Here is a 51,082-nt window from a genome sequence, read left to right as displayed (position 1 = left end):
CCCGCCCCGGTGGCCGCGGCGCGCCCCGCGCCCGTGGCCGCCGCGCCCGCTGCCCGTCCTTCCGCTCCGCCCGTGCTGGCGCCCGCGCCGGCCCCGAAGCTGGAGGCGCCGCCGCCTCCTCCCCGTGGGGGAGGCCGGGCCCCGTCCGAGGACCGCTCCGCCGCCAACGGCCTGGACAACGACCCGGTGCGCCGCGAGGTCGCCGAGCGCGTCCTGGAGACCGCCGCCGAACTCGAGCGCCTCATCAAGGGCAAGAACGAGCCGCCTCCCCCCAACGACGAGATGGTCGAGGAGGAGGAGGAGCCGCTGCCCGAGCCCGAGGACCCGCCCATGGAGGACGAGCAGGCCGAGCCCGAGGACGAGCCCGCCGACGACCTCGCGGAGGAGGGCAACGCGCTCTACCTGGTCACCGAATCGGGGGAGCAGGAGCGCATCGTCAAGGAGCGCTTCGTCATCGGTCGCGGCAAGCACTGCGACTTCGTCATCAACTCCGGCAAGGTCTCCCGTGAGCACGCGGTCATCGCCTTGGAGGGCAATGACTGGATCATCGAGGACCTCGGCTCGTCCAACGGGACCTGGTTCAACAAGGCCCGCATCAAGCGCCGGAAGATCGAGGACGGGGACGAATACTTCATCTGCAGCGAGAAGATCCGCCTTCTCGTCCGGTGAGTGCGACCGCTTCCTGGGTCAATCCGGCTGTTCGCCAATTGACGGGCTCGGGGCGTCCCTGGTTTGATACCGGACGCCTGGACGCAGACGGGACAGGCGACGGATGACGCCTGGACACATCGCGCTGTGGACGGTCCTTGGAGTGGCCCTGGTGATCTCGCTGGTGACGGACGTGTTGCGCCGGCAGATCCTCGACGTGGTCACGTACCCGCTGATGGCGGTGGGGCTGGGAGTGCGCCTCGCCACCGAGGGGGTGGGTGACTTGAGGACGGGGCTGGTCAGCGGGCTGGTGTCGGGCGTGGGCCTGGCGCTGCTGCTGGTGCCGGCGGCGGCGAGGGGGCGGATGGGGTGGGGCGACGTGAAGTTGATGGGAGGGGTGGGCGCCGTGCTGGGCTTCCCGGCGTCGATGGCGGCGGCCGCCTTCATCTCCCTGGTAGGCGCCATGCAGGCGGTCATCACGCTGCTGTGGCAGGGGGCGGCGTGGGACACGGTGGCGGCGGTCTTCCGGCGATGGGCGGTGCGGTTGCACCTGGCGCGCGAGGACGCGCAGCCCGCCGCGCAGCGTCACATCCCGTATGGGGTGGCCATCGCGCTCGGAACCTTCTGGGCGCTGTGGTGGCAGCACGAGAGCTTGGGTTAGTTCGGAGACTTGTTGGAAGAGGGGACACGCACGATGTTCACACGCTTCACGCATGCGGCCATGCTCGGCACGCTCGTTGCCCTGGTGGCCAGCGGCTCCGCCCTGGCGCAGGACAGCAGCATCGTCAGCCTCGGAGTGGGCGCCCAGAAGGTGCTCACCATCCCGGGGCTCAGCAAGGTGGCGCTCGGTGATCCATCCATCGCCGAGGTGAAGACGCTCGGCTCCGGACAGCTGCTCATCACCGGCCAGGCCGAAGGCAAGACGACGCTCCTCGTGTGGAAGTCCACGGGGCAGCGCGTCAGCTATACGGTCGCGGTCCGGAAGCAGGACCCCAATGAGGTCATCTCCGAAATCAAGCGCCTGTTGGGAGAGATCGAAGGTGTCTCCGTCCGGATGGTGGGTGACCGCATCTACCTGGACGGTCAGGCCTACACGACCCAGGACGCGGACCGCATCGAGCAGGTGGTGAGCCTCTATCCGAACGTGAAGTCGTTCGTGAAGATCGCCCCCAACGCCAAGAAGCTGGTGGCGCAGAACCTCAACGCGGCGTTCCAGAAGGCGGGCCTGAAGAACGTGCAGGCCAACGTGGTGGGCGCGACCATCTTCCTGGAGGGCTCCGTGGAGAGCCAGCAGGACCTCCAGAAGGCGGAGCTCATCACCAAGGCCATCGGCGAGAAGGTGGAGAACCTGCTCGTCGTCGGCATCAAGCGGATGATCCTCTCCGAGGTGCAGTTCGTCGAAATCCGCCGCAACAGCCGCGACCGCTACGGCATCCGCTACCCGTTCGACATCACGGGTTCGGCCTCCGCGGCGGCCACCATCACCCAGGAGCTCTTCCCGGGCACCTTCGGGCAGGGCGGCTCCAACATCGGCCTGACGGCGGGCGCGGACTTCTCCATCGGCTTCCAGGGCAACGACGGTTACGGCCGCCTGCTCGCCCAGCCCAAGCTGGTGTGCGCCAGCGGTGAGAAGGCGGAGTTCCTCGCCGGCGGCGAGGTCCCCATCCCGCTCATCACCAACAACCAGTTCTCCATCGAGTACAAGAAGTACGGCGTCATCCTGAACCTGCGCCCCACCGCGGACCGCAACGGCAACATCCAGACGGAGATCGAGGCCGAGGCCTCCGAAATCGACACCTCGGTGGCGGTGTCCATCGGTGGTTCGTCCACGGTGCCCGGCTTCCGCACCCGCAAGGTCAAGACGAACGTGACGGTCCGCCACGGCGAGACCATCGTCCTGTCCGGCGTGTTCAGCCACGACGAGCAGAAGTCCGTGTCCAAGATTCCGGGCCTGGGTCACATCCCCATCGTCGGCGAGCTCTTCAAGAGCCGCGGCTTCGACTCGACCAAGCGCGAGCTGGTCATCTTCGTCACGCCGCGCATCGTCAACCCGGACTCGGACAAGGTCCGCACCATCATCGAGGACGTGAAGAGCCGCTACAAGCAGGCCCGGTCCGAGGTGAACTTCAACATCTTCGACTGACGCGTCGGGCGCTCACGGCGCCTTCCGCGGGCCTCATGGCGGGCCGGTCTCATCCCCTCGACGGGGGCGGAGGCCGGCCCGTCGGCGTTGCGGGCGTGTGTCTTGGTGCGGCTGGCGCTTTGAGGTGGAAGTGGGGCTTGCTAGCATCGGGTCCCATGTTTCTGATTACCCTCGCGGAAAAGGGCGGCGGAACCGAGCAGCGTGAGTACCACAAGCCGGAGATCACCATTGGTCGGCTGCCCGGCAACGACATCATGCTCGCGAAGGGCAATGTCTCGAAGTATCACTCCCGCATCGTCGCCAAGGACGGCAAGTGCATCATCGTGGATATGAAGTCCACGAACGGCACCTTCGTGAACGGCAAGAAGATCGCCGCTCCGCAGGTGCTCAAGCCGACCGACCAGATCTACATCGGCGACTACATCATCAACGTGGAGCCGCTCGCGGACGACGGCCCGGCGATGACGCGCGCTGGCCAGGAGGAGGAGGCCTACGACGACGGGGGCGAGGAGTACCCGCCGGAGGAGGAGCAGTACGAGGAGGAGGAGCAGTACGAGGAGGAGGAGCCGCCTCCTCCGCCGCCGCAGGCCCCCGCCGCGGGCCGCATGCCGGCCTCCATGGCCTCCGCGCTGGCCAAGAACAAGAAGAAGGTGGACCCCCGGCTGGAGCGCTACACGCGCCTGCAGAAGGAGATCCACGACCGGCTCATCGAGTACCTGGACCTGCGCCGCATGGACATGGACCGGCTCGGTGACGACGAGCTGTGGCGGCGCACCGAGAAGGCCATCCGCGACATCATCGACCAGATGGAGGCGGACGGAGAGCTTCCGGAGGACGTGGACCGCGAGGAGCTGCTCACCGACGTCATCAACGAGGCGCTGGGCCTGGGGCCCCTCGAGGCGTTCCTCGCGTCGGACGAGATCAGCGAGATCATGGTGAACCACGCCAACCAGATCTACATCGAGCGCAAGGGCAAGCTGACCCTGTCGGAGAAGACCTTCTCCTCGAACCAGGCGGTGCTCGGCGTCATCGAGCGCATCGTGGCGCCCATCGGGCGACGCATCGACGAGTCGAGCCCGTTGGTGGACGCGCGCCTCAAGGACGGCAGCCGCGTCAACGCCATCATCCCGCCCCTGGCGCTCAAGGGCCCCTGCATCACCATCCGCAAGTTCAAGAAGGACTCGCTGAAGATCCAGGACCTCATCAAGTACAAGACGCTCACCGCGCAGATGGCGGAGTTCCTGGAGATGTGCGTCAAGGCGCGGCGCAACATCGTCATCTCCGGCGGCACGGGCTCCGGGAAGACGACGACGCTGAACATCATCAGCTCCTTCATCCCGGACAGCGAGCGCATCGTCACGGTGGAGGACGCCGCGGAGCTGCAGCTCCCCCAGGACCACTGGGTCCAGTTGGAGAGCCGTCCGCCCAACCTGGAAGGCAAGGGCGCCATCACCATCCGCGACCTGGTGAAGAACTGCCTGCGCATGCGCCCCGACCGCATCGTCGTGGGGGAGTGCCGCTCCGGTGAGACGCTGGACATGCTCCAGGCGATGAACACGGGCCACGACGGCTCGCTCACCACGCTCCACGCCAACACGCCGCGCGACGCCATCGCCCGGTTGGAGACGATGGTGCTCATGTCCGGCATGGACCTCCCGGTGAAGGCCATCCGCGAGCAGATCGCCAGCGCCGTCCACATGATCGTCCAGCAGACGCGCTTCTCGGACGGCACGCGGAAGATCTGCTACGTCACCGAGGTGTCCGGCATGGAGGTCGACATCGTGACCCTCCAGGACATCTTCTATTACAAGCAGGACGGCTTCACGGAGGACCACAAGGTGCGGGGTCGGTTCGTGGCGTCGGGCTTCGTGCCGAAGTTCTACGACGAGCTTCAGCGCAAGGGCATCCCCGTCAACATGAGCATCTTCCGCGAGGACTGACGCGCAATGGCCACCCTGGTCGTCCGGTTGCCTGACGGCACGGAGAACGAACACGAGGTCTCGGGAGAGCTGAAGCTGGGACGCCAGCAGGGCTCGGACATCCTCCTCACCGAAGGCGGCGTGTCGCGCACGCACGCGCGGGTCTACTCGGAAGGCGGCACCGTCTACATCGAGGACCTGGGCAGCGCGAACGGGACGTTCGTCAACGGGGAGCGCATCGCCGAGCCCACCGCCCTCACGCCCCAGTCCGAGGTGGTGCTGGGTGACTACACCCTGAGCCTCAAGGCGGCGTCGGGAGCGGCGCGCTCCTCGGGTGCGCGCAAGGCCGCCAAGCCCCCGGGGGCGGACGCGGTGCCCGTGGGCGGTGAGGCCGGTGGCGCGCGGGCCACGCGGGCCATCCCGAGCATCAAGGCCAAGCCCGCGGGCGGCGCGCCTCCGGCGGGGGCGGCGCTCGCCAAGCGCCCCGCGCGTCCGGTGGGCGCCCTGCCGGCGGGAGGCGCCGCGGCGGGGCCCATCCTGCGCGGCATGGTGGGCCCGTGGGCGGGCAAGACGTATCCGCTCAAGGGCAAGGTGCTCGTGGGGCGGGTGCCTCCGGCGGGCATCGTGCTCGAGGACGACTCGGTCAGCCGCAAGCACGCGGAGCTCGAGGTGAGCGGCGGCGCGGTGCTCGCGAGGGACCTGGGGAGCGCGAACGGCACGCTGCTCAACGGCGACCCGCTGGGGCCCGATCCGATCGACCTCCAGCCCGGCGACGTCCTCCAGTTCGGCGTGGTGGAGATGACGTTCGAGGGCCCCCAGGACGCCGTGCCCAGGCGCGGGGCTTCCGCGGCGAGCGGGCGCGGACGGCCCGCGGCGGGCGGGGACGAGGGCGGGGACGGGCGCCGCAAGAAGCTGTTCGTCGTGGGGGGGGCGGTGGTGGGCCTGCTGGTGGTCGCGGGCATCGCCAAGTCGGTGATGGGCGGCCCCGGCGCCGTCGCGCCGACCGGCCCCATGGGCGGGGGCGCGGTGCAGGACCCTGCCTCCCTGGTGCAGGACCTCTTGAGCGAGTGCCGCTCGTTCGCGTCCAGCGAGCTGGGCGCGCCCAACTGGGAGAAGGCGGACCAGTCCTGCTCCAAGGCGTTGGACCTGGACCCCATCAACGCGGAGGGCAACTCCCTCATCCGCCGTATCCGCGTGGAGAAGGCCGCCTTCGAGAACTACAGCCAGGGCGAGAAGCTGATGGCGCGCCTCAAGCCGGAGGAGGCGCTCTCGTTCTTCCGCAAGATTCCGAAGGAGAGCGAGTACTACCGCCGCAGCCGGTCGAAGAGCACCGAGGCCGAGGAGGCGGTGACGAAGCGCTCGCTGGACGACTGCAAGCGGTACCTGCGCGACTCGCAGTGGAGCGCCGCCGTGCCTCGCTGCCAGACGTACATGGAGGTGTGGTGCAGGGGGCAGTCGCGCGACGACCTCCAGCCGCCGCTGGGCTTCACGCTGAGCCTGGAGGGCCGGCTGCGCAAGAACGAGTGGCGGCCCAAGGACCCGCTCTTCGTGAAGTTCCTCATCGCGCGCCACAAGCTGGAGCCCAACCCCGCGCCGTGGGTCTGCCCGCAGCGCGACGAGGACCTGGGCCCCACCGCCGTGGACCCGAAGGCGGTGGTCGCGGAGGCGGCGAAGCGGCGCTTCCCCAACAAGCTCATGCAGGCGGCCATGATGGACTACTGGGCCGGCCGAGGCAGCGAGGCGCTCGCGACGCTGCAGAAGCTGCGCGCCAACTACGAGAACGCCCAGTTCCACGCGGCCGCGGACGAGATGATGAAGACGATGTCCACGGTGGACCAGCTCTTCAAGGCGGGTCAGAGCTACCTGGCCGGGGATGATCCGGAGAAGGCGGCGGATCCGCTGCGCGAGGCGCTGGAAGTCGACAAGTCGCTGATGATGGAGCTGGCCGAGTCCAAGCCGTCGTTCTACCGCCGCAACATCCTGGCGGACATGGCGGACAAGTCCTACCAGCGCGGCAAGCACTGGGCGGACCGCGACGACAAGCGGCGCGCGTGCAAGATGTGGAAGCTGGGCTTCGGCTTCTACGCGGGCAATCCGGACCTGAACAAGGCGGCGGGCTTCTGCTCCACCATGGCCCTCAACACGTTCCGGGGCGCGGGTGGCTGCCCGGACCTGGCCGCGGCGCTGGACTTCGCCGTCAAGGGCGACGGCGTCGAGGAGATGGTCGTGGACAAGAAGAAGGAGCTGGGCTGCCCGTAGCGGCCGGCGTGGACAGGGCGGGGCGGGCGCGCTAGGCAGCGGGGCATGGCCGACACCAGCCCCCCGCGCCCCGCGCCCACCCTGGTCCTCATCGACGCCTCCGGCTTCATCTTCCGCGCCTACCACGCCATCCCCCCGCTCACGACGAGCAAGGGCGTGCCCACCAATGCCGTGCTCGGCTTCACGCGCATGGTGCTCAAGGCGCTGAGGGACCTGAAGCCCACGCACGTCGCGCTCGCCTTCGACAAGGAGAGCCGCGTCGAGCGTCAGAAGATCGACCCCACCTACAAGGCGCACCGCGAGGGCCCCCCCGAGGACTTGGTGCCGCAGTTCGCGCTCATCCGGCGCGTGGGCGAGGTGCTCAACCTGCCCATGCTGGAGATGCCGGGCTGGGAGGCGGACGACGTCATCGGCACCATGGCCCAGAGGGCCAAGGCGAGCGGCTTCCGCGTCCAGGTCGTCACCGGGGACAAGGACTTCATCCAGATCGTCGACGGGGAGGTGAGCCTGTTCGACCCGATGAAGGACGTGCACACCACGCCGGACGACGTGAAGGCCCGCCTGGGCATCGAGCCGCGGCAGATGCGCGACTACCAGGCCCTCATCGGTGACTCGGTGGACAACGTCGCCAAGGTGCCGGGCATCGGCCCCAAGACGGCCACGGAGCTCATCCAGCAATTCGGCGACGTGGACACGTTGCTGTCGCGGCTGGACGAGGTGAAGAAGCCGAAGATTCGCGAGGCCATCGCCTCGCACAAGGAGAGCCTGCTGCGCGCCCGGCAGCTCGTCAGCTTCAAGCTGGACCTGCCCCTGGACGCGCGCGTGGAGGACCTGGCGCGCAGGGAGCTGGACGCGGCGCGGGCCCGGGAGCTGTTCACCGAGCTGGAGTTCTACGCGCTCCTGAAGGAGCTGCCGCAGACGGGGCCCGGTGGTGCCCCAGCGGACACCGAGTCGTCGAAGGAGAAGCCCGCCCCGCTGCCCGCGGCCACCACCCTGGTGACGACGGACGCGGAGCTGCAGGCGCTGGCGGAGGCGGCGCGCGCCGCGGGCGCCGTGTCGTTGATTCCCGCGTACGAGGGCATGCCCTTCGCCGCGAAGCTGGTGGGGCTGGGCGTGGCGCTGCCGGAGGGTGGCACGCGCTACGTGCCGCTGCGCCACTCGGTGCTCGGCGCCGCGCAGGTGCGGCCCGAAGCCTTCACCGCCGCCTTCCGCGCCGTTCTGGAGGACGGCGCGGTGAAGAAGGGCGGGCACGACCTGAAGGCGCTCACCCTCGTGCTGGCCAACGACGGCCTCACGCTGGCCGGGGCGCACGACGACGTGGAGCTGCTCAGCTACCTGCTCAACCCGTCGCGGCGCGAGCACGCGCTGGCGGACCTGTCCCGCGAGCGGCTCCAGCAGGAGCTGCCGCCGCTGCCGCCCGCGGCGGAGGGGCGGAGGGGGAAGAAGGACCGGGCGCTCGCGGACCATTCACCGGAGGAGCTCGCCCTGGGCTTCGCGGTGCGCGCGGAGGCGGCGCGGCGGTTGGCGCCGGAGCTGTGGCGCGAGCTGGAGGAGGCGAAGCTGGCGGGGCTGGCGCGCACGCTGGAGCTGCCGCTGCTGCCCATCCTCGCGCGCATGGAGCAGCAGGGCATCGTGCTGGACACGGCCGAACTCGCTCGCATCTCCGTGAAGGTCGACGCCGCCGTCGACGCGCAGGTGAAGGAGGTCTACAAGCACGCCGGCCGCGAGTTCAACATCGGCTCCAACCCGCAACTGGTGCAGGTGCTCTTCACGGACCTGAAGCTGCCCATCATCAAGCGCGGCAAGACGGGGCCGTCCGCGGACCAGGAGGTGCTGGAGAAGCTGGCGGAGGAGCACCCGCTGCCCAACGCCATCATCGAGTACCGGAGCCTGTCCAAGCTCAAGAGCACCTACCTGGACACGCTGCCCACGCTGGTGGCGGGCGACAAGCGCATCCACACCACCTACCACCAGGCGGCCACCGCCACCGGGCGCCTGTCCTCCACGGACCCGAACCTGCAGAACATCCCGGTGCGCACGGAGCTGGGGCGGGAGATTCGCCGCGCCTTCGTGGCCTCGCCGGGCCACCAGCTGGTCAGCGCGGACTACAGCCAGATCGAGCTGCGGCTGCTCGCGCACATCGCGGACGACGCGGTGCTCATCGAGGCCTTCCGCAACGACGAGGACGTGCACAGCCGCACCGCCGCGGAGGTGTTCGGCGTGGCGCCGGACCAGGTGGACCGGGAGCAGCGCCGGGTGGCGAAGATGGTGAACTTCGGCATCGCCTACGGCCTGTCCCCGCATGGCCTGTCCACGCGCCTGGGCATCCCCCAGGAGACGGCGCGCGACATCATCGAGCGCTACTTCACGCGCTACGCCGGCATCCGGCGCTACCTGGAGGAGACCGTCAACACGGCCCGCAAGACGGGCTACGTGGAGACGCTCTACGGCCGGCGCCGGTACATGGCGGACCTGAACTCGAAGAACCGGGGCGTGGCGCAGGCCGCCGAGCGGGCCGCCATCAACATGCCCATCCAGGGCACGGCCGCGGACCTCATCAAGAAGGCCATGCTGGTGGTGGACGCGGCGCTGCGCGAGGCGAAGCTCTCCACGGTGATGTTGTTGCAGGTGCACGACGAATTGCTCTTCGAGGCGCCGGACGCGGAGGTCGAGCAGGTGAAGGCCCTGGCCGCGAGTGGCATGGCCGGGGTCGCCTCCCTCAAGGTGCCGCTCAAGGTGGACGTGGGCGCGGGCCGCAGCTGGGCGGACGCCCACTGAAAAACAACGCGGGAGGAGCGCCCACCCCCGTAGACGCTCCCCCCGCGGCCCCGCTCGCTCACACCTTCAGTCCCGCACGTCGTCCCCGACCCACAAACACGCCGACCCGTCCGACCGGCGAGTCGCGCGGACCCCCATCCACGCGTCTTGCCAGCGGCTCGCGATGCGCGCTCACCACTCCCCAGCGGGAGCACGCGTCCCCACAGTGCGCGTCACGGGGCCCCCACCCCGGACACACTCCCTCCCGCCGGCCTCGGACCCTCCCAGAGTGGAGCGTCAAGCCGGACGGGTCGGCAATTCCGACCACCCGCCCTCAATGCATCGCGGTGCGTCCATCTCTCGCGCCGGGCGGCACGTGCCGCACGCGCGACGGACGCTCGAAGTACTCCACCACCAATCCGCCGAAGGGCACCCGAGGCCCCTCCACGCGGGAATCCCTCAGCTTCTGGAGCAGCGCCACCGCCGAGTCCACGGCCTCGTCGACCGAGCGGTTGATGCGCTCCTTCTCCCATTCCCCCCCGCCCAACACCTCCGAGGCATCCACCAGGCAGCGCCTGAGCGCCGCGAACTCCTCGTGCAGGGCCCTTGCCCCGCGCTCCGGCGACAGCCGCAGCACCGCCTTCGTCCGGCTCCAGGGGCTCGTGTCGTCCCCCTCGAGCGTCACGCCAATCTCCCGGATGAACGCCTCCACCAACCCGTCGAGCTGGCTGAGCATCATCTGTGCGGGATCCGCGTCGTGCACCGTCAGCCGCATCCGGCGCCACAGCGCCGCGATGCGATCCGGCTGCTGGCGGAAGAACCGCGCCAGTCCTGTTGCCTTTCTTCCGCGTTCGCTCATGTCCGGTGCCTTCCGCATCGCGGACTGAGTCCATAGCAAGGCGGCTGCCAGCGCCCGGAGGAAGCGGCTTCCAGGAATATCAGCGCCTTGGAGCGCCGTCCCCCGACGTGCCTGGAGGCGGCAGGTAAAAACTCCCGTCCGGCGCTTGTAGTCCTGTCCAGCGGACCGGAGGGGCCGCCCGGTGGCCTGGCCGTCCTAGTGGAGCGTGGGCTTGGCGGGCGCGCGCTCCGCGTGCTCGTCGCCCGGGCCGGATCCGGTGGGCTCCGGGCCGGTGGCGAACTCACCCGAGGGGCTGTCCGTCGGAGCGGGGCCCTCCGCGTGCTCGGGGGGACTGGGCGCGGGGGAGATCGTCCAGTCCGACCAGTCGTTCTCCGGCGCGCTGCGGGCCAGCCCCGGCGGGGTGGACGCGTCGGCGGCCTGCGAGGCCAGCATCAGCCGCAGCGCGGCCTCGTCCGCGGCCTCCTGCGCGGTCATCTCCGCCAGCCGGTGGGCCTTCTGGCTGCGGCGGCGCACGAAGGCGATGACACAGAGGACGGAGGCGGTCAGCCACAGCATCGCGGAGCTGGTGGTGAGCGGCAGCCAGCCGTAGCGCGCGGCCAGCCCGTCACGCCAGCCGGCCTCCTCCACGGACAACGAGGTGTGGAACGCCTTGCCGAACGCCGTCTCGAAGGGCTCGCCGGCGCGGACCCCGTCCACCAACTGTCCCATGGCCACGGGGCCGTACCGGGCGGACAGGTGCGCGACGAACGCGGCGCTCTGCGCGTAGGCGATCTCCACGTCGGCCGGCACGTCCGGCCAGCTCGAGGAGAGGTCCTCGAAGTGGAAGACGCGCTCCTGCGTCACCGCCCGGAAGAGCGCGGAGTAGTGGGTGATGGAGAAGCGCTCCCCGGTGACGTTCTGCGCGACGCCCTCCTGGAACCAGCGGGGCCACCCCTTCGCCAACTGGCCCAGCGCCACGTGGGCCAGCTCGTGGCGCAGCGTCTGCTGGCCGTCCGGGGCGTGCAGGCTGAGCGCGTCCAGCAGGATGATTTGATGCGTGGGGTAGGCGAGCGCCACCGCCCAGCCCGGGGGCTTGCCGCCGGGGAGCGCGAGCGCCTCGAACTCCTCGCGGCCCACGCCCAGGCGCACCTCCGTCACCCCCGGCCAGTCCCTCCCGAGGATGGTCCCGAAGCTGTCGCGCACCGGTTCGATCTGCTCCGCCAGGTCCTTCGCCGCCACCGCGGCCGCGGCGGTGTGGAGGATGCGGAAGCGCCGCGTCGTCACCTCGCCCGTGACGAGGGCGGGGGGCGCGTGGGGCACCAGCACCACGTCGTCCACCAGCGCCTCGGTCGCGTGGGAGTGCGGCGTGGCGCCATCCGCCAGGGTCTGGGCCCACGCCCGGGGCATGGCCATCAGCAACAGCAGCAGGACGAGCAGGTGGCGCATGGGGGAATAGCCCTCGCTATCCCCCAGACATAACAGCCTCGACTCGCGCCGCATCAATCCCCGCAAGGCGGACCCGTTTCCGGCGCGACGCGTCACCGGCCACGAGGGTGACGTCGCGGCGGGACAGGCCGAGCTGTCTGGCGAGGAACTCGACGAGCGCGGCGTTGGCCTCGCCATCCACGGGAGGGGCGGCGAGCTGGATTTTCAACAGACCGTCGTGCTCGCCCACGACGCGGGTGCGCGAGGCGCGCGGCTGGACGAGGACGGCCAGCTCCACGCCATCCGGCAGGGGCTTGAGCCAGGCGGCGGCCATGGGGCGGGACTACTCGCTGGCGTTGGCCTTCTTCTGGGACAGGTAGGCCACGTTGTCCTCGACGCGGGCGTAGTCGCGGTCCGCGAAGGTCGGGCTCTTGAAGGTCTCCAGGAGCTTCTGGTGGGCGTCCAGCACCGAGCGCACCTGCGACTCGAACTGGGTCCGCTGGCGCTTGAGCTCGTTGATGTCCTCGACGACCTGGACCAGGCGCTGGTGGGCGCCGTGGACGATCTTCTCCGCCTGGTGCTCCGCGTCCGCGATGATGATCTCCGCCTCCTTCTTGGCGGCGGCCTGGAGGTCCTCGCTGATGCGCTGGGCGGTGACCATCGTCTCCTGGAGGGTCCGCTCACGCTCCTGATGCTGCTCGAGCTTGAGCTGGGTGCGCTTGAGCTCCTCCTTGAGCGCGATGTTCTCCTTCACCACCTCCTCGAACTCGCCGGCGATCAGCTCGAGGTAGGCCTCCACCTCGCGGCGGGAGAAGCCTCGCAGCGCCGTGTCGAACCGCTTCTGCCGGATGTCGAGCGGGGTGATCTTCATGCGCCGGGAGTCTAGCGCAGGGCGGCGACATCTCCAGGAATCGGCCCGTGGGCCCGGGGCCGCCTACCCGGGGAGGCGGGCCCTGTCCGCCCGCCTGCCCACCAGGGTGCCTGCCGGACCGCTCAGCGAGGCGCTGCGGGGGGCGCGTTCCACTGCGTGGCGACGGCGCGCGCCGCGGTCTGCACGGAGGAGGACAGGCGCGTGTCCATGGCGGCGTCCTGCACGGTGCGCCGGGCGGTGGCGGTGCGCTGGAACACCAGGCCGTTGAGGGCCTGGATCTTCAACGAGTCCGGCAGCCGGGGGTGGCGCACCACGTTGCCGAGGATCTCCTCCGCGCGCGGGTGCTGGAACAGCGCCACGGCCCGCAGCACGGCCTGCTGGGTGCGCGGGTTCGGGTCCCACAGCAGCGTGGCCAGCGAATCCAGCGCCCGGGCATCCCCCAGCAGCGCCAGGTCCTCGATGGCGATGGCGCGGATCTCCTCCGGGGCCGGGCGGGCCGCCCACAGGAGCCCTCGCAGCAGGGCGGTGTCGTCGCTGGCGGGGGTGGCCACCTCCGCTGGCGGAGCCTTGGTGGGGGCCTGGACGGGGGCGGGGACCTGCTGCGCGGGGGGCGCGGGGCGGCCCTTGGGGGGCGCCGGGGCCGCGGCCTGGGCGGTGGCGGCGAGCAGGAGGCCGGTGAGGAGCAGGCGTCGCATGGGCCCGTTCTACCCCGAAACCCCGTCCGCGAGCGGGGGGCGCAACGGGGATGTGGAGTTTTTCTTGACGGGATCTCCGATCGTGGGAGTTTGGCGGTGCTACAGGCGTGTTGCTGACGGGAGCAAGGGCTGATGAACGCGGCGGTCGCGAGCTGGCAGACTCTGGAGAACGTCGAGGTGGAGTGCACCCACTGCGGCATCCGGATGACCCTCCAGATGGGGAACCGGGTCCGTTACTTCCGGTGTTCCGGCTGCCACCGGTGGGTCTCCAGCACGTACACGGAGGTCTTCCGTGGGGACTCCAAGGTCCGGACCCATCCGGTGAAGGACACCGGGGCCCAGGACGAGCGCTTCATCGAGGTCAAGGATCGGCTGGAGCGTTGGCTGTCGGCCATCGAGGACCAGGACCCGTACCACCTGCTGGGCGTGTCGCCGCTGGACTCCGCGGACACGGTGCGCGCGCGCTACCACGCGCTGGCGCTGGAGCGGCACCCGGACCGCGGTGGCTCGGCGGAGAAGATGCGTGAGCTGAACGTGGCCTACGAGCGCATCCTCCGCCACCGTCAGCGCAAGCGTCAGGAGGCGCTGTCGGCCGGCACGACCGTCTCGTCCGCGTCCGTCCTGCCCGCCCGCAGCAGGTAGGCCCAGAAGACGCCCCCCAGCGACAGGCCCAGCCCGGCCTTCGCCCAGGTGGGGAACAGGTCCCCCGGCGACACGTAGCCCTCCACCGCGCCGATGAAGGCGAGGAAGGGCGCGCAGCCGAGCACCAGCTTCACCGCCTCGCGCCCGCGCAGCGACAGCGCCTGTCCCCGGGGAAGCTCCCCCGGGTCGATGAGCGCCTGGCCCACCATCAGCCCCGCGCCCCCCGCGATGACGATGATGGACAGCTCCACCGGCCCGTGCGCGGCGATGAAGTCGAGGAAGCCCCGGCCCATGCCCTCGCGGATGCACAGCGCGCCGATGGCGCCGATGTGCACGCCGTTGTTCACCAGGATGAACAGCGTCCCCAGGCCGAACAGCATGCCCGTGGCGAACGTGAGGATGGTGACGGTGAGGTTGTTGGTGGCGATGTCCGAGGACACCGAGTTGGGTGGCGCCACCGACAGGATGTCGTCCGTCCACATCCGGCCCTGGGCGATGTACTGACGCACCGGCGCGGGCACGAGCAGCTCCGCGCCCCGCGGCTCCCACAACACCACCAGCGCGCCCAGCAGGGCCCCCAGGCACAGCAGCGCGGCGCTGGCGCCCACGAAGCGCAGCTCGCGGCGCAGCACGCGCGGGAAGTCCCGCCGGAAGAAGGCGCGCACCAGCGGCCAGCGCTCGCGCGGGGGCTGGTAGATGGCGGCGTAGGCGCGACCGCACAGCTGGTTGAGGAAGCGGTGCGCGTCCGTGTCCGGGTAGAAGGTCTGCGCGCGCGCGAGGTCCGCGGCGGCGCGGCGGTACAGCGCGTCCAACTGGCGCAGCTCGTCCAGCTTCAGGGCGCCCGCGCGCTGGCGGGTGAGGAGCGCGTCGAGCGCGTCCCAGTCCGGGCGGCGGCGGGTGACGAACGTCGCGAGCGCGGCGGCCATGTCAGGTCTCCGCCCGGGCGCGGCGGCGCAGGAACGCCTCGGTGGCGTCCGCGGAGGCGAGCACCGCCTCGCGCTGTTCGTCGTCCAGGCCGCCCACGCGCTCCACCAGCCGCGCGCCCAGCCGCTGCCGCACCGCGGGCTCCAGGCCTCCGGCGCGCGACAGGAAGGCCAGCACCAGGTCCACCTCCTCGGGCGTCAGCTCTCGAGCGGACGAGGCCGCGGACACCGCGCCGACCTGCTCCGTCGCCGGGGAGGTGTACTTGTCCAGATCGATGCGTTCGTCTCGTACCAGCAGGGTGCCCGCCAGGAGGTCCCCCAGTCGCCGGTGCTGCGGGGTCAACAGCATCGCCAGACACCCCGCGGCGTACCCCACCGGCATGAAGTCCACCGCCCGGCAGAGGTTGCGCACCGCGCTCTCGAAGAGCCCCACCGGCGAGCCGTCCACCCGCACCACGCGGATGCGCAGGGCGCGCTTGCCGAGCGTCTGCCCGTGGAAGAAGACCTCTCCCACCGTCCAGTACAGCCACTGCGTGGCGAAGACGCCCACCACCAGCAGCGTCCGCCCCAGGGAGGACAGCCCCTGGAAGACGCCGAGCACGTCCGACACCAGGAGCGTGAAGGCGAAGTACGCCACCACCCAGAAGAAGAACAGCAGGGCGGCGTCCACGAGCCAGGCCAGACACCGGTAGCCGATGCCCGCGACGGGCAGGGAGAGCGCCACGCGTTCCGGCGTGGCCACGTCGAGGTGCGGGGTCGGGGAGGCGGTGCTCATGTGCGGCGCGCAGCATACACGCTGCCCGGCCCGTCACCGCGCCGGTCGACACCCGGGATGTCTGACTTTCCCAGGGGGGGCGGTGTCGGGCATTGGACAGCCGAGCAGGCGGCGGGAGGCGACATGTATCGTCTGGCGGACGGAAGCGCGTGTTCGGGGGATGACAGCGATGACGAACCAACGGACTCGGGGCTGGAATTCAATCCGATTCGCGCACACTTGACACTCCCGCCAGGGTCGGCTTCGCCACCGCCCTTTCCCGGTGTTAGGGTATTCGTGGCGTTGGACCGGGAGCTGGCTCCAGCGGAGGTGGAGCCCGAAAGGACGCCAGGAGTCGTCGGTAGTCGAAAGCACGCACGGAGTCGGGTCTTACATCGGTAGGCCGACCCCGGGGTGACCCAGCGGACGCGAATACGCGACATGCGAACCTCTTCCCGTTGAGTCGCGGTAACCGGAGTCGGAAGCAGTCAACACTGCAGTACTGGTCGTTTTCGCCATGGCGGCTGGGGGGCCTTCGCATGGCAACTAATCAAGCAGCGATTCGTGTATCCATTCTCGAAGGACCGTGGGCGGCGTGGGAAAGCCTCGCCGATGGCCTGCGCGGCGAAGGCGTCTCCGTGACCTCGGTGACGAGGGACGTGCGCCTGTTCCTCGACGGGCTCGGCACGGACCCACCGCAGGTCGCGGTGATGGACGTGGAGGGCGACAGCGAGGCGGCGGTGGGCTGCTCCGTGACGGAGGGCATCAACCTGCTGCGCGAGGCACGCAAGCGGCGCCTCGAGGTGCGCATGCTGTTGCTGTCCGCGGTGAGCTCGCCGGAGATCATCTCCCAGTGCTTCGACGAGGGGGCCTCGGGCTACCTCTTCCGCAAGGGCCTGGGCACGTCCGCGGTCTCGTCCGCCATCCACTCGCTGGTGCGCGGCGAGCGGCTGTTCCCGGTGCAGTTGCTCCGCAACGACTTCGAGCATCCGCCGGTGACGTCGCCCACGGCCAGCGTGTTGCTGGCGCTCACGCAGCGCGAGCGGGAGGTGCTCGCGTACGTGGCCGGTGGCGCGGACAACCTGAAGATCGCCGCGCACCTGCAGATCGCCGAGCGCACCGTCAAGTCGCACGTGACGCAGTTGTACCGGAAGCTCGGCGCGGAGAACCGCACCCAGCTCGCCCTGCGCGCCTGCCACCTGGGCGTCCGGCCACCGCCGGACCTCTGAGCTGCCCGCGTGTCGACGCCCGCCCCCGCGCTCCCGCCACTCGGTCGGGGCGCGTCGGGGCGGGGGCATCCGGACCGCGTCAGTGCTTCAGGGCCTGCTCCTCCATCCGCTTGCGGACGCTCAGCGGGCGCATGTCCGTCCAGGCCTGCTTGATGAACTCGAGGCACTCGAGCTTGGGCCCCTGCTTGCCCGCGTCCCGCCAGCCCGGCGGGTTCTCCCGGTGCGCCGGCCAGATGGAGTACTGCTCTTCGTGGTTGATGACGACCTTGTACGTCGTCGTGTCCGCCTGCTCGTCCGCCATGTCGGTCGCTCCTCGGGATGCGGGCATCTTGCCCAACTTCCTGGAAGATGGGGCAAGTCCGCGAAGCCCGGTGCCAATGGAGCCGGACGCGGGGTGGGGTGGGCGGGGGTGGCAGATGTCGCGGTGACGCGAAATACTCCGCGGATGCAAAGGTTTTTCAATGTCATCACCGCGCTCGTGCTGCTGCTGGGCGCGGGGTGGGCGGCGCTGGCCGTGTCGATGCTGGGGGCGGGGCCGGAGGGGCCACACGTGGCGCGCGCGGGCCTCGTGCTGGTGATGCTGGCGGCGTCGCTCTGGGTGTGGCGGCGGAAGGGCTCGCGGCTGGGCGCCGTGGCGGTGGTGCTCGTGTCGTGTGTCGGCCTCGGGTTCGCGGCGCGCTTCGTCGAGCCCCGGGCCCAGCGGGACTGGGCGCCAGACCTGGCGCGCGCGGCCCATGCGGACGTGGTGGACACCCGCGTCACCCTCCACGACGTGCGGGACTTCCGCTATCGCTCCACGACGGACTGGGACGCGTCCTGGTACTCGGCCACGTACGATGCGCGCGAGCTGACGGGGGCGTGGTTCATCGTGGAGCCGTTCTCCGGCTTCTTCGGCGCCGCGCACACCATGGTGAGCTTCGGCTTCTCCGACGGCCGCTACCTCGTCTTCTCCGTGGAGGTGCGGCGCGAGAAGGGCGAGACGTTCTCCGCGGTGGGCGGGCTGTTCCGCCAGTTCGAGCTCGTGTACGTGGTGGGCGACGAGCGGGACCTGGTCCAGCTGCGCTCCAACCACCGCAAGGACGACGTCTACCTCTACCCGGTGAGGGCGTCGAAGGAGCGCATCGCGGACTTCTTCCTGGACATGGTGGCGCGGATGAACGCGCTCCACGCGCATCCGGAGTTCTACGACTCGCTCGACAACAACTGCACCACGAACCTGGTCCGCCACTTCGAGAAGGTGAGCGCGGTGAAGGTGCCGTACGACCACCGCACGCTCTTGCCCGCCTTCTCCGACGCGCTGGCCTACGAGCTGGGCCTCATCGACACGGACGCGCCGCTGGAGGTGGTGCGCGCGCGGTACCGCATCAACGAGCGGGCCATGGCGGCGGCGAACCAGGCGGACTTCTCACGGCGCATCCGCGGGGACGAGGTCCAGCAGGCCCACTCAGTTCCCTGAGGCGGGCGGGGGCTCCCCGACGCGGCCCTCCATGTGCCGGGCGTAGTGGCCTTCCAGGATGGTGAAGTAGCCGCGCTCCTCCCAGAGCGTGGCGAGCAGGCGGTCCGCCAGGGACTTCACCTCCGTGTCCTCGGCCGGCGTGGGCGTGCGCTCGCCGACGTCGCGGGGGTTGAGCAGGACGCGCGTGGCCTCGGCCATGAGCAGGCGGCTGCTCGCGAACAGCCGCCGGAGTGCCTGGTTGATGGGGCGGGCGTCCACCTCCGCGCAGGCGGCGGTGATGGCCGCGTGGATGCGCTCGGGCGTGTCTCCCTCCAGGGCGCGCGCGTCCAGGTCGCCCCGGTCCAACGCATGGTGGAGCAGGTAGCCGTGGTGCAGCGACACGGAGGCCACGTCCACGCAGTCCTTCACCCACAGCACGATGAAGACCTTGCGGAAGATCTTCTTCACGGGCAGCAGCATCAGCCCGCGCAGGTAGCTCACCAGGCGGCCACCCAGCGTCCGTCCCAGGCTCGAACCCGCGAGGGCCATCACCGCCTTGTCGTGAGGCTTCAGCCCCCGCTCCTCGAGCAGCGAGCGGACGAGCTGCTCGCGGACCTGCGCGAGCGCGTAGTCGTCGAGGAACGGCACGGGGATGAGGGGGGTGAGCCCCGACGCGACGGCATGCAGGGCCACGCGGCCCATCGCGGCGGGTGGGACGCTCGACGGAGGCACTGGCTTGGGCTCGGTCATCGCCCCTTCATATGCCGGACGCGGCCCCCGATTGCAGGGGGCGTCCGGGCCGCTCGGCGAGCACTCAGCCTCCGCGGGTTCCCCGCGAGTGGGGGAGGAGCACGGAGTACAGCGTGCTCATGACGGGCGTGGGCACCCCGAGGGCATGGCCCCGGCGGGCCACGGTGCCCTGGAGGTACTCGACCTCCAGCGGCTTGCCTGCCTCGAAGTCCACCATCATCGACGGCCGCATCCCCGGAGCCAGGCCCTCCATGAAGCGCACCACGTCGTCGGGGCGCATGGTGGTGGTGACGCCCTCCGCGGCGGCGACGCGCAGCACCTCCGCGGCGGCTTCACGGAACACGTCCCGGAAGAACGGGCCCTCCCGCAGCGGGCCCACCGAGGTTCGCGCCGCGGTACAGAACCCCGCCATGGAGGCGAGGAACGCCAGCTTCTCCCAGAGCGGTCCACGGATGTCCGCCACCGCCTCGACGTCGAGGCCCGCGCCCGCGAGGACGTCGCGCAGCGCCTGGACGCGAGAGGAGACGCGGGTCGTGTCGCCGAAGGCCTCGCCCAGCACCACGCGGTTCAAGGTCCCGGCCTGCTTGATGACCCCCGGCTCGCTGATGGCGGTGGAGATGTAGGTCGTCCCGCCGATGACGGCCGCCTCGCCCACGGTGGAGGCGACCTCGGAGGGGCTGTCCACCCCGTTCTGGAGCGTGAGGACGACCGCGCTCGCGCCACCGAGCGCGGGGATGTCCGACGCGGTCGTCACCGCCTTCACCGCGGGCAGCACGCTCGCGACGTCGTAGTTCTTCACGGTCAGGACCACCACGTCGACCGGCCCCAGCAGCGCGGCGTCCTCCTCGGCGCGGACGGCGACGGTGAAGTCGCCTTCAGGGCCGAGGACGGTGAGGCCCTTCTCCCGCATCGCGCGCAGGTGGGCGCCCCGGGCGAGGAACCGGACGTCATGTCCCGCGCGCACCAGCCGCGCGCCGTAATAGCCGCCCACTCCACCCGAACCGATGATGGCGAATCGCATGGCGCGCGAGGATAGCCCGAAGGCCGCGCCCGCCCGGCGGCTGATTCAGGCGTCTTCGGCCCGCGGGACGGCGCCCGGGCCTCGGGGGCATCCGCATGTTCCCGAAGCGTCACCGTCGCCGGGCACGAGGCCGGGTAGGGCGTCCCTGGATGTCGGGCGGCGGGACCCGTGCTTCGCGGGTCCCCACCGGGCCGACGTTCCTTCGTTCGCGCCTCAGTGCGCGTGGACGCGAGGCGGGGTGGTGCCCTCCCAGGCATGCGCGCCGCTGCCGGCGAGCATCTCCGGGGCGGGCGTGGTGGCCTGGGCCATGAAGCTGGCCGAGGCCTCGGGCGAGGCGCAGGCGGAGAGGATGCGCTCGGGAATCATGAACGCGCGGATGATGGCGTCGGCGATGTGGGGGTCGCGGCTGCCGGCGAACAGCAGCTCCGCGACGTGCGGCGGAGGCGGCTGGAGCAGCGCGTTGGTCCAGTCCGTGGCGGGCGCGGACGCGGCCCACATGCGCGCCTCCGCGTCACGGCAGAAGGACTCGTCGAACGGACGCTCGGCGCGCAGCGCCTCCACGATGGAGGCGGCCAGCGAGAAGGCGGAGGCGGAGGTCGCGTTGGCACCCTGACCGGCGATCGGGTCGTTCGTCACGTGGGTGTCGCCCACCGCCATGACGAAGCGCCCCTCGCCCAGCGCCGCCCAGGGGCGGCGCACCACGGGCGTGAACGCGCCCTGGAGGAAGTCGAGCGGACCGCGAACGCGGAACGCCGCGGGGTCGACGCGCTCGTAGGTCGACGGCGCGAAGCGCTGCAGGAAGTGCAGGAGCAGCGCGTCGAACGCCGCCGGGTCGTCGTCGCGCTTGCGCGTGCTCAGCATCGCCAGCTCACTGCCCGGCAGCCCCTCGATGAGCACGCTGGGCGCGCGGCCCTGCCGCGTGATGAACTGGGATTCGAACACCTCGCCCTGACCCGGCACCAGGTTCGCCTGCATGCACGCCGGCTCTGGCATGCGCACGCCGTCCAGGATGGCCGCGAACAACAGCCGGGGCGGCTTCGTGTGCGGCGACAGCTCCGGGATGCGCGGGAAGCGCGCCGTCAGGCCGCTGCGGCCCGTGGCCACCACCACGAGCGTGTGCCGCTCGGCCAGCGTCTTCAGCACCTCGCCATCCACCGGCCCCACCTCGAGCCGGCCCCCTCGCGCCACGAACTCCTCCGCGAGGCGTGGCAGGTAGACGCGATAGTCCACGCACAGTCCCGGCTCGGTCAGCCGCCCCGTCAGGCTGAAGGACTGCGGCCCATGCACGTGGATGGCGCAGCGGTTCATCGCCAGCTCCGGCGAACTCCAGAAGTCCACGCCCAGCTCGCGCTCACGCTCGCGCGTCGGCGAGTGGTGCGTCACCGTGTTCAGCAGCCGGCTGGCGCGCACCTTCGCGAAGTCCTGCTCCGCGTAGAGCGTCACCGCAACATTCTGCGCCAGCAGCTTCAATCCCAGATGCAGACCGGCAGTGCCGGCGCCGACGATACCGATGCTCGCCATCTGTCTCTCCTTCACTTTTCCCGCTCGGTCGCGGACGGCGGGTCAGTCCCCCCCGAGGGGCTGAGGGTTTCCCAGGTGTTCCGGGGTGTGCATGACTTCAATAGCACAACCCGAATGAATTCCTTCAAACAGGCCATACCCTTGATTGTGAGAGCCAGGAGGGTCCACCCGCACCCGTTGTGAAATGGACGGAACAGGGTGGAGTTGGGGCGTTGGGGGCGGGGGACCTACAGTCGGGGGCGATGAGTTCGGTCCTCGACGTGGTGTTGGAAGTGGGCGACGTGACGGCGATTGCCGCCGACGTCGTGCTGTTCAAGTACGCGCAGCAGCTCTACGGCGCGTCGGGGCAGGCGGTGGCGAGGCTGGGGGCCGAGGACAAGGGGCTGGAGTCGCTCCAACTGGTGCCGGGCGAGCTGCGCTTCGTGGAGACCCATGGGGCCCTGGGCGCGCCGCTGGCGCTCTTCCTGGGCACGGTGCGGCTGGGGGACTTCGGCTACCACGAGATCCGCCAGTTCTCCGTGCGCGCGCTCCAGGTGCTCGAGTCGCGTCCCGGGGTGAAGCACGTCGCCGGCACGCTCCATGGTCCCAACTACGGGCTCGACGAGGACGAGGCCGCGCTCGCGTTCGTGGGCGGACTGGTCGATGCGTTCCAGCGCGGCATCGGCCCGCGGGGCCTGGAGCGGTTCACGGTGGTGGAGGTGAACGCGCGGCGCGCGGGGCGGCTGCGCAAGGCGTTGGAGAAGGGGCTGGGCGGGACGCCGGGCGTGAAGGCGCTCCCCGAGGGGGGCTTTCGCGTGCAGCGCATGAACACGTTCGTCCAGGCGCCGCCGCTGGCCTCCGCGGGCATGGTGTCCATGGCCAAGCCCCACGCGTTCGTGGCCATGCCCTTCAGCCCGGAGTTCGAGGACACGTACCACTACGGCATCCTCGGCCCCGTGAAGGCGGCGGGGCTGTTGTGCGAGCGCGTGGACCAGGCGGTCTTCGACGGCCCCATCATCCAGCGCATCAAGGAGCGCATCGACAGCGCGAAGGTCGTCATCGCGGACCTGTCGCTGGCCAACCCCAACGTGTACCTGGAGGTCGGCTATGCGTGGGGGCGGGGCCGGCCCACGTTGCTCCTGGTCCGCGACGTGCGCGAGCTGCGCTTCGACGTGGCCTCGTACCGCTGCATCGTCTACCGCAACATCCGCGAGCTGGAGACGATGCTGTCGAGGGAGCTGGCGCGGCTGCTCGCGGCGTGACTACCAGCCGCGCGCGGCCACCGCCCAGGTCGCCGTCACGGCCTCCCCGCGCAGGACGTGCAGCCGCTCGTGCAGGTTGACGGCGGCGCAGACGTGATTGGGAACGACGCGCACGCGCTCACCCACGCGCGGACGCCACGTCGTCGCGGACACGTCGACGAGCCCGTGCTCCTCGGAGAGCCCCCGGACGAGGACGTCGGGTCGGTCCAGGAGCGCGCCGTAGCCTCCCGCCATGGCGAGGCCCTCCTCCTTGGCCAGGGCCTTGGAGCCCGCGTCGATGACCACCTGTCCGGGCACCGCCGTGCTCACCACCGTGGCCAGCACGCTGAAGGCGCACTCGCTCCAGTCACAGGCCCCGAGCGCGGCGGTGTTCCGGTCGTTGAGCACGTTGATGCCCGGGCGGATCTCCGTGAGGCCGCCCACCTCGTGGGAGCGCCACAGCGTGGGGGTCGAGCCGCCGCTCACGACGTCCGGGCGCAGCCCCTCCGCGGCGAGCGCGTCCACGAAGGCGCGGAGCCGCGCGGTCTGCTCCACCAGCGACGCGCCCTGCTCGGGGACCGGCGAGCGCAGGTGGCCCGGATAGAAGATGACCCCGCGGTACGTCACGCCCCCCGTGGTGGCGGCGGCCCGGGCGAGCGCGACGGCCTCCTCCGGTGACTGCGCGCCCACGCGCCGCATGCCCATGTCCAGCTCCACCAGCACGCCCACGCTGCGCCCGGCGTCACGCGCGGCGCGCCCCAGGCCGTCGAGCGCCTCGCGCGAGTCGAGCGCGACGGTGAGCCGCGTCGCGGTGGGCAGGGCCATGAGGCGCGCGAGCCGGCCCGCGCCCACGGGGGGATAGGCGAGCAGGACGTCGTCCGCGACGGTGGCCATGACCTCGGCCTCGCGAGGCGTGGCGACGGTGGCGCCCACCGCTCCCGCGGCGAGCTGGAGCGCGGTCAGCTCCGCCGTCTTGTGTGTCTTCGTATGGGGGCGCCAGCGCAGCCCGTGCTCGCGGGTGTACGCGGCCACGCGGCGGAGGTTGGCCTCCACGCGGTCCAGGTCCACGAGGGCGGCGGGGGTGACGAGCGCGTCGAGCAGGGGAGCGGCCATGCGGCGCATGGTGGCATCGCGCGCTTCCCGGCTCCAGCGCCCGGGCCTGGGGTGCGTTGCCCGGAGACAGCGAGGCCCGCGCGGTCCTGGAGGGGCTCCAGGCACCGGCGGGCCTCGTGGCCTCACGCGACGTGGGGCGAGGTCACTTCGTCGGGGGCGCGGGGACCTTCTTCGCCGGCGGCAGGTACTTCATGCCGAGCTGGTTGAAGACGAACGAGTACACGTCGACCTCCTCCTCGATGCGGGCGCTGAGCGGGGTGCCGGAGCCGTGGCCGGTCTCCGCGTCCGCGCGCAGGACGATGGGGTTCTTCGACGCGTTGGCGCCCTGCAGGCGGCCCACCATCTTCCGCGAGTGGAACGGGTCCACGCGCGGGTCGTTGGCGCCGGAGGTGAAGAGGATGGAGGGGTACTTCGCGCCGTCCTTCACGTTGTGCAGCGGCGAGTAGCCCAGCAGCGCCTTGAACTGCTCCGCGTCCTTCACCGAGCCGTACTCGGTGACGTTGAACTGGCCGTTGGACGTGCGCTCGGAGCGGAGCATGTCGTAGAGGCCGACGCGGGCCACCACGGTGCCGTACATCTCCGGGTGCTGCGTGACGACGGCGCCCATGAGCAGGCCGCCGTTGCTGCCGCCCTGGATGGCCAGCTTGCTCGGGCGCGTGTACTTCTGGTCCACCAGCAGCTTCGCGCACGCGTAGAAGTCGTCGAACACGTTCTGCTTCTTCGTGAGCGAACCCTCGGCATGCCACTTCTCGCCGAACTCGGAGCCGCCGCGCAGGTTGGCCACCGCGAAGACGCCGCCCTGCTCGAGCCAGAAGCCCGCGAGCGCGTTGAAGCCCGGGGAGATGGAGATGTTGAAGCCGCCGTAGCCGGTGAGCAGCGCGGGGTTGTTGCCGTTGAGCTTCGTGCCCTTCTTCCGGAGGATGGTGAGCGGGACCTTGGTGCCGTCCTTCGACGTGGCCTCCACGCGGAGGACCTCCACGTCGCTCACGTCCAGCGGCGACGTGCGCGCCAGCGCCGTCTTCGCCACCTTGCCGTCCTGCGCCGAGTAGCGGTACCAGGCCTGGGGCTGCACGAAGCTGACGTTGGTGAACAGCACGTCGTCCCCGTTCCCGGCGCTCACCAGTCCACCCACCGACGACACCGGCGGCGTGGGGAGCACACCCAGCTCCTTGCCCTGCAGGTCGACCATGCGCACCTGGGACGGTCCGCCGAGCTGCTCGCTCAGGTACAGCCGCGTCTTGGCCGGGTAGAAGCCCTGGATGCTGGCCTTGCCCTCCGGGACGAGGACCGTGGCCTTGTCCAGCGTGGGCGTGGCGAGCGGCAGCCGCAGCACCTTGCCCAGCGGCGCCTCGTTGCGGCTGAGCAGGTAGAGCGCGCCGTCATGGCCGAAGCTCGTGCCGATGACCTTGTCCGCGAACTTCGTCACCTGCGTCCACTTCCCGTCCGGGCCGTGGAGGAACAGCATGAACTCGCCGCCGTCGCCGTTGGCGACCTGCGCGGTGGTGTACTTGCCGTCCGGGGAGGTCTCCAGCGCCGTCATGGCGATGCGCGGGAAGTCCTTGCCCAGCTCGTACGTGTCCTGCTCGGTGGGCGTGCCCAGCTTGTGGAAGTACACCTGCTGGTAGAAGTCACGGTCCTCGGCCGGGCGCTCCTCGCCGCGCGGATAGCGCGTGTAGAAGAAGCCCGTGCCGTCCCCATTCCAGGCCAGGCCGCCGCCCGCGGTGCCGCCGTTGACGCGGGGGACCACGTCGCTCGCCAGCGGCTTTCCGGTGGCCACGTCATAGACGGAGACGTCGCCGCTCTCCGTGCCGCCCTTCGACAGGGAGATGGCGATCTTCTTCCCGTCGCGGGTCATCTCGTAGAAGTCGACGGTCGTCTTCCCGGACGGGTCCACCACCATGGGGTCCAGGAGCACGCGCTCCGTGGAGGTGTCGTCCACCGAGCCGAGCACCACCAGGAACGGCTGCTGGCGCGGCGGCTGGCTCTTCATGGCGATGAGCGTGCCCCCGGCCTCCATCAGCTTGAAGTAGGCAGGGGACTTCCACGTCAGCAGCTCCGTGACGCGCTGGCGGATGGCCTCGCGGCCGGGGAGCTTGTCGAGCAGCGCGCGCGTGTACTGGTTCTGCGCGTCGTTCCACTGCTTCACCTTCGGGTCGGTGGAGTCCTCCAGCCACTGGTACGGGTCCTTCACGTCCGTCCCGTGGTAGGCGTCGACGACTTCCTTCTTCTCCGTGACGGGGGGCTTCGCGGCGCCCTTGCCAGCGGCCGGGGCCGCCATGGGCATCACCAGGGCCGCCGCGACCAATGCGGTTCTCAGCTTCATGTTCACCTCGGGGGGACGGAAAAGCGGGGCACAGCCTGCCACGTCCCCACGGACGCGCAGCACCTTCGTGACGAGGGAATGTCACGGGGGCCCGCGTGTTCCGCCGGGTTGCCGCCAGGCGTCATGCGCGGAGGCCTTGCCGGGAATCCGAGGCGCCCTGCTCTGGGTGTCAGCGCAAGGGCAGCTCGACCAGGGCGGCGGCGAAGCGGTCGAAGGCCTCGTTGGCGGGCAGGGCGGTGCCGTCGTCCATGTTGCCGAGCATGAGCGCGAACACGACGCGCGGGTGCTCCGCGTCGCCCGGTCGATCGACGACACCGGTGAAGCACTTCTGTCCGGAGAGCGTGCCTGTCTTCGCGCGGATGTGGCCGGCGGTGACGGGAGTCACGGGCCGGGTGGCCAGCGTCCCGTCGACGCCCGCCACGGGCAGGCTGTCCACGAGGGCGGCGCCATAGGGTTCGCGCAGGCTGGTGAAGAGGACGCGGGCGAGTCCCCGCGCGGTGGCGAGGTTGTAGCGGGACAGGCCGCTGCCATCGACGGGGCGCAGGTCCCTCGAGGGGATGCCGCGTCGGGTCAGCTCCTGGCCCAGCGCGGCGCGCAGCGCGGTGTAGTCCTCGGCGCCCAGGCGCTCGCGCGCGAAGCGCATGCCCAGCCGCTCCGCGTAGAGGTTGAGGGACTCCTTGTTGGTGGCCTTGACCAGGGCGGACAGCGGCGGGCTGACGAGCGTGAGCAGCGGCTCGGGGCGGGGCGGCAGCAGCGGCGCGGGGGCCTCGAGCGTCCCGGGGAGTCGCGGGACGCCGCGCTGGAAGAGCGCCTCCTCCACGCAGGCGGAGAAGAGGGCCTGGGGCTCGTCCACGGACAGCCTCACGCTCGCGCTGCGGGGACAGGCGCTCGCGGGGGAGCGCCACACGCAGCGCACGCCGGGCGCGCCGCGCTGCCGCGTGCAGGAGAGGTTGGCGCGCTCGGCGCTCATGTCCACGCTCACCTGGGCGGGGAGGTTCGCGAAGGCGGGCGTGAGCTGGAGCGTCGGGGCCAGGGCGCAATCCGTCCCCTCCGCGCGGGACACCGCGAGGTCCACGACGTTCTCGCGGAACACGAACGCGGTGGGCGCGGCGCTGTAGCCATAGGCGGCATCGTCCCAGGCCCAGCCGGGGCCGAACGCCGCGTCCACGTCGGGCGTGCCGCGCACGCGGACCTGTCCCCGCCATTGGCGGATGCCCCGCGCCTGGAGGGCGTCCGCGACCTGCTCGCAGGCGAGCGCCGTCTCCGGGAACCGCCACGAGCCGAGCGATGGATCCCCCGAGGACTCGACCACGATGTCCCCCAGGAAGAGCCCGTCGTGCAGCGAGCCCTCCAGCGACACGGGCGTCTGGAAGCGGAAGTCGGGCCCGAGCGCGGAGAGCACCGACGCGGTGGAGACCACCTTCATCGTCGAGGCGGGCAGCAGCCGGACGTGCTCGCGGTGGGAGAAGAGGGGCTCGCCGGTGTGGGCGTCCAGGACGATGGCGCTCGCCAGCGCGCCCTCGGCCTCCAGTGTGGCGAAGAGGGTCCCCGCGACGGTGCCCACCGTGGGCGCCTCCGGACGTCGTGCACGGAGGCAGCCGGGAAGCAGCAGCGAGGCCAGGAGGAGGGGAAGGGATAGTGCGCGACGCATGGCGCCGGGCACGCTAACGCCCGGGCGCCCCGGGTGTCATGGCCCGTCTGGGAGGCGTGCGGGGAGCGCGTCGCCCCGGTCGTCCGGTATCCGACCCGGCGGCCCGCGCGGCCGCGCGCGTCGTCTCACCAGAAGCTGCCGACGAAGCCACCCATGACCCCGCCATGGGGCGTCGCGCCCACCGACGGGAACAGCCGCACCGACGGGCTGGAGGGTTCGGGCCGGGGATGCGCGGACTCCGTTTCGGCGGGGTGGGGCTCGAGGCCCAGCTCGTAGCCCATCACCGCGCCAGCCGTCGGCAGGATGAGGAGGCCCATGATGGCCAGGCCGTCGTTCGACTCGTTGAGCGCGGCGAACGTCAGCACGCCCGCGCCCGTGCCGACGACGGCGCCCAGGAGCGTGGTCATGAGCGAGCCGCGCTCCTTCATGAGGGTGCCGGAGAGATAGACGCCCATCGTCGCCCCGGCCGCCAGACCCACGGCCCCGGTCACCCAGGCCTCCCGACACGAACTCCCTCGGAGCGCGTCGCAGTCTCCCGCCAACAGGACGCCCGGCACCAACCCCAGGATGCCGGCGCCCATCGAAGCCAGGCTGCCGGCCGCGGATTCGATGGCGAGCCGCGCGGGGGTGGGCATCCGCCAGCGCCTGCGGGTCGGCGTGTCGATGAGGGTGGGGCCCTGCTGAACCTCGGGGGCGGCGGTCTCCAGGGCGGGGTCCTCGTCCTCGGGCGCGAAGAAGGGCGCGTCCGTCACGTCGTCGGGCGCGGGCACGAGCGGCGGAGGCTCGAGGATCGCCGCCGGTGGCGGCGTCGCGGCGGGGACGTCCTGCGCCAGGGCCGTGACGGGCAGGCAGGCCCAGAGGAGGAGGACGAGGAGCGGGCTCGGTGCGCGGTGCTTCATCGGAAGAGGCTCTCCAGTGGCACTGGCACCGTATCGCACTCCCCGCCGTCAGGGACGGAAGAGGGCGCCGAGGTCAGCACACGGAGTACCTTGACGGCGCACCGCGCGCCCCCCATCCTGCCGCGCCCCATGCCTGTCCTACGTGGTGCCGTCACCTTCTCGCGCTTCCGGGTCGAACCCGCCAAGGATGCGCCCTCCGACATCAAGCGCTGGTTGCAGCGGGGCCTCAAGGCGCATGCCTTCGAGCCCATCGACCGCAAATCCGAGGACGACCGCGCGGCGGGCTTCGTCGAGTTGGAGAACGCGGACGCCGTCGACTTCGCCGTCAGCCGCCTGTTCTATGGCGAGTACGCGCTGTTCTCGTTCCGCATCGACACGCTCAAGGTCCCCGCGCCCGCGATGAAGCAGGAGCTGGCCAAGTGGACCACCCAGTTCGAGGCGGAGAACGACCGGCCGCCCAGCCGGGGCGAGAAGTCCCAGGCCAAGGGGCAGATCAAGCAGATGCTGCGCAACCGCGCCACGCCGCGCACCAACGTGCTGGACGTGAGCTGGAACCAGACCACGCAGCAGCTCCAGGTCTGGGCCGCGTCGCGCAAGGTGGTGGAGGAGATCCTCATCGCGCTGGAGAACGCGCTCGGGCTGAAGCTCGTCGCGCTGACGCCGGCCGCCATCGCGCAGACGGCGGGTATCGATGAGAGGGCCTTGGGGCCCACCGCGGAGCTGATTGGAATGGACCTGCCGGCGGGGGAGGTGGCGCATGTCGAAGCGTGAGCAGGCCCGTATCGAGGCGGCGTTCGCCCGGGGCGACGTGGGCGTGGACGGCGGCGCGACGGAGGAGAAGCAGGACGAGGCCGAGGTCGAGAAGGGCAAGGCCCGCGAGGCCCTGCTGCGAGGCCGGGCCTACCTGGGCCGCGAGTTCCTGACGTGGATGCTGTGGCGCTCCGAGTCCGGTGACGCGCTGGTGGAGTACGAGAAGGCCGGCGTCAACGTGCTCTTCATGGGCCGCGTGACCCTGCGAGGCGTCGCGGGCGACGTCACCGAGATGAGCGCCAAGGGCACGCTCGCGCCGTACTCCACGCAGGTGAAGCACGCGCTGGACCGGGGACTGCTGGTGGCCCAGGCCCGCGTGCGCTTCACGCATGGGGAGAAGGAGTACGAGGCCACGCTGGACTCCGAGTTCCTCGACGTCCGCGCGGCGAAGCTCCCGGCGCTGATGAGCGAGGAAGAGGATGATCAGCTCACCGAGCGCCTGTTCCTCACCGAGCAGCTCTCCGCCATGGTGGATGTGCTGGTGAACGACTTCCTGAAGGTCCGCGCGGGCAAGACGTGGAGCAAGCAGGTCGTGCCGGCGATGAAGGAGTGGATGCGCGGGGACGAGCAGGGCGCGGACGCGCTCGCCAAGGCCGCGCGCGCCCGGGGCAAGGAAGCCCGCGCCGCCCGGCACTGAGGTTCGTCGTTCCACCCGGGCAGGAGAGGGCGCCCACCAGCGCCCCATGCCCGGGTGTCATGAGTCTCGAGGCGGGCGCGGAGCACGCCCCGGGCTCGCTGCCCCGGCCGCGTGGCGTTGCTAGGGCCCCGCCGGAGCGAGCGCCCGGAAGCCCTCCGCGAGCGCGATGCCGATGTTGCTCATCAGGTCCTGCCGCGCGTTGACCACGTAGAGGTGCGGCGTCAGGGCCCAGACGTCGCGCAGCACGCGCCGGGGAGGAGGGGGCGGCTGGAGCGTCAGCTCCGCCTGGAGCAGGGGCAGCACCTTGTCGGAGAGGCGCAGCGCCGTATCCATGACGAAGATGGCCAGGTGCGGACGCAGCGCCCGGACGCGCCGGAAGAACGCGCCCACCTCGTCCGGGGCGAGGTGCTTGGGCGGGGACGACTTCATCTCCAGGTAGATGAGCTTGCCCTCCGCCGTGGCCACGACGTCCAGGTCCCCGCCGACGTCCGGCGCGTGGAACTTCACGCCCACGGCGACGTCGAGCGCGAACCGGCCGCGCAGCTCCCGCGCCACGTACCACTCCAGGGTTCCACCAAAGCTGGCCGCCGGGCGCAGCAGTCGATACCGACCACCGTCCTCGCGCGCGGCGAGGTCGAGCGACACGAGGTCCTCCGCGAAGGCCCGCGCCTGGGGCTCCTCCAGGTAACGCGTGGCCTCGGCGGGGGCGAAGCTGCCGTGCCGGAGGATGGCGCCGCGCAGGAACAGTCGGAAGGCATAGTGGCTCAGCCGCTCCATCAACTGCTCGGCCCGGGCGCCCTCCACGTCGGCGGGGAAGGGGAGGTCCAGGGGCGCGATGGTCGCCTGGAAGCCACGCCGGGCCAGCATGGCGAGCGGCTCGTTCCCGGGCGTCAGCAGCACCCGGGGGGCTGGCGGCGCGTGGGCCTCGCTCAGCTCCAGCTCCTTCGCGGTGGGGAGCTCGTCCTCGGTCGATGGCTGCTCCGTCATGTCGTCACCCTATCCCGGTTCATCCTCGCGCGAGCTGGCGCGTGGCCGGGCAGGGACTGTCTCCCGTCTCGGAGTCTGACCCGTCACCTGGAATGGAACGCCCCCCGTCGTTCGTGTCGCTACTGGACGTAGACGGGGCAGTAGCGCAGGAACTGCGTCACCGGGGGCTGGCACAGTTGAATCAGCCGCGAGTCGTCGCTGAAGCTCTTGCTCTTCGCCTGGAGGTAGCACGACGCGGGGTTGTCCTGGGCCGTGGCGAACTGGCACAACTGCACCGCCTGCCCCTGCGTCAGCGAGCCATCCTCCTGGACGCGGAGGAAGCACTTCGCGGGGGCGTTGGAGCGGGCGCCGCGGCACAACTGCGTGGCGGAGTACTCATCCGAGAGGCCGCCCTGCTTCACGGTCTCGAAGCAGGAGACCTGGGGCGCGGTGCCCTCGTCCTGCGCGAGCACGCTGGCCGGGAGCCCGAGCAGGGCGAGCGCGGCGAAGGCGCCTGGAGTCCACGCCTTGCGCGGAGAGCGCTGCCGGGGCGAGGTGCGGTCTGGGGTCATCGCGAGCCTCCTGCCGACAATCTAGGGGACGCGCGGAGGAGGGACAGGCGCGGCACCCGGCCGCCCCCGGACGCGACAGGAGGCGAGGCGGATGCCTGCCCGCCCCGCCTCCTCGTGACGCCTCGGCTCAGCGCGCCTGGGCGATGCGGTTGTTGCTGCCGGTGTTGCTGATGCGCGGCTTCTTGCCCTTCTCCGGGCCACGCTTCCAGGTGATGCTGTTGCCGCTGCCCGTCGCCTCGATGCGCCGCGCGATATCGACCGTGACCTTGTTGTCGCTGCCCGTCACCTCGACGTGCTCGCAGGCCCCCGTCAGGGTGACCTTGTTGCCGGAGCCGACGATCTCCGCCTTGCCGCCGTCACCACAGTCGTGCGTCACGGTGCGGTCGGAGTCCACCAGCTCGAGCGACCCGTTGCTCCGCGATGACGTGTCCCGCTCGTCGTCGTCATCGTCATGTGCCACGGCGCCGCCGACCTGGACGTTGACGCCGTCGCCCGTGCGGACGCGCGTCGAACCGCCGCGCGTCTCGACGGTGTTGCCCTGTGACCTCACCCGGACGCTGCCGTCCTTGCCGACCTTGACCGACGCGGCCTCGTCCTCCTCCTGGGCACTGGCGGTCATCGCCCCCAGGACACATGCGATGACGACGAAAGCCTTCGACCTGAACTGGTTGCGCATTGCGGTGGACCCCCTTGAGTGGATGGACGTGCAATGTACGCAACGGCGTCGCGGAGATTCAAAATCTCCGCGACATATCCGCGCGCGCGCCGGCCCTGTACATTGCCGTGACTCTTCATCTCGGCACATGCAGCGGAGGGGGCATGGCGGACGTGGCGGCGGACCTCGACCCGGAGTGGCGCGCCTGGCTGGCGGAGAACGTGGTGCGAGGCGTGGCGACACGCCGACTCGTCGACACGCTCGTGGAGGCCGGCCTCCCCGAAGCCCGGGCCCGTGACGCGGTGGAGGCCACGACGCGGCAACTCCCCGTGCGCGAGGCGCGGCGCCTCGCGAACTCACATGAGGAGGCCCTGTCGTTGCTGGACACCCGCGTCGCGCTCCTTCGCCAGACCGGCAGGCAACGGGTGTTGGATCGGCACCGGGACATGCCCGCGCGGGAAGTGATGGAGCAGTACTACCTCACGCAGCGGCCCGTCGTGCTCGAGGGCTTCATGCGCGACTGGCCCCTCATGACGCATTGGACGCCGGCGCGCCTGGCCGAATCCCACGGGGCGGTCGAGGTGGAGGTCATGGCGGGGCGCGAGGCCCGCGCCGATCACGACCTGGAGCCGGATGCCTGTCGGCAGGTGATGCCCTTCGGCGTGTTCCTCCACCGGCTCCAGGAGGCGGGGCCCACCAACGACCTCTACATGACGGCTCGCAACTTCGCCCTCGAGCGGGAAGAGCTGCGCGGGCTGCTGGAGCACGTGCGCTACCCGGAGGGCCTCCTGCGCAAGACCGACCGCGCGGGCGCCGTGAAGCTCTGGGTGGGACCCGCGGGGACGCTGACTCGACTCCACCACGATCTGGGCACCGTCCTCTTCGGACAAATCCACGGGCGAAAGCGCTTCCGCCTCATCCCCTCGTTCCAACTCCACCACGTCTACAGCCACCTGGAGGTGTGGAGTCAGGTCGACGCGGAGCACCCGGACCTGGCCCGCTTTCCCGCGTACCGTGAGGCGGAGGTCCTGGAGACCGTCGTCGGTCCCGGGGACATGCTGCTCATCCCCGCGGGGTGGTGGCACTGGGTCCACGCGCTCGACGTCAGCGTGTCCATCACCTTCCAGGAGTTCGCCACCCCTGAAGGCAACGCGTGGTGGAAGCTGCGATGAACCGGTCGACGGCCTGCTTCACTTTTCCAGTGGCGGCGTCGTGGGCGGCTCCGTCGGCACGGTGCGCTCGACGCTGGGTGTCGACTGACCACCGGGGTTCGGGACGATGCGAGGGGCCTGCCGCGTGGCCGGGTTCGGCGGTGGATTCGGGACGATCTTGGGAGTGGGATCCTGTGGCTTCGTCATGCGGTCCCCAGTGCGGCGTGGTGGTCTTCCCGGGCGGTATATCGCACCCTGCGAGTCATGACTCCTGACACATTCCTGGAACTCCCGCCTTCGCTGCGCGCATGGGTCGCGGAGAACCTGTCAGGTGGGGTGGAGGCCGACATCCTGGTCGGGTTGCTGGAGGCAACCGGGGTGGACGGGGCCCGGGCGAGGGCCTCCGTGCGGGCCATCTCCGCCCATCCCGCGGTGTGCCACGCCCGGCGGGAGGCGGGCCGGCGGTGGGAGGTGGAGTCGCTGCTGGAAGCGCGGTCGGCGCTGGCGTCACAGGGGCAGGACGCGGAGCCGGCGGAGGTGGAGCGCCGGCGGGGGCTGTCTCCGGAGGGGTTCTTCGAGGAGTACTACCTGCGCAACCGCCCCGTCATCGTCGAGGGGCTGTTGGATGACTGGCCCGCGCTGACGCGATGGACGCCCGAGTGGCTGGTGTCGCGCTTCGGGGACGAGCAGGTGGAGGTGATGGCGGGCCGCGACGCGGAGCCGGACCCGGACTTCCACGCGGAGCGCCTCCGGCGGACGCTGCCCCTGCGGGAGCTGGTGGCGCGGATGCTCGCGGAGGGCGAGTCGGACGACCTGTACGTCGTGGCCCGCAACAGCCTGTTGCTGCGCGAGGCGTTCCGACCGTTGCTGGAGGACGTGCGTCCGCCGCGTGGCTACATCCATCCGGACGTGCACGTGCCGGACAGCGTCCACCTGTGGTTCGGTCCGGCGGGGACGTTGTCCAACCTCCACCACGACCACCTCAACGTCTTCTTCTGCCAGGTGCTGGGGCGCAAGCGCTTCTGGCTGGCGCCGTCGTGGGAGACGCCCTGGCTCTACAACGACCGGGGGCTGTACAGCGCGGTGGACATCCGCGCGCCGGATTCGCGACGGCACCCGGACTTCGCGCGCGTCGCGCTGCGCTCGTGCGTGGTGGGGCCCGGAGACGCGCTGCTGATTCCGGTGGGTTGGTGGCACGCGGTGCGCGCGCTGGACCTGAGCGTGTCGGTGACGTTCGTGAACTTCGACAGGCCCGAGCCCAACACGCAGTGGCGGAACTATTGGATGGGCCCCAGGCCCGAGAAGGTGGCGCGATGACGGGAGCGGCGCTGGCGCCCGAGTGGCGACGATGGGTGGTGGAGAACCTGCTGCGCGGCGCGGAGACCGAGGACCTGGTGGCCGTCCTGGCGCGCGCGGGCGTGGCGCCGTCCGTCGCGAACGACGCCGTGAACGCCGAGCTGGCGGACCCCTGCTTCCAGGGCGCGGCGCGCGCGGTCGCCATGCAGCGCAAGCTGGAGGGGCTGCTGGACCTGTACGGCGAGATGCACCGGCAGACCCCCGGGCATGACCGCGTCGAGCGGCACGACGTCCTCGCGCCGTCCGTCTTCTTCGAGCGCTACTACTTCCAGAACCGTCCCGTGGTGATGCGTGGCTCCGCGCGGCCGCCTGGGGCGGAGGCCTGGGCGCGGCTCGGGGTGCTGATTCGGGAGGGGCGCGTCGAGGACTCCCTCTGGCGGGAGTGGGTCGTTCCTCCCGAGACGCTCGTGGACGCGGGTGTGGCGCCGCGCCCGTGGTGGGAGGACGCGGGGGCGGTGAGCGCGTTGGCGCCGGTGCGGCGCAACGTGCTGCTGTGCCAGGTGCGGGGTCGCCGCGAGCTGCGGCTCGTCCCCGCGTTCGCGCTGCACCGGGTGCTCGGGGCCTCCGACGTGCCCCGAGACGTTCCGGCGCTGGAGGTGGTGCTGGAGCCCGGGGAGATGGTGCTGTTGCCCGTCGGCTGGTGGTGCTCGCATCGGTCGCCGGAAGGGGGGGCTGGCTTCGGCTTCGAGGCCTTCCGCGCCTCCGGGCCGAACGTGGAATGGGCGCCCGGGAGTGCGTCGCGTGAGCCTACGCCTCCTCCTCGGGGGCGCCTCGAGTGAGCAGCCGCCGCGCGAGGTCCCGGAGCGCGGGGGCCACGGGCTCCCGCGCCAGTCGCTCCAGCGACGTCCTCGCGGCGTCGAGCCGGCCGGCTTGCTGGAGGATCTTCAACGCGCGGTATTGGACCAGCTCCTCGGGGGGCATGGAGTGGGGGACGGGGGGCTGACCGCGCAGTGGGACGCGGCCGCGTTGGGCCAGCAAGCCCACCAGCATGTCGGCGTCCTCGGCCTCCAGCGTGTCGGGTGCCTGCTCCATCTGCTCCAGCGCTTCCATCAGCTCGCCCCAGCCGAAGCCTCCGGACGGGGCCTTGCCCTCCGCCACCATCCGCCTGAGCTGTTCGCGTGTCGTCGGCATGGCAACTCCTAGCGTGTCCACAGGATGTCGAGCTCCGGGACCTGCTCCGTCCGGACGGTGATGCCGAACTCACCGCGCTCCAGGTCCACCTCCCACAGCCTTCCATTCGCGCGCAGCGTGCCCATGAGGAAGGGCAGCGTCGGGTGGAGGTATCGCTCGCGGAACGACGCGCCCCGACCGAGCCGGACGGGCCTGCCGTCCTCCGGGGGCAGCGGCATGTCCAGCTCCACGGCCTGCGTCTGGAAGCACGCGTCGTAGAGGTACAGCCGGCCACCGTCCTCCAGGAAGTTGAGGCAATGGCCGTCCTCCCACCCGGCCATGAAGCAGTAGCGCGCGGCGTGACGGCTCAGCAGTTCCACGGGCTCCTCGGGCGTGAACGGGTAGCGCGCGCAGTCGTTGAAGCGGCCCTGCATGCGGATGTGTCGACTGGGCTCGACCTGGTTGATGCCCGGGGCCACGGCCACCATGGCCTCCCAGCGGACCTCGTCCGTGCGGGGGTCGTCCGCGGGCACCAGGTGCAGCGTGCGCCCCTCCAACCGGACGCCCTGGCAGTCGGCCAGTTGTTGGAAGAGCTGATACCAGCCGCCACACATGCCACCGCCCGCCACCAGCATGTGTCGCACCGTCCACGCGGGGACGCCGTAGCGCAGGCCCGTCTCCGGCAGCCCGCGAAGGATGGCGTCACAGAGGTCCTTCCGGGACTCCAGACCCGCGCACCACCGGGATGACCACCGCACCAGGGGCGCATAGGCGCCCGAGGGGGGCCCGCCGTGTCCGGCCTGGCGCATGGGCGCGCCCGTGGTGAACAGCTCGTGCCGGCTGCCACCGAGGAACAGCCTCCGGGGTGTCCCCTCCGCGTCCGTCCACTCCGCGACCCATTGGAGGTCCAGGGCGTGTGCGCCGATCTGGTTGGGCAGCGGCCGGTTGAAGGCGAGGGGGACCTCCAGCGTGGTCCAGCCCGCCATGCGCTCCAACGTCACCGGATGAGGGCCCACCCAGCGGATGGACGTGCTGGCGCCCAGGCCCGGGGACAAGGAGGGGCCGAAGGCGCTCAGGTCGAAGGACGCGGGGACGAAGTGGTGGGCCAGGAGCGTCACGGCCACGCTGGGACGGGAGCCCCGGACGTAGGCCACGGGTTCGGAGCGGTGGTCGCGGATCCACTCCGGCCGCTCGCCCAGTCGTGTCTGCGTGACGGGACACCACAACGGAATCGAGCCGTCGTCCGACCCCCCATGGTCGAAGTGCAGGCTGTAGACGGACAGCGGTTGCTCCGGGTGCATGTCCACCTCCCCCTCTACCCGTGCCTTCGGCACGGCGCGACTCGGCATCACCCAGGTTCCCTCGCCGGGAGCCTGGCGCCGCTACTCATACAACAGGACGCGGGTCACCCACGGCGCGCCGCGCACCTCGCGCAGCCACCGCAGGCGCTCGGCGCGCAACGCCACCGCCGGCGCGGCGCCCGCGTGGATGCGCTCGCGCACGCCCTGGAAGAAGCGACCCGCCGAGTCCGGGATGTCCACCGTCGCGGCGAACACCGCGCGCGCCCCCGCGCCGATGAACGCCTGCGGGAGCGACGACGTCTGGTGGAGCAGGGGCGGCAGCCGCGCCGCGCTGCACGCCCCGAGCAGCACCACCGGTGAGCCCTTGAGCTTCACCTGCCGCAGCGCCTCCGACGTCAGCGCATAGCGGCCGTCGTACTCCGGCGCGAGCGCGATGACCGGCGCCTCCGACAGGCTGCGGTCCACCACGCCATGCGCGTGGAACTCGATGTCGGTCGCCTGCGCCATGGCCTCCAGCACGCGCGAGGGCGTGGCCTGCGCCCCGGCCAGCTCGAGCGAACGGCCGATGGGCGCGGGCGTGGACTCCCACGACGACAGCCTCGCCAGGCCGAGCGACGACGGCGTCTCCACGTTGGCCACCATGAGGTGCATGGGCGGGACGGGCGTCGTCGGGGTCGCGGACGCGGAGACCGTCGAGCCCACGCGGTAGCTCCACGCCATCTCCGCCGGCAGCAGTCCCGCGCGGCTGTCGAGCGGCGGGGCCGCGAGCACCTCCACCTGGGGACAGCTTCGCAGCAGCGCGAGCAGGGGCGCCGGGACCAGGCCCGACAGGTCATCCCCCAGCGGCTCCTTGCGACTGGCGTCATGGTGCCCGAGCACCTCGCCCGACCGGCCCAGCGCCACCACCACGGTGCGCTCGGCCTCCATCGCCGCGACGAGGGCACACCGGCCCGGACGGTGGACGCCGAGCTGCTCGGCGACCACGTCGGGCACCTCGGAGAAGGCCCCCGCCTCGCCCGCGCTCACCGCCATCGTCTGGTAGGCCACCGCGCGGGCGTCCCGTGCGTCGGCGTCCGTGCGCAGCAGCGGCTCGGCCTCCGCGATGGTCTTGCGCAGGAGGGCGTTGCCGGCGGCCCGGTCACGCGCCAGCTCGATGCGCGCCTCGATGAGGGTCGTGAGCACGCGCCGCCCGGGTGTCTCGCGGTCCGCGCGCGAACGCGCCACCTCGCTCCGCACCTGCCCGGCGTCCGTGGGGCGGGGGTCCAACCGCGCCAGGTCCGCGAGCGTCCACGCCCCCACCAGTCCGACCTGCGCGCCGCACGCCTGGGCCTGGTCCAGCGCCTTGCGCGCCGCCCGCGGGCGCAGTTGCATCATCTCCAGCGCCGCCATGTTGCGGTAGACGTAGTTCCTCACCGCGCAGTCGTCCGGGGCCCGCGCGAGGTATTCGAGCAGGTACGCGCGCGAGGACGCGACGCGGAACTGGAAGCGGGCGGCCTGCGCGAGCGCGCGGAGCGCGGCGGACTCCAGCTCCCATTCACCCACCGCCTGGGCCTCGCGCCAGGACGCGCGAGCCGTCTCCTCCGCCTCCGCCAGCCGGTTGGACGCGGTGGCGCGGTGACTCATCTTGCGCAAGAGGTCCGCGCAGCGCGGACGCAGTTGCTTCTCTCGGCACAGCTCGAGCGCGCCCTGCAGCCGCTGCCCCGCGCGCCAGGACTCGCCGGCGAGGTCGTCCTGCCGCGCGAGCTCGTCCTGGACCAGCACGCCGACCCACGGGTCGTTCCACCGCTGCGCCAACGCCTCCAGCTCCGTGGCCGTGCCCCGCCCGCCCGGCGGCAGCAGCAGGGCCCCGACCAGCAGGTCGTCCTCTCCGGAGGCCCGCAGCCGCTGGAGGAGCGTCGCGGGCATGTCGGCGGGGTGTTGCAGGGCACGTGTGTAGTCGGCCGCCAGGGGCGCGCGTTTCTGGAAGTCGCGGGCGGCCACCCGGCGCACGTGCTCGGTGAGGGCGGTGCTCCCATGGACCTGGTCCAGGTACGCCGCGAGGGGCAGGAGCGCCAGCACGCGCGCGGACGTGGGGGCGATGCGCACCGCCTCGTAGAACAGGGCTCGCGCCGTGCCGGGGTGGCGGCGCGCGTCCTCCAGGGAGATGGGCGCGTCCGCGTCGGTAGCGAGCCGCGTGAGCGCCGCCTGGGTGCGCCGCCAACCCGCCGCCCGGTCGTTCACCGTCGCGCGCAACGTGGTGGCCTGCTCCCGGGCCTCCGCGCCCCAGCCGGGCTCCCCCAGCGCGGCGACCTCGTCGAAGACCGACGCGGACAGCAGGGACAACCCCATCTCCCTCAGCACGAGCGCCCGGTTCCACAAGGCCTGGGGATGGCGCGGCGCCTGCTCCAGCAGCACGTCCAGCTCGGAGAGCGCGTCGTCCTGCCGAGCGAGCAGGAACGTGGCGACGGCGTGGTCGTTGTCCCGGTCCCGCGACGCCGGGGCCTGGCCCAGGTGGGCCAGCGCCTGCTGGGGGTCACCGTGCAGGAGGTACGACGCGGCGATGCCGGCCCGGTCTCCCTGGTCCTCCAGCCGCGCCAGCTCCCGCAGCGGCACGGCGACGGAGGGCCGCTCCACGCGCGGACGCACGTAGGGGCGGTGCACGTCCGCCTCCGGCACGGAGACGCGCGCCTCGAGGGGGCGCGTGGGCGCGTCGGTGAGCCACAGCAGCGCGGAGCGGCGCCCCGGCAGCGGGCCCGAGCGCGCGATGAGCAGGGCCGGCAGCACCAGCAATGGCAGCAGATGCCACATACGGGGGCGCAACGCGCGGCGCACGCGTCGAGACCACCTTGGCGCATCCAGCCCGGCCACCATCCGCTGGACCCTCCCCGTCACCCCGCGTCCCAGTTGCGGAGTCAGAACTGCAACCCAGAGTCATAAGCCAATCCACCCAGAGGGGACAAATCGGGCCGGCGATGATGCATCGCGGAGCGGACGTGACGGCGTGAGTCATGACCCTGCGGGGGGCGGGGAGGCGAGATGGACCCTGCACGAAGGGAGGGTGTCCCGCCCGGGCCCGTGTCGGGGCACCGAGGGCGGGGACACACCGGGGGTCACCTGTGTGGCGTGGGTCAGGCCTGGGCGCGGAGCACGCTGCCGAAGCCGCGTTCGCGCCCGAGCGCGGGGGAGACGGCGCCCTCGCTGACGGCCTCGCGTCCGGCGATGAGCACGCTCTTCACCGCCGCGTCGTTGCGGCGCACCAGCCGCACGAAGCCGCCGAAGTTCTCCATGGGGGCCTCGGCGATTTCATCGAGCTTCTCGTCCAGGCCCTCGGGGTTGACGACCACCAGGTCGGCGCGGCGCCCCTCGGCGACGACACCCGCGTCCAGGCCGAGCCACGCGCCAATCTCCCCGGTGAGCCGGTGGACGGCGCGCTCGACCGTCATGAACGGCGCGCCGCGCTTCTCCGCCTCCCGCACCAGCCGCAGCAGGCGCAGCGGGAAGTTGTAGTGGGCCATGTTGCGCAGGTGCGCGCCCGCGTCCGAGAAGCCCATGAGGACGTCGGGGTGCTTGCAGATGCGCTCCAGCTCCCCGAGTCGATCATTGGCCATCACGGTGTACCAGCGCAGGGCGTCGCCGTGCCGGGCCACCAGGTCCAGGAACACGTCCACCGCGTCGCGGCCCTGCTCCTTCGCCACCTGCGCGAAGGACTTGCCCACCACGCTCGCGTCCGGACACAGGAGGATGCGCGACTCGTTGAAGTCGCGGTGGAAGGCCCGGGGCAGGAACTTGTTCGTCCACTGGCCGCGGAAGCGCGTGCGGTAGGCGGTGTCGTTGAGGAGGTCGGCGCGCTTCGCCGCGTCCTGCAGATGGAGCGCCGCGGCCCCCGCGCCGAACTCCTCGAAGACGACCAGGTCGATGCCGTCCGCCCACAGGTCGAACACCTCGGGCAGGGCCTGCCAGCGGAAGTCGGCGCCGAACAGCCGGTTGGCCACCTGCGACAACACGCCGATGAGCCGGTGGATGCCCCGGCTGGCGCGCGGGTCCATCATGGAGATGACCGTGGTCTTCAGCGTCTTGCGCCACAGGCCCATGCTCTCCAGCAGGAACAGCAGCACGTTCACCTTGGTGCTGATGTTGGGCACGCCCTGGAAGATGCGCCCGCGCTCGCGCAGCAGCCGCGTGAGCCGGCGGTACTCGCTCCACCGCGCGTACGTGGAGGGCAGGGGGCGGCTGCGGATGTCCCGGTCGCCGCCCATCTTGTCCCACTTGAGCGTCATGATGGACAGGCCCAGGTAGCCCAGGTCGAGCCCCTCGCTCACCAGCGACTCCAGCCGCCGCAGCTCGTCCTTCGTGGGCGTCACGCCCGGCTCCAGGCTCCGGCGCAGGCCCAGGGTGTGGGCGCGCAGCGCGGAGTGGCCCAGGAACGACGCGACGTTCGGCCCCAGCGGCAACTGGCCCAGGTGCTCCAGGTAGCCGCCCAGCGTGTCCCACGTCTTGCGCTCCTCCAGCAGCGAGCGCACCGTGGCGTAGGGGATCGCCTCCACCCGGCAGAACATGTCCGCCAGGTCCTCGGGCGTGCCCACCGCCAGGCTCAGCGAGCAACTGCCCATCACCACCGTGGTGACGCCATGGCGCACCGACTCGGACAGCGACGGGGCCAGCTCCACCTCCGCGTCGTAGTGGGTGTGCAGGTCGATGAAGCCGGGGGTCACCCAGTGCCCCCGCGCGTCGATGACCCGCGTGTGTGGCGCCCGGGGGATGGGCGCCTCGGAGAGCGTGGCGATGGTGCCACCCTGGATGCCCACGTGACGTTGCCGCGGGGCGTTGCCCTGACCATCGAATACGAGTCCGTTCTCGATGATGACGTCCATGGACAGACAGCCTAGGGCCGTCCTCTTCCCGAACTCCAGTCGCATGTCTCCGCCGCGGCGGGCCACGGCCTGGTGGATGGGGCCGCCTCGTGCCTCGGAGCGCTCGCCCGCCGCTTCGCCCGCCCTTGCCCCGATGACTAGCTTTGCTCCCGGACGTTCCACGGTGCTCACGACACGGGAGGCGTGCAATGAGTGGAAAGGCCTGGAGGTGGCCCGCGTTGCTGGGGTTGGGACTCATGGTCCTCGCGGGCTGCAATGAGAGACACGAGCAGTCCTTCAAGGAAAATTCCCGCGAGGCGGGACGCCAGGTGGGGAAGGCGGCGAAGGACTTGAAGGAGGGCGCGAAGGAGTCGGCGGACCAGGTGCGTGGAGCCGCCCACGAGGCGTCGGAGGGCTTCAAGGAAGGGGCGGGAGGCTCGGGGCGGCAGGAGGTCCCACCACCGCCGCCACCGCCGGAGGCGCGGCCCCATGAGCAGCAGCCCTCGGGGGCGCCGGGCGACGCCTCCCATTGACGCGAGGTCGGGGCCGTCTGGCCTCCAGGCCCGTGGGCCTGTCAGGATGCGCGCCACGGCCTCCCCCGAGGCCGGCGGGGGGCTGGCCCATGAGCGAGCTCGTGCTGGACAAGGTGTATCGCCGGGGTGAGGTGGCCTCCGGTGTGCGGCGCATCCAGGAATGGCTCACGTTGAATGGCTTCGCGGTGGCCATCGACGGCGAATTCGGCCCCGCGACGGAGGCGGCGCTGAAGCGCTTCCAGTCGCGGGCGGGCCTCGCCGTCTCCGGCGTCGCCGACGCGAACACCTTCGACCGGTTGGTGGCTCCGATGCGCGCCGCGGTGGCGCCGCTGCCGGTGGAGGGCCGGTCGCTGGGCGCACTGGTGGTGGCCTGCGCGGCGCGGCACCTGACGCAGCGTCCTCGCGAGGTGGGGGGACGCAATCGCGGCCCCTGGGTGCGCTTGTATCTGGATGGCCACGAGGGCGCGTCGTGGAGCTGGGCCGCGGGCTTCGCGACGTTCTGTCTGCACCAGGCCGCGCGCGCCGTGGGGAGCGCCGTCGCCGTGGACCGCACGTACTCGTGCGACCTGCTCGCCGCCAATGCTCGTGCGCGAGGGGGCTTCCTGTCCACGCTCTCCGCTCCGGCGGACCGCGCGCGCATCCACCCGGGCAGCCTCTTCCTGCGACGGCGGACCCCCAGGGACTGGTCCCACGCGGGCATCGTCACGGAGGTCGACGAGGAGACCTTCCAGACCATCGAGGCGAACACCAACGACGAGGGCGCGCACGAGGGCTACGAGGTCTGCGCGCGCACGCGGGGATTCAAGAGCGTGGACTTCGTGCTCCTCTGACGGGCAGCCGCCCGCGGCGCCTCGACCTCACGTGGGGTTCCCGGGCCGGTGGGGTGGGGCGCCGTCCTTCGCCCGGACGGGCCGGGGCCGGTAGTGCGCGATGACGGGCTGGTGGTCCGAGGACTCGGTGCTGCGGTCCACCTCGAAGAGGACGGGCTCCAGCTCGGGGCTCGCGTAGAGGTTGTCGAACCGCTTCCCCGTCGCGGGCACGACGCCGTGCTCGTCCGGCAGCGAGGTGAGGGTGGCGCAGTCGGCGATGTCCTGGAGCCGCAGCCAGTGCTCGCTGCCACGCTGGATGTGCCCCGAGCGCAGCTCCGCGCACGCCTGCTTCGGCGACATCACCGTGTCCTTCGCCAGGCGCACGTTCGCCACGGTCGCGTGGGCGAGGGTCTCCGGGAGCCCCTGCTCCAGCACGTGCAGCTCGTGGCGCAGGCGTGGGTCGGCGATGTTGCCCACGCCCCGGTCCCCCACGCTCGCGTGAGGGTCCCCATAGCGCACCGCGTACTCCTCCACGGTGTCCGTGTCGTCATACGTCTTCAGGTGGGCCATGAGCCACGAGCCGCCACGTTTGATGGCGGTGTTCGCGTTGAAGTCACCCAGGACGACGGCGTGAGGGACCTCCCGGTGATGCAGCAGGAGGTTGAGCTGCCGCAGGTTCTGCGCGTTCATGCCCGAGTCCCCGAGCGTGTGGTGCAGGTTGTAGAGCACCACCGGTACCCCGCCCACGTCCAACCGGACGTAGAGCGCGCCGCGGTCCTCGGGCAGCTCGCAGACATCGCCGTCGCGACGGCGGATGGCCTCGGCGCGCTCGGCGTCGGAGATGACGTAGGTGAAGTGCGCGGCGTCGACCAGCGGATGCCGCGAGAGGAAGGCCTTGCCGTTGATGAGCCGGGCGCCAGGGCCGCCGTCGTGGCCGAAGTAGGCCAGGTGGAAGCCGTAGCGCGACGACAGGAGGACGGAGATGGGGACGTTGGCCTCCTGGAGCCCCAGCACGTCCGGCATCCGGCCCTCGGCCTCCAGCTCGTCGAAGTACGCGAGCAGGGCCTCCCGACGCAGTCCACCCAGCAGGATGTTGAAGGTCATCACCGTGAGACCTGGTCCCCGGGGCGGGTGGGGCTCGGGGTGACGGACGACGAGCGTCCGCCCGTCGCCGAGCTGTCGCTCCGTGGCGGGCAGCTTCATCGCGTCGAGGTTCGCCAGCGTGAGGGTGGGCTCCCGCCGTGGCGGGGGGCCTTCAGGTCCCGCCGACATGCGACCGATGAAGGGGCCGACCCCGGGAAGATGCTCCAGGACCTCGGGCATCTTCATACGGACTCCGGGGGCGGGCGTCCCGGCCGGGGACGCGTGAACGGCGAGTCGGGCTTGCGAGCGGCGGTGTCCACCAATCCTCCTGGATGCCCTCAAGTTCTGCGCGCTTCCACCCGCTGGCCAGGGGCATGCCACCATGGACGGGTGGGCGGGAAACCTCGGCGGGCCGGGGGGCGGACGGGGAAATGAGCCCCCTGGCGCCGCCTCCGTGTGGAAGCGAGAGGCGGAGCGGGTCGTGAGCATGGTTAACTGGCGGACATGAAGCAGGTGTCGCTGCTGTCCCTGTCGCTGTCGGCCACCGTGTGGATGGCCTGTGCCACCGCCCCCATGGCCCGCTCGGTGCCGCAGTCGTGCGAGCAGGGGGTCGTCCTGCCGTGCTCGGAGTGGGGCGCCCAACTGCTGCGCGAGGGCGACCGGCCGCGCGCCATCGAGGCCTTCGGCCGGGCGTGCGACGGCGGCGACCTCGATAGCTGCCAGCAGGCGGGGCGGCTGCGCCTGGAGGACGGGGACCTGAAGGGGGCGGAGGCGCCGCTCACCAAGGTGTATGAGACAGGGAGCCCCGAGTCCGCGCTGGCCCTGGCGGAGCTGCACGAGCGGCGCAACATCGGCGACGACGCGCTCGTCGCGGAGCGGCTGCATCGCGAGGCCCTCTCCGCGCTCAGCCCGGTCACCGAGCTGATGTACACGATGCGCATCAACCTGTCGGACCCCATCGGCCACGAGCTGTCGTTCAACATCCAGCCCATGGCCTTCCGCCAGCGCAGCATCGCCTTCGGCATGAACGCCGTCCTCAGCCCGGCGAGCATGACGTCGGAGCTCAATGGCTTCGTGGCGTATCAGCACTACGTGAGGTCGTGGTTCGTGCCCTACGGCCGCGTGATGACGGGAAGCCTCTTCGACGACCATGGCCGCTATGACGGCGTGAACGTGGGCGGCGAGGTGGGCGCGAAGCTGTGCCTGGAGTCGCTGGGGCACCTGAACTTCGCGGCTGGCTTCTCCCGCGGCAGCCCTGGCTACTTCTCCGTGGGCATCGGCCTGGACGGCATCGTCGCCCTCTACATCCTCGCCCACATGTGAGCGGCCGACCTCACGCCGCTCGGGTGGGCAGGCCGAGCACGTAGGAGACGGGGGGCTTCCCCGGTGCCTTCACCTCGCCCACCTCCCAGACGTAGTCCGGGGACGGGAGCGTGGCGGTGAGTTCGCGCAGCTCCTCGGGGGAGTGGATGCGCAGGGCGGACACCGCGCCATCCCAGGCGATGAGCAGCGGCGCCACGGGGATGACGTAGGTGAGCACCAGCCGCAACGGCGTCAGGGGCCTCACCCACGGCGTGAAGAGCCACACCAGCAGGGGCACCCACAACATCGAGAACAGGCCCGCGGGCGAGCGGCGCACGGACTCGAAGGCGGCGATGGGCACCCCTCGCGCCATCGCATCCGAGAGCACCGCGCGGACCTCCTCGGGGCGGAAGTGGTGCAGGGTGTTGAAGAGGGTCCGCATGCCGCGCAGGTCCGCCGGCACACGCAGGGCGTCGACGGACCGGTCCACGTAGGTGACGTCCTCCGCGCTCGCCCGCGCCGCCGCCTCGGCGTTGGGATACTTGTCCGAGAGCAGGACCCGGGCCTCCAGGTCCTCCTGTTCGGCGAGCAGGCGTCTCAACCGGGGCAGGGGCCCGCGACCTCCGGAGCCCAGGTCCAGCAGCTCCCGCGTGTGTCCGGAGCGCAGCCCCCGGGCGAGCACCGCCGTGGCGCCGTCGAAGAGCCCCAGCCGGTTGCTCACGGTGTGCAGATAGTCGGTGGTGAGGTCCCTCAACGCACGGGGGAACCACGCCTGGTCGATGAACTCGAAGAGGTGCAGCCTGGGAACGGTGGGCATGGGGAGAGCGTGCGTCGCGAAGGGGCGCTCGCGCAGTGCCCGTGCGCGCCAGAACGGCTTGCCGCGCGCGCCAACCCCTGGCTACGGTGCCTCCCGTGCGCAAGGCCACCTCGAGCGGCGAGCCATCGCTGTCCGCGCGCATGGCGCGTCAGGCACTCCACCTCGCCAGCCGACGAGGGTTGCCGGTGGAGGCCTGGCTCCGGGAGTCCGCTGGTCTGGGGCTCGCCGACCTGGACGACCCGGAGCTGCGCGTCCCCTACGCCTTGTTGGATGATCTGCTGGAGCGCATGGCGGCGGGGGCCGGGGACGCCAACCTGGGCCTGCACATCGCCCGGGTGGAGGTGGTGGACCTGGACGACCCGGCGACGTTCGTGGTGCTCACGAGCGCCACGCTGCGCGACTCCCTGGAGCGGGGCTGTCGCTACCAGCGTGTCTGGGGGGACGGAGAGCGCTTCCGCGTGGAGGACACCGAGCGGGGCGTGCGCATGCGGTTCACGCCCGTGGGGGCCTGGCGCCCGGCGCACCGTCACCTGGTGGAGGCCGCGATGAGCCAGCTCGCCACGGGGGTGAGTGCCTTCACCGGCGCGGACGTGAAGCCCTTGCGCGTGCGCTTCGTCCACGCGGCGCCGAGTGACGTGCGCGAACACGAGGCCCTCTTCCGGTGTCCGCTGGAGTTCGGCGCGCCGTTCAACGACATCGAGTTCTCCCACGAGGACGCCCGGCGCCCGTTCGTCCACGCGGATGGTTTGTTGCACGCCATGTTCGAGCGACAGGCCTCGCGCGCGTTGGAGCGGCTCCCGGACGTGAGCACCCTGACGGGGCGTGTTCGCGAGCAGGTCCGGCGCACGCTCGCGGGGGGCGACTGCTCCTTCGGGGGGATCGCGCAATCCTTGCGCATGTCTCCGCGGACCTTGCAGCGCCGACTCGCGGACGAGGGCCAGCGCTACGCGGCCATCGTCGACGCGCTCCGGCGCGAGCTGTCGGAGACCTACCTGCGACGGCGGATGGCCATCGCGGAGGTGTCCTTCCTGCTGGGCTACGCCGAACCCGCGGCCTTCCATCGCGCCTTCAAGCGCTGGTGGGGCATGAGCCCGGAGCAGTTCCGCCGAGCGCACCCGCGCGTCCCCGAGTGACGCAACCTGCTTCGCGTGGGTCGCGGAGGACCGTCGGGTTCGGCCTCACGCAGCGGGCGGCGTCGTGCATTGCGTCTGACAACGATTGTTTGACTCGCTGCGAAGCGAATCTCTAGCATCGCGTCAAATCAAAGCGGGGGAATCACCACCTACATGACGGCACGGGATGAATCGCCTGGGTACATCGCCCAGGGTGAGGACTCGTTGTATTGCGTCCATCACCGCGCGGAGCAGGAGCGCCGCGCCGCCGTCTTGCTCGCGGGCCCATTGGGGTTGGAGCGGGCGCATGGCTACGTGGTGTGGGTCCGTTGGGCGCGCTACCTCGCCTCGAAGGGCGTGGAGGTGCTGCGCTTGGATTATCGCGGGTGCGGCGAGAGCACGGGGCGCTTCGAGGACGCGACGTTCCCTCGCTGGGAGGAGGACCTGCGTACGGGGCTGGAGCACCTGCGTCGCCTGAGTCCCGGAGTGCCGGTGGTGGTGCATGGGTTGCGCCTGGGAGCGCTCCTGGCGGCGCGGGTGTTCTGCACGGAGCCGGTCGAGGGCCTGTTGATGTGGGAGCCGCCGGAGTCTGGGCGGACGCACCTGATGGAGGTGCTGCGCCGCAAGGTGGCCGCGGACAACCTGGAGGGGACGGGGGGTGAGGCGCGCTCGCGCGACGACTACGTCGCGGCCCTGGAGGCTGGCAATCGGGTGGAGGTGGAGGGGCAAGCGTGGTCGCGGGGATTGTGGCGCAGCGCGGTGGGCTATGACCTGGCGATTCCGGAGCGGGAAGAGGCCCGGCCCTGGCGCGTGGTCCACCTCGATGGTCGTCCCGTGGAGCGCTTCCTCGCGCCGGGCCGGAGCCATTCGGTGCGGGCTCCCCGGCCGTTCTTCTGGACGACCAGCAACCGGCTTTTGCCGGAGCTGGGACCGCTTTACGAGGATGGCCTGTCGTTCGTCACGTCGACCGGTGCGACGGCGCCAGGCGAGGGAGTGCGCTCATGAGGGAGCTCATCCAGCTCGACGTGAAGGGGCATCGCCTCTGGGGCACGTATCATCCGCCCGCGTCGGGGCCTCGGCGCCCGGTGGGCGTGCTCTTCTTCAACCCGGGACATGTTCCCCGCGCGGGTCATGGAGACCTGGCGGTGCTGGCCGCGGATCGGCTCGCGGCGCAGGGCTTCCCGTGCTTCCGCGTGGACCTGCCCGGGCTGGGGGACTCGGCGGGGGCACTGCCGGACACCACGGCGGAGCTGTATCAGCGCGTCTGCCAGGGGGGCTTCGTGGAGGTGGCGGGCGCGGCGCGCGCGGAGCTGCTGCGGCGGTATGGGCTGGAGGGCATGGTGATGGGGGGCCTGTGCGGCGCGGCGACGACGGCGTTGTTGCTCGCGGACCAGGAGCCGGAGCGCACGCGTGGGCTGTTCATGTTCGAGCCGGAGTTCTACCTCTCCGAACAAGAGGCCCACGCGACACGGGACGAGGCGGAGGGGCAGGGGAGCGTGTCGACGCGGGGACGGCTGGGGCGGGTGACGTCGAAGCTCTTCTCGTACTGGGGCTGGATGCGGATGCTCACGCGCGAGAACGAGTACGCGCGGCTGTTCCGCTTCGTGCCGTTCCCCCGGCAGAAGGTGCTCGACTGGTTGATGGACTGGGGGTCGTTGCCGGCGGTGGCGAACGTGCCGCTGGTGCGTGCGTGGCAGCGGGCGGTGGAGCGCGGCATGCCATTGCTAGTCATCACCGCCGAGGGGAAGCTGCGCGACGTGTTCTTCGCGCGCATCCACCGGGCCGCGCTGCCTGACCTGTCGTATCCCCATCTCCGGCGGCTGCGGCTGGCGGGGACGAATCACATCTTCACCACCGGCGGCGCCATCGCCGCGTGCGTGGAGCAGCTCTCGCATTGGGCCACGGAGCACTTCGGAGAGGGGTTCTCGGCCCTGCCTCTCGGTACGACGGGATTCCAGGGCCAGGAGCGCGCGGTCGGCTGAGGCGCAGACTTCGGGTCGTCCCTCCGTCGAGGGGCTCCACAATGCGCGGGAAGGTGCTGCTTCCGTGGGGAGCCAAGAGGGGCTGCCCACTCACCTACCGAAGTGCCTGGTGGTTGCGGTCGTGGGGTGAGGAGCCTGGTGTCACGCCAACCGCCAAGGCGCTGTAGTGACGCCCGGCAACAACCAGAAGTGCAATCTGACTGGAGCGCTCAACGTTCGCACGGGGAGGTCGGTGGATAGCAGGACCAAGGCCCCGCACCCGCTTCATCCAGCTCCTCTTTCGTCTGGCCTGCGCGTTTCGGAGGGACACGTCGCATCCACCTCGTCCTCGACAACGCCTCGGTCCATTCCAGCAAGAAGGCGCTCAAGGCTCTCACCCAACACAGTCGAGCGTGGATGCTGCCCAAGGCGCCGCGTATTGGGCCGGCGAGGGGATGCGGTGCTGGATGTGCCGACGTGGGATGCGAAGGTGTTGCTTCAGGAGAGAGCTGAGCCGGGGAATATGTTCGAGGAGAACTCATCCTGTGAGTGAGAGGGGTGTCGCATCTGGGTGTGTATGTGCTTGATTTTGCATCATGGGAAAATGGCAGAAGCAAATCCGGTGCGCTCAGGGTTAACAGGCTCTAACAAATGTCAGGGTAGAGGCGGCGCAGGAGCATGAGGCAGCAACCGAGGACGAGGAAGCCGAAGTGGACATCGTCCCTGCGTTCGTCGCGGACTCGAAGCCGGCGGAACTGGTTCTTCCAGGCCTGGGTTCGTTCCACGACCCAGCGGTAGAGACCGAGTCTCTCCTTGGATTCAACGCCTGGACGGGCAATGCGCGATGCGATGCCGCGCAGGCGCAACCCACGTCGGTTCTTCCTGGAAGCGTAGGCCTTGTCGCCATGCAGCTTCCCAGGACGGAGCCGACGCTGACCCGAGGGCATTCTCACGGCAGGCACGGAGTCGAGGAGCGGGAAGAGTTCGTGGGTGTCGTGCACGTTGGCGGCCGTCACGGATTCGGTGAGGGGCAGCCCCTGGG

Annotated in this window: 46 protein-coding genes; 21 read left to right on the top strand and 25 right to left on the bottom strand. The window is 71.1% G+C overall.

Annotated elements, in window-relative coordinates:
- From LZ198_RS39695 to polA, 6 genes are all read left to right on the top strand, one after another.
- Nucleotides 1-669 (top strand): FHA domain-containing protein (locus LZ198_RS39695; RefSeq protein WP_253977377.1); only part of this gene is annotated, 669 nt, incomplete at its 5' end.
- 103 nt (nt 670-772) lie between these two features.
- The gene (locus LZ198_RS39690; RefSeq protein WP_253977376.1) at nt 773-1,309 is read left to right on the top strand and encodes an A24 family peptidase; all 537 of its coding nucleotides are present in this window, start codon (nt 773-775) and stop codon (nt 1,307-1,309) included.
- Nucleotides 1,310-1,342: 33 nt separating this feature from the next.
- A complete protein-coding gene (locus LZ198_RS39685) occupies nt 1,343-2,791 on the top strand; it encodes a type II and III secretion system protein family protein (protein WP_253977375.1) in 1,449 nt (482 codons plus the stop codon).
- 155 nt (nt 2,792-2,946) lie between these two features.
- Nucleotides 2,947-4,731: an ATPase, T2SS/T4P/T4SS family gene (locus tag LZ198_RS39680; protein WP_253977374.1), complete on the top strand. Its 1,785-nt coding sequence runs from the start codon at nt 2,947-2,949 to the stop codon at nt 4,729-4,731.
- Nucleotides 4,732-4,737: 6 nt separating this feature from the next.
- The gene (locus tag LZ198_RS39675; protein ID WP_253977373.1) at nt 4,738-6,969 is read left to right on the top strand and encodes an FHA domain-containing protein; all 2,232 of its coding nucleotides are present in this window, start codon (nt 4,738-4,740) and stop codon (nt 6,967-6,969) included.
- Between the two features lie 45 nt (nt 6,970-7,014).
- The gene (polA, locus tag LZ198_RS39670) at nt 7,015-9,747 is read left to right on the top strand and encodes a DNA polymerase I (RefSeq protein ID WP_253977372.1); all 2,733 of its coding nucleotides are present in this window, start codon (nt 7,015-7,017) and stop codon (nt 9,745-9,747) included.
- A 313-nt stretch (nt 9,748-10,060) separates the two neighbouring features.
- Here the strand turns inward: polA and LZ198_RS39665 are convergent, their stop codons facing one another.
- The 5 genes from LZ198_RS39665 to LZ198_RS39645 all read right to left on the bottom strand — a co-directional run bounded on the left by LZ198_RS39665 (nt 10,061) and on the right by LZ198_RS39645 (nt 13,555).
- Complete coding sequence (locus tag LZ198_RS39665) at nt 10,061-10,603, bottom strand: hypothetical protein (protein WP_253977371.1); 543 nt, start codon at nt 10,601-10,603, stop codon at nt 10,061-10,063.
- A gap of 177 nt (nt 10,604-10,780) precedes the next feature.
- Nucleotides 10,781-12,010 (bottom strand): peptidase MA family metallohydrolase, encoded by a 1,230-nt coding sequence (locus LZ198_RS39660; protein WP_253977370.1) that lies wholly within the window; start codon nt 12,008-12,010, stop codon nt 10,781-10,783.
- A 16-nt stretch (nt 12,011-12,026) separates the two neighbouring features.
- Nucleotides 12,027-12,323 (bottom strand): DUF167 domain-containing protein, encoded by a 297-nt coding sequence (locus LZ198_RS39655; RefSeq protein WP_253977369.1) that lies wholly within the window; start codon nt 12,321-12,323, stop codon nt 12,027-12,029.
- Between the two features lie 9 nt (nt 12,324-12,332).
- Nucleotides 12,333-12,860 carry a DivIVA domain-containing protein gene (locus LZ198_RS39650; RefSeq protein WP_253977368.1) on the bottom strand — a complete coding sequence of 176 codons (528 nt, stop codon included), beginning with the start codon at nt 12,858-12,860 and terminating at the stop codon, nt 12,333-12,335.
- Nucleotides 12,861-12,982: 122 nt separating this feature from the next.
- Nucleotides 12,983-13,555: a HEAT repeat domain-containing protein gene (locus LZ198_RS39645; protein WP_253977367.1), complete on the bottom strand. Its 573-nt coding sequence runs from the start codon at nt 13,553-13,555 to the stop codon at nt 12,983-12,985.
- A gap of 132 nt (nt 13,556-13,687) precedes the next feature.
- Here LZ198_RS39645 and LZ198_RS39640 point away from each other — a divergent pair, with 132 nt between their 5' ends.
- Nucleotides 13,688-14,197 carry a J domain-containing protein gene (locus tag LZ198_RS39640; protein ID WP_253977366.1) on the top strand — a complete coding sequence of 170 codons (510 nt, stop codon included), beginning with the start codon at nt 13,688-13,690 and terminating at the stop codon, nt 14,195-14,197.
- On the opposite strand, the gene LZ198_RS39635 is transcribed toward LZ198_RS39640, so the two are convergent.
- Entirely contained in the window at nt 14,131-15,123 is a 993-nt protein-coding gene (locus LZ198_RS39635; RefSeq protein ID WP_253977365.1) for a stage II sporulation protein M, read from the bottom strand. The two genes, LZ198_RS39640 and LZ198_RS39635, sit on opposite strands and share 67 nt — an antisense overlap.
- 1 nt (nt 15,124) lies before the next feature.
- The gene (locus LZ198_RS39630; protein WP_253977364.1) at nt 15,125-15,895 is read right to left on the bottom strand and encodes an RDD family protein; all 771 of its coding nucleotides are present in this window, start codon (nt 15,893-15,895) and stop codon (nt 15,125-15,127) included.
- 518 nt (nt 15,896-16,413) lie between these two features.
- Between LZ198_RS39630 and fruA the strand changes: the two genes are divergently transcribed.
- Nucleotides 16,414-17,103, top strand: a complete 690-nt coding sequence (gene fruA, locus LZ198_RS39625) for a response regulator transcription factor FruA (RefSeq protein ID WP_253977363.1) — start codon at nt 16,414-16,416, stop codon at nt 17,101-17,103.
- Nucleotides 17,104-17,182: 79 nt separating this feature from the next.
- Here fruA and LZ198_RS39620 read toward each other — a convergent pair whose 3' ends face one another.
- Complete coding sequence (locus tag LZ198_RS39620) at nt 17,183-17,404, bottom strand: MbtH family protein (RefSeq protein WP_253977362.1); 222 nt, start codon at nt 17,402-17,404, stop codon at nt 17,183-17,185.
- 144 nt (nt 17,405-17,548) lie between these two features.
- Here LZ198_RS39620 and LZ198_RS39615 point away from each other — a divergent pair, with 144 nt between their 5' ends.
- A complete protein-coding gene (locus LZ198_RS39615) occupies nt 17,549-18,559 on the top strand; it encodes an Lnb N-terminal periplasmic domain-containing protein (RefSeq protein WP_253977361.1) in 1,011 nt (336 codons plus the stop codon).
- Here LZ198_RS39615 and LZ198_RS39610 read toward each other — a convergent pair.
- The 3 genes from LZ198_RS39610 to LZ198_RS39600 all read right to left on the bottom strand — a co-directional run bounded on the left by LZ198_RS39610 (nt 18,548) and on the right by LZ198_RS39600 (nt 21,830).
- Nucleotides 18,548-19,288 carry a hypothetical protein gene (locus tag LZ198_RS39610; RefSeq protein WP_253977360.1) on the bottom strand — a complete coding sequence of 247 codons (741 nt, stop codon included), beginning with the start codon at nt 19,286-19,288 and terminating at the stop codon, nt 18,548-18,550. The two genes, LZ198_RS39615 and LZ198_RS39610, sit on opposite strands and share 12 nt — an antisense overlap.
- A gap of 64 nt (nt 19,289-19,352) precedes the next feature.
- The gene (locus LZ198_RS39605) at nt 19,353-20,309 is read right to left on the bottom strand and encodes a ketopantoate reductase family protein (RefSeq protein WP_253977359.1); all 957 of its coding nucleotides are present in this window, start codon (nt 20,307-20,309) and stop codon (nt 19,353-19,355) included.
- 213 nt (nt 20,310-20,522) lie between these two features.
- The gene (locus tag LZ198_RS39600; protein ID WP_253977358.1) at nt 20,523-21,830 is read right to left on the bottom strand and encodes a styrene monooxygenase/indole monooxygenase family protein; all 1,308 of its coding nucleotides are present in this window, start codon (nt 21,828-21,830) and stop codon (nt 20,523-20,525) included.
- A 242-nt stretch (nt 21,831-22,072) separates the two neighbouring features.
- Between LZ198_RS39600 and LZ198_RS39595 the strand changes: the two genes are divergently transcribed.
- Nucleotides 22,073-23,071 (top strand): nucleoside 2-deoxyribosyltransferase, encoded by a 999-nt coding sequence (locus tag LZ198_RS39595; RefSeq protein WP_253977357.1) that lies wholly within the window; start codon nt 22,073-22,075, stop codon nt 23,069-23,071.
- On the opposite strand, the gene LZ198_RS39590 is transcribed toward LZ198_RS39595, so the two are convergent.
- The 4 genes from LZ198_RS39590 to LZ198_RS39575 all read right to left on the bottom strand — a co-directional run bounded on the left by LZ198_RS39590 (nt 23,072) and on the right by LZ198_RS39575 (nt 29,036).
- The gene (locus LZ198_RS39590; RefSeq protein ID WP_253977356.1) at nt 23,072-24,172 is read right to left on the bottom strand and encodes an alanine racemase; all 1,101 of its coding nucleotides are present in this window, start codon (nt 24,170-24,172) and stop codon (nt 23,072-23,074) included.
- A 133-nt stretch (nt 24,173-24,305) separates the two neighbouring features.
- Entirely contained in the window at nt 24,306-26,486 is a 2,181-nt protein-coding gene (locus LZ198_RS39585) for a prolyl oligopeptidase family serine peptidase (RefSeq protein ID WP_253977355.1), read from the bottom strand.
- Nucleotides 26,487-26,655: 169 nt separating this feature from the next.
- On the bottom strand, nt 26,656-28,137 hold the full coding sequence (dacB, locus tag LZ198_RS39580; protein ID WP_253977354.1) for a D-alanyl-D-alanine carboxypeptidase/D-alanyl-D-alanine endopeptidase: 1,482 nt from the start codon (nt 28,135-28,137) through the stop codon (nt 26,656-26,658).
- A 125-nt stretch (nt 28,138-28,262) separates the two neighbouring features.
- Nucleotides 28,263-29,036, bottom strand: coding sequence for a hypothetical protein (locus LZ198_RS39575; protein WP_253977353.1), 774 nt, complete (start codon nt 29,034-29,036; stop codon nt 28,263-28,265).
- 129 nt (nt 29,037-29,165) lie between these two features.
- Here LZ198_RS39575 and rdgC point away from each other — a divergent pair, with 129 nt between their 5' ends.
- Both rdgC and LZ198_RS39565 read left to right on the top strand, forming a co-directional pair.
- Nucleotides 29,166-29,807: a recombination-associated protein RdgC gene (gene rdgC, locus LZ198_RS39570; RefSeq protein WP_253977352.1), complete on the top strand. Its 642-nt coding sequence runs from the start codon at nt 29,166-29,168 to the stop codon at nt 29,805-29,807.
- Nucleotides 29,794-30,483: a hypothetical protein gene (locus LZ198_RS39565; protein WP_253977351.1), complete on the top strand. Its 690-nt coding sequence runs from the start codon at nt 29,794-29,796 to the stop codon at nt 30,481-30,483. Before rdgC ends, LZ198_RS39565 begins: the two co-directional genes overlap by 14 nt.
- A 120-nt stretch (nt 30,484-30,603) precedes the next feature.
- Here LZ198_RS39565 and LZ198_RS39560 read toward each other — a convergent pair whose 3' ends face one another.
- The 3 genes from LZ198_RS39560 to LZ198_RS39550 form a co-directional block, all read right to left on the bottom strand.
- Nucleotides 30,604-31,470, bottom strand: coding sequence for a DUF1887 family protein (locus LZ198_RS39560; protein ID WP_253977350.1), 867 nt, complete (start codon nt 31,468-31,470; stop codon nt 30,604-30,606).
- Between the two features lie 119 nt (nt 31,471-31,589).
- Nucleotides 31,590-32,021: a hypothetical protein gene (locus tag LZ198_RS39555; protein ID WP_253977349.1), complete on the bottom strand. Its 432-nt coding sequence runs from the start codon at nt 32,019-32,021 to the stop codon at nt 31,590-31,592.
- A 127-nt stretch (nt 32,022-32,148) separates the two neighbouring features.
- On the bottom strand, nt 32,149-32,697 hold the full coding sequence (locus LZ198_RS39550; protein WP_253977348.1) for a DUF3060 domain-containing protein: 549 nt from the start codon (nt 32,695-32,697) through the stop codon (nt 32,149-32,151).
- A gap of 143 nt (nt 32,698-32,840) precedes the next feature.
- Here LZ198_RS39550 and LZ198_RS39545 point away from each other — a divergent pair, with 143 nt between their 5' ends.
- From LZ198_RS39545 to LZ198_RS39535, 3 genes are all read left to right on the top strand, one after another.
- Nucleotides 32,841-33,848, top strand: coding sequence for a cupin-like domain-containing protein (locus LZ198_RS39545; RefSeq protein WP_253977347.1), 1,008 nt, complete (start codon nt 32,841-32,843; stop codon nt 33,846-33,848).
- Between the two features lie 243 nt (nt 33,849-34,091).
- A complete protein-coding gene (locus LZ198_RS39540; protein WP_253977346.1) occupies nt 34,092-35,144 on the top strand; it encodes a cupin-like domain-containing protein in 1,053 nt (350 codons plus the stop codon).
- On the top strand, nt 35,141-35,962 hold the full coding sequence (locus LZ198_RS39535; protein WP_253977345.1) for a cupin-like domain-containing protein: 822 nt from the start codon (nt 35,141-35,143) through the stop codon (nt 35,960-35,962). The genes LZ198_RS39540 and LZ198_RS39535 overlap by 4 nt, the downstream gene beginning before the upstream one ends.
- Here the strand turns inward: LZ198_RS39535 and LZ198_RS39530 are convergent.
- From LZ198_RS39530 to LZ198_RS39515, 4 genes are all read right to left on the bottom strand, one after another.
- A complete protein-coding gene (locus LZ198_RS39530) occupies nt 35,931-36,314 on the bottom strand; it encodes a hypothetical protein (protein WP_253977344.1) in 384 nt (127 codons plus the stop codon). The two genes, LZ198_RS39535 and LZ198_RS39530, sit on opposite strands and share 32 nt — an antisense overlap.
- A gap of 8 nt (nt 36,315-36,322) precedes the next feature.
- Nucleotides 36,323-37,594, bottom strand: coding sequence for a hypothetical protein (locus LZ198_RS39525; protein ID WP_253977343.1), 1,272 nt, complete (start codon nt 37,592-37,594; stop codon nt 36,323-36,325).
- 81 nt (nt 37,595-37,675) lie between these two features.
- Nucleotides 37,676-40,381, bottom strand: coding sequence for a CHAT domain-containing protein (locus tag LZ198_RS39520; RefSeq protein WP_253977342.1), 2,706 nt, complete (start codon nt 40,379-40,381; stop codon nt 37,676-37,678).
- 320 nt (nt 40,382-40,701) lie between these two features.
- On the bottom strand, nt 40,702-42,444 hold the full coding sequence (locus LZ198_RS39515) for an N-acyl-D-amino-acid deacylase family protein (RefSeq protein WP_253977341.1): 1,743 nt from the start codon (nt 42,442-42,444) through the stop codon (nt 40,702-40,704).
- A 188-nt stretch (nt 42,445-42,632) separates the two neighbouring features.
- Between LZ198_RS39515 and LZ198_RS39510 the strand changes: the two genes are divergently transcribed.
- Both LZ198_RS39510 and LZ198_RS39505 read left to right on the top strand, forming a co-directional pair.
- On the top strand, nt 42,633-42,956 hold the full coding sequence (locus tag LZ198_RS39510) for a hypothetical protein (protein ID WP_253977340.1): 324 nt from the start codon (nt 42,633-42,635) through the stop codon (nt 42,954-42,956).
- 89 nt (nt 42,957-43,045) lie between these two features.
- Nucleotides 43,046-43,786 carry a peptidoglycan-binding domain-containing protein gene (locus tag LZ198_RS39505; protein WP_253977339.1) on the top strand — a complete coding sequence of 247 codons (741 nt, stop codon included), beginning with the start codon at nt 43,046-43,048 and terminating at the stop codon, nt 43,784-43,786.
- A gap of 27 nt (nt 43,787-43,813) precedes the next feature.
- On the opposite strand, the gene LZ198_RS39500 is transcribed toward LZ198_RS39505, so the two are convergent.
- On the bottom strand, nt 43,814-45,094 hold the full coding sequence (locus tag LZ198_RS39500; protein ID WP_253977338.1) for an endonuclease/exonuclease/phosphatase family protein: 1,281 nt from the start codon (nt 45,092-45,094) through the stop codon (nt 43,814-43,816).
- 258 nt (nt 45,095-45,352) lie between these two features.
- Between LZ198_RS39500 and LZ198_RS39495 the strand changes: the two genes are divergently transcribed.
- Nucleotides 45,353-46,171, top strand: coding sequence for an SEL1-like repeat protein (locus LZ198_RS39495; protein WP_253977337.1), 819 nt, complete (start codon nt 45,353-45,355; stop codon nt 46,169-46,171).
- A 10-nt stretch (nt 46,172-46,181) separates the two neighbouring features.
- Here LZ198_RS39495 and LZ198_RS39490 read toward each other — a convergent pair whose 3' ends face one another.
- Nucleotides 46,182-46,967 carry a class I SAM-dependent methyltransferase gene (locus LZ198_RS39490; protein WP_253977336.1) on the bottom strand — a complete coding sequence of 262 codons (786 nt, stop codon included), beginning with the start codon at nt 46,965-46,967 and terminating at the stop codon, nt 46,182-46,184.
- 95 nt (nt 46,968-47,062) lie between these two features.
- On the opposite strand from LZ198_RS39490, the gene LZ198_RS39485 reads away from it, so the two are divergent.
- From LZ198_RS39485 to LZ198_RS39475, 3 genes are all read left to right on the top strand, one after another.
- Entirely contained in the window at nt 47,063-48,100 is a 1,038-nt protein-coding gene (locus LZ198_RS39485) for an AraC family transcriptional regulator (RefSeq protein ID WP_253977335.1), read from the top strand.
- Between the two features lie 153 nt (nt 48,101-48,253).
- A complete protein-coding gene (locus LZ198_RS39480) occupies nt 48,254-49,084 on the top strand; it encodes a serine aminopeptidase domain-containing protein (RefSeq protein ID WP_253977334.1) in 831 nt (276 codons plus the stop codon).
- Entirely contained in the window at nt 49,081-50,061 is a 981-nt protein-coding gene (locus tag LZ198_RS39475; RefSeq protein ID WP_253977333.1) for an alpha/beta hydrolase family protein, read from the top strand. Before LZ198_RS39480 ends, LZ198_RS39475 begins: the two co-directional genes overlap by 4 nt.
- Before the next feature lie 623 nt (nt 50,062-50,684).
- Here the strand turns inward: LZ198_RS39475 and LZ198_RS39470 are convergent.
- The coding region (locus tag LZ198_RS39470) for a transposase (RefSeq protein ID WP_253977332.1) at nt 50,685-51,082 on the bottom strand (398 nt) is incomplete at its 5' end.

Origin of the sequence: Myxococcus dinghuensis (assembly GCF_024198235.1) — a bacterium.
Taxonomy (GTDB): domain Bacteria; phylum Myxococcota; class Myxococcia; order Myxococcales; family Myxococcaceae; genus Myxococcus; species Myxococcus dinghuensis.
The sequence above is the reverse complement of the archived record's forward strand: the minus strand, read 5'-3'. Positions and strand labels throughout refer to the sequence as shown.

Bases quoted from the DNA above. Each gene is read 5' to 3' on its own strand.
- LZ198_RS39690 (WP_253977376.1), top strand. From the start codon at position 773: ATGACGCCTGGACACATCGCGCTGTGGACGGTCCTTGGAGTGGCCCTG.
- LZ198_RS39685 (WP_253977375.1), top strand. From the start codon at position 1,343: ATGTTCACACGCTTCACGCATGCGGCCATGCTCGGCACGCTCGTTGCC.
- LZ198_RS39680 (WP_253977374.1), top strand. From the start codon at position 2,947: ATGTTTCTGATTACCCTCGCGGAAAAGGGCGGCGGAACCGAGCAGCGT.
- LZ198_RS39675 (WP_253977373.1), top strand. From the start codon at position 4,738: ATGGCCACCCTGGTCGTCCGGTTGCCTGACGGCACGGAGAACGAACAC.
- polA (WP_253977372.1), top strand. From the start codon at position 7,015: ATGGCCGACACCAGCCCCCCGCGCCCCGCGCCCACCCTGGTCCTCATC.
- LZ198_RS39665 (WP_253977371.1), bottom strand. From the start codon at position 10,603: ATGCGGAAGGCACCGGACATGAGCGAACGCGGAAGAAAGGCAACAGGA.
- LZ198_RS39660 (WP_253977370.1), bottom strand. From the start codon at position 12,010: ATGCGCCACCTGCTCGTCCTGCTGCTGTTGCTGATGGCCATGCCCCGG.
- LZ198_RS39655 (WP_253977369.1), bottom strand. From the start codon at position 12,323: ATGGCCGCCGCCTGGCTCAAGCCCCTGCCGGATGGCGTGGAGCTGGCC.
- LZ198_RS39650 (WP_253977368.1), bottom strand. From the start codon at position 12,860: ATGAAGATCACCCCGCTCGACATCCGGCAGAAGCGGTTCGACACGGCG.
- LZ198_RS39645 (WP_253977367.1), bottom strand. From the start codon at position 13,555: ATGCGACGCCTGCTCCTCACCGGCCTCCTGCTCGCCGCCACCGCCCAG.
- LZ198_RS39640 (WP_253977366.1), top strand. From the start codon at position 13,688: ATGAACGCGGCGGTCGCGAGCTGGCAGACTCTGGAGAACGTCGAGGTG.
- LZ198_RS39635 (WP_253977365.1), bottom strand. From the start codon at position 15,123: ATGGCCGCCGCGCTCGCGACGTTCGTCACCCGCCGCCGCCCGGACTGG.
- LZ198_RS39630 (WP_253977364.1), bottom strand. From the start codon at position 15,895: ATGAGCACCGCCTCCCCGACCCCGCACCTCGACGTGGCCACGCCGGAA.
- fruA (WP_253977363.1), top strand. From the start codon at position 16,414: ATGGCAACTAATCAAGCAGCGATTCGTGTATCCATTCTCGAAGGACCG.
- LZ198_RS39620 (WP_253977362.1), bottom strand. From the start codon at position 17,404: ATGGCGGACGAGCAGGCGGACACGACGACGTACAAGGTCGTCATCAAC.
- LZ198_RS39615 (WP_253977361.1), top strand. From the start codon at position 17,549: ATGCAAAGGTTTTTCAATGTCATCACCGCGCTCGTGCTGCTGCTGGGC.
- LZ198_RS39610 (WP_253977360.1), bottom strand. From the start codon at position 19,288: ATGACCGAGCCCAAGCCAGTGCCTCCGTCGAGCGTCCCACCCGCCGCG.
- LZ198_RS39605 (WP_253977359.1), bottom strand. From the start codon at position 20,309: ATGCGATTCGCCATCATCGGTTCGGGTGGAGTGGGCGGCTATTACGGC.
- LZ198_RS39600 (WP_253977358.1), bottom strand. From the start codon at position 21,830: ATGGCGAGCATCGGTATCGTCGGCGCCGGCACTGCCGGTCTGCATCTG.
- LZ198_RS39595 (WP_253977357.1), top strand. From the start codon at position 22,073: ATGAGTTCGGTCCTCGACGTGGTGTTGGAAGTGGGCGACGTGACGGCG.
- LZ198_RS39590 (WP_253977356.1), bottom strand. From the start codon at position 24,172: ATGCGCCGCATGGCCGCTCCCCTGCTCGACGCGCTCGTCACCCCCGCC.
- LZ198_RS39585 (WP_253977355.1), bottom strand. From the start codon at position 26,486: ATGAAGCTGAGAACCGCATTGGTCGCGGCGGCCCTGGTGATGCCCATG.
- dacB (WP_253977354.1), bottom strand. From the start codon at position 28,137: ATGCGTCGCGCACTATCCCTTCCCCTCCTCCTGGCCTCGCTGCTGCTT.
- LZ198_RS39575 (WP_253977353.1), bottom strand. From the start codon at position 29,036: ATGAAGCACCGCGCACCGAGCCCGCTCCTCGTCCTCCTCCTCTGGGCC.
- rdgC (WP_253977352.1), top strand. From the start codon at position 29,166: ATGCCTGTCCTACGTGGTGCCGTCACCTTCTCGCGCTTCCGGGTCGAA.
- LZ198_RS39565 (WP_253977351.1), top strand. From the start codon at position 29,794: ATGTCGAAGCGTGAGCAGGCCCGTATCGAGGCGGCGTTCGCCCGGGGC.
- LZ198_RS39560 (WP_253977350.1), bottom strand. From the start codon at position 31,470: ATGACGGAGCAGCCATCGACCGAGGACGAGCTCCCCACCGCGAAGGAG.
- LZ198_RS39555 (WP_253977349.1), bottom strand. From the start codon at position 32,021: ATGACCCCAGACCGCACCTCGCCCCGGCAGCGCTCTCCGCGCAAGGCG.
- LZ198_RS39550 (WP_253977348.1), bottom strand. From the start codon at position 32,697: ATGCGCAACCAGTTCAGGTCGAAGGCTTTCGTCGTCATCGCATGTGTC.
- LZ198_RS39545 (WP_253977347.1), top strand. From the start codon at position 32,841: ATGGCGGACGTGGCGGCGGACCTCGACCCGGAGTGGCGCGCCTGGCTG.
- LZ198_RS39540 (WP_253977346.1), top strand. From the start codon at position 34,092: ATGACTCCTGACACATTCCTGGAACTCCCGCCTTCGCTGCGCGCATGG.
- LZ198_RS39535 (WP_253977345.1), top strand. From the start codon at position 35,141: ATGACGGGAGCGGCGCTGGCGCCCGAGTGGCGACGATGGGTGGTGGAG.
- LZ198_RS39530 (WP_253977344.1), bottom strand. From the start codon at position 36,314: ATGCCGACGACACGCGAACAGCTCAGGCGGATGGTGGCGGAGGGCAAG.
- LZ198_RS39525 (WP_253977343.1), bottom strand. From the start codon at position 37,594: ATGCACCCGGAGCAACCGCTGTCCGTCTACAGCCTGCACTTCGACCAT.
- LZ198_RS39520 (WP_253977342.1), bottom strand. From the start codon at position 40,381: ATGTGGCATCTGCTGCCATTGCTGGTGCTGCCGGCCCTGCTCATCGCG.
- LZ198_RS39515 (WP_253977341.1), bottom strand. From the start codon at position 42,444: ATGGACGTCATCATCGAGAACGGACTCGTATTCGATGGTCAGGGCAAC.
- LZ198_RS39510 (WP_253977340.1), top strand. From the start codon at position 42,633: ATGAGTGGAAAGGCCTGGAGGTGGCCCGCGTTGCTGGGGTTGGGACTC.
- LZ198_RS39505 (WP_253977339.1), top strand. From the start codon at position 43,046: ATGAGCGAGCTCGTGCTGGACAAGGTGTATCGCCGGGGTGAGGTGGCC.
- LZ198_RS39500 (WP_253977338.1), bottom strand. From the start codon at position 45,094: ATGAAGATGCCCGAGGTCCTGGAGCATCTTCCCGGGGTCGGCCCCTTC.
- LZ198_RS39495 (WP_253977337.1), top strand. From the start codon at position 45,353: ATGAAGCAGGTGTCGCTGCTGTCCCTGTCGCTGTCGGCCACCGTGTGG.
- LZ198_RS39490 (WP_253977336.1), bottom strand. From the start codon at position 46,967: ATGCCCACCGTTCCCAGGCTGCACCTCTTCGAGTTCATCGACCAGGCG.
- LZ198_RS39480 (WP_253977334.1), top strand. From the start codon at position 48,254: ATGACGGCACGGGATGAATCGCCTGGGTACATCGCCCAGGGTGAGGAC.
- LZ198_RS39475 (WP_253977333.1), top strand. From the start codon at position 49,081: ATGAGGGAGCTCATCCAGCTCGACGTGAAGGGGCATCGCCTCTGGGGC.